The organism is Nostoc sp. (assembly GCF_041747015.1).
In the GTDB taxonomy this organism is placed as follows: domain Bacteria; phylum Cyanobacteriota; class Cyanobacteriia; order Cyanobacteriales; family Nostocaceae; genus Nostoc.
Window position 1 is genome coordinate 1 of record NZ_JBGTFY010000328.1, and the last position, 57,671, is coordinate 57,671.

A 57,671-nucleotide genomic window follows, 5' to 3' on the forward strand; every position below is an offset into this window, starting at 1 on the left:
CATTTTCTGCCATTCCCTCTACACGCAAATGCTGTTGTGCATACTCAATGGTAGGTTTTTCATAGAGTTGTGTAACTGACAAAATCGAGCTTAACTTTTGCCAAACTCCTGTTACACACCCAGCTTTATAAATAATCTCTGCTGGCATTGTAGTTAAACCCACAACGCTTTGATTGACTTGTTCATAAACATCTAAAAGTTGACTAGCACAAGATTTTTCAATGTCAGATGCATAAATGTGGTCGCCCAAAAATAGCAAAAATGGCTCATTCTTTACCCAATTTTTGGCACAATACACCGCATGACCATAGCCTAATTGCTCCTCTTGCAATAAGATGGTAATTTTGTTGCCTAAATCTTGCAAATATTGGCTATATTCTTGATTTTGCGGTGAAAGTTTATCTAAAAGTTCTTTTTTGGGTGGATTTTTTAATAAATTTTCAAATACTTCTTGATCGTCCGGCTGCACCACGATCGCCACTTCTGTAATTCCAGCACTAATTGCCTCTTCAATAATTGCGATAATCACAGGTTTTGCTCTACCATCTCGATCAATAATCGGGAAAAGTTCTTTTTTCACAACTGTGGTAGCTGGAAACAACCGAGTCCCAAAACCAGCTACCGGAATTACAGCTTTTCTAACTTTATTTTTCTGCATAAGCAGTTCGTCAACCCAACTTTTCAAACAACTCCGCCAACACCACATTAGAAAACAAAAACCCTTGGGGATCAATCAAACGCAACCTTCCCCCTGCAACTTCTACCCAACCTTTCTCAATGTATGGTTGTAAACACCTACAAATTTCCTCTACCTTTTCTTCCCCAAATGCTTCCGCCAACGCCGCCAAACTTACACCCTCTGCCAAACGCAATCCCAACATTAACGTTTCTAACAATACTTCTTTTGGAGGAGTTACTTCACAATCAATCACAGCACTAGCTTGTACCCATTGATAATACTCCTTAGTTTTACGTGGACGAGTGAAGCGTTTCCCCTCCACATAACTCGCCGCACCCATACCAAAACCATAATAAGGGCGGTTTTCCCAATACACTCGATTATGCCGACACTGATGACCAGGTTGGGCATAATTAGAAATTTCATAATGTTCATAACCTGCATTAGTCAAAACCTGCTGTGCCATTTGGTACATTTTGACAGTGGTTTCATCCGTAGGCAAAGGACTGTCACCAGGTTTGTAGTAACGATTGAAAGCTGTACCGGGTTCGATGGTAAGATCATAGATGGATATGTGAGTAGGTAGAATCGCTACTGCTTTTGTTAGAGAATCTTGCCATTGATCCAAAGACTGATGCGGCAACCCAGAAATTAAATCTAAACTAAATTCGGGAATTTCGACTTGATGGATTAGTTCCACAGCTGTAAAGATATCTGTAACCGAGTGCGATCGCCCGGCAGCTTGCAATAATTCTTCTTGAAAGGCTTGTACACCTAGACTCACCCGGTTGATGCCGACACTGCGATAGCCTGCTACGTGTGCTAAATCAAAGGTGGCTGGATCTATTTCCATAGAAATCTCTGCCCCAGACGCAATATCAAAACGCTTCTCTAGCTCTTTCACTATACGTTCTAGCTGTTGCGTTGATAGTAGCGAAGGAGTACCACCGCCAAAGAAAATTGTCTTTAAGGGTTGACCAAATGTTGGCGTAATGGCAATTTCTTGACATAATATCTCAACATATTGGGAGATAGTACCAGATGTTTCACCCCGCAAGCGATCGCCCACAACAGACACAGGAAAATCACAATAAAAACACCGTCGACGGCAAAAGGGAATATGTACATAAGCAGAACTCGCAATCTTAGAAACACTAAAATTTTGACTCATTTTGAAAAAAGTTTTAAGTTAACTTAACTGCAAGTTAGAGACAATGAAAATGAGTAGTTTGTTTACAAATTTTTAGCATTTTATAACGAAATAATGAAAAATATTAAGATAAAAGCCTTTGGTTATAATAATTACAGATATTGCCTGCCTAAACCCTTAGTGTAAGTCAATATTGATTATTGATCAGTTTATTTTACCGATGAAATAAAAAATACTTGACTTTATTAGTTAACACAGTTGCAGGAAAACAAGACAACCATGCTTGACGCCATTATTATTTTCTCATTTATCCTGGCAGCGTCGGGAATAGGGTTCTACAGTATTGAATTACTGCCCAATGGTACGCTAGATCAGGTGACAAATTTAGAAGCTTTACGCTTAGTTTTTGCCGCCTTTGGTGCTATTATTGGTGGTGCGATCGGGCTGAGTTTTCAGACGACATATCGTCGCTTAGAGGCACAAGTCAAAGAAATGCCTCTGGAAGTGATCCTAACTCGTGCCATTGGCTTAGTGATTGGGCTATTGCTAGCTAACCTCATGTTGGCACCACTATTTTTATTACCCATTCCGGCAAATTTTGGATTTATTAAGCCACTAGTCGCAGTTGTCGGTAGTATTATCCTCTCCGTTACTGGGATGAATTTGGCAGACACCCACGGGCGAGGCTTGTTGCGGTTTATTAATCCCAATACAGTAGAATCGATGGTAGCGGAAGGAACGCTAAAACCCGCCAACACCAAAGTTTTAGACACCAGTTGCATTATCGATGGTCGTATTGAAGCTTTACTAGAAACAGGGTTTCTGGAAGGGCCAATTATTGTGCCGCAGTTTGTCTTGCAAGAACTGCAACAAGTAGCCGATGCTAGCAAAGACCTAAAGCGGGTGCGGGGAAGGCGAGGACTCGAAATTCTCAACCGCATTAAAGAAACTTACCCCGATCGCATCCTGATTAATGGACTTGATTACGAAGATATTCCCACAGTGGATGCCAAGTTAGTCCGCTTTGCTCAAGAAATCAGTGCGACACTACTAACCAACGACTACAACTTGTCTAAAGTTGCCAGTGTCCAGAAAGTACCTGTTTTAAATGTCAATGATTTAGTAAATGCCGTCCGTCCCAGTTATTTACCTGGCGACAACCTTGATTTGAAAATTCTCAAGGAAGGCAAAGAACCTAGTCAAGGCATTGGCTATTTAGATGACGGCACAATGGTAGTCGTTGAAGAAGGTAGTAGTTATGTGGGTGGTGAATTGCGGGTAGTAGTCACTAGTGCTTTACAAACCACAGCAGGACGGATGATTTTTGCCAAACCCCAAGCTTCAGCATTGGCGTGAGGGAAATGTCAGGTGCAATTAAAGTTAAATTGTTCGTAGCGCAGCCATCGGTGCAGCTTGACTGCACTGATTATTTATTGCTAAATTTAAGCGATACTCCCTCGCTTTCTAGCTTCTTTGTAAGAAGTTCCCACGTTTTTCAAACCAGCTTTAATCATTTGTTGTTCAAGGAGGGCAAAAAAACGCGCTTTATCGCCGCCTTTTACCACTGCTTGATTATGCGCTTCGGCGATCGCCACAGGATAGCCATATCCTTTCTGCACTTGTGCTAACATTAGTCCCAATGCTTGATCTAACATGGTTGCATTCTCCGCTACCCATGCCGGAATTTCGATGCGGGCGATTTCGGTGCCAACGTGGACGTAGCAAAAGTAAATGGTTTGATCGCCGTAAAGTTCGAGAATAGGTGAATTACTGCGCCACAGGGTACTGCGTTGTCCTGGTTTGAGTCGGGTTGTCCAAAGGGAAGTATCTCGCAATTGTTCAAAAATTTTACAAGGTACTTTTTCTAACTGATTTGGGCAATAACTTTTACAGTCTGGCACTGGATGGATACAAGCCAACAACCGTAAAAAGTTCATGCCGTCGATGCTGCGAGAGGCACTGAGATAACCCATCAAAGGAATTTGAGCATCACGCAACTGCTGCCAAGCTGATAGAATTGGGGGTAAAATGCGATCGCGTGCATCCATCGGCAACTGTTCTAAAAACCAGTAAATTAACGAACCATCTACCATCGCCAATGCTGGCGCTGACGTTTTGACTGCACAGGCAAGTTCTGCCAACACTGTTGTTTCTGAAGCAGTGCGGCGAAAACTCATCCATTCCTCGGTTTTAATTCCCCACTGCCGAGACATATATAAATCTTCTGGGCGATAAAATACTTCTGGCAAACTATCTAGTAGTGGATGGCGATTTTGTCCATAGTGCAAGACGACTCTGCCGATATTTAGGAGATAACAGTAAGCAATTTCGTGATGGTTGGGGGCAATTTGGGAACCATCGGTAGCGATGACGGTATGTATTTTGGGGGGAACTGAAATATCAATGCAGGTTTCTAAGGGTTCAATTGGGGTAGCATTAGCAAAGAGAATGCGATCGCGCCATTTTTCCTGGCGATCGATTAAATCTTGCTGACACTCGTAAGCATTTTTTAGATGTTGTTGCGCCAATTCTAAACGCTGGCGACTCGCAGCAACTTCTAAGGTAAGATGCTGACTTAAACCTTGCATTTGTCGCGCCAGTTTTGTCAGGTCAAGCATAGATTTTTAGACTTTATTTGCCGCACTCAAGCTGTTAATCATACAACATAAAATAGAATTCAACATATAAGAGGATATTTTAAAAGTCCTCCGATCGGTAGCAAAACGTTTTAGATCCCCCTAAATCCCCCTTAAAAAGGGGGACTTTTAGAGACTTTATTTGGAGAAAATTTTCAATGCCAAGCCGAGAAATCTTTGGCAAATTGAGACAATGATAACAACTGAATTCGCGGATCATTTTGGGCAGTTTCCCGTTCTGCTTGAGTATTATAGCCCCAGTCTGCAAGGAAAAGTTTTACATCTTCAAGGTCTGCTTGTTGTTGGACTAGCTGCAAAGTCTTGAGTCTATCTTCGACAAACCAAAGACTAACTTGGTTGTTTCCTGCTGACTGAATTAATTCTCGCAGAATTTCATGTTTGGGACACTTGACTTCTTTACCAAAAATTGCTTCTGGTGGTAAATTTACTCCTTCTTGTTGCAACAGCTGCTGCACAAAACGCCCTTCTTTAGTTGTCACAATGTATAGCTTAACTCCACTGTCAAGAGTTAATTTGATTTTTTCTATTACACCCGGATAAAATCTATGCAGACTCAGCCAACCATCTAAATCTGTTGTAATCCATTCATCTCGTTGGTTATCTAGTTTCGTACCAATTTCTTTTGGTTGTAGCTTGTCGTTTAACAAAAGTTTTGGGGCGATACTTACCCATTCATGAAGAATCTTTTCATCATAAATTCCATCTATCAACGCTTTGATTAAAACGGGCATTTCCCAACCTGTTTCAATTACAGGTCGGAGGCGATAGAATCTCAAAGCTAAATCATCTGGTGGTGTGTCGTTAGCAGGCGACCAAATTTGACAATAGCTGCGCCATGCTACCTCAAAATATTCAATTAGTCCGTCGCAAATCACTCCATCAAAGTCTAGGGCTAAAATTGTGGGACTACTTGCTGTCATTGTTTTGAGGATTAAACTGCTGTTGTCAGCTTACCCGATTTTAGAACTATTTTTCTGTATCATAAATAGTTACTACCGCCGACTTTGACTGCTCTTTGCGATAAGTAAAAATACCGTGTTTGGGACTAAATAGTAATGCTAACAAAAAGAATCCCGATACTACTAAAACGATCGCAGGGCCTGAGGGCAAATTATAAAAGTAGCTAAGATACATACCGCTAATACTAGAAATTACGCCAATGACCGCACCTAAAATCATTACTTGGTTAAGACGTTTGACTAATAGATAGGCGGTGGCTCCCGGTGTAATTAAAAGTGATAGTACTAAAATGACACCGACAGCTTTCATGCTAGCGACGATTGTTAAAGCTATTAGCACCATAAGTCCAAAGTTCAACCGATTGACTGGCAAACCTGCGGCTTGAGCGCCTAAAGGGTCAAAGGTGTAAAATAAAAGTTCTTTATATAATAAAACAACGACTATTAAAACTATAATGGCAATAATAGCAGTGTCCCGGACTTCATCAATAGTAACGCCGAGAATATTACCAAATAAGAAGTGATTTAGGTCGATTTTGTTATCTTTTTGAATAACAGTAATTAACGTAATCCCAAGGGCAAAGAATGCTGAAAAAACTATGCCCATTGCCGCATCTTCTTTGATTGGCGATCGCACTCTAATCCAGGCGATCGCCATTGTACTCAAAACACCGGCAATAAATGCCCCAATATATATATTTGCTCCCACCATAAAAGCGATCGCTAGTCCTGGCAAAACTGAGTGACTGATTGCATCACCCAATAATGCTAATCGCTGCACCATCAAGTAGCTACCAACCACTGCACACGACATCCCGACCAAAATTGCAATCACGAGCGATCGCTGCATAAAACCGTATTGCAACGGCTCAATTAATGCTTCTAACATATTTTATCAGTTGTCATTTGTCCTTTTTCATTGGTCATTTGCAAATCACCAATGACCAATGACTAATTACAGTTTAGGCAGCATCTGAAAAGTACATTACTTTCCCACCATACGCCAGATTTAGATTCTCTTCTGTGAGTACTTGTTGCCGTGAACCTGTAGCGATTAATTCCCGATTTAGTAATATTAAGTCATCAAAGTGGGCGATTGATTCACCTAAGTCATGATTAACTACTAGCACGATCTTGTGATCAGCAGCGAGTTCCTGAAAGACTTCAAAAACCACCGATTGAGTTTTTTGATCAATGCCTACTAGAGGTTCATCAAAGCAGAAGATTTCTGCTTGCTGTGTTAAAGCACGGGCTAAAAATACCCGTTGTTGTTGTCCTCCTGATAATTGTCCTATGGGGCGATCGCAATATTCAATCATCCCAACTCTTTCTATAGCATTTTTTGCTACCTGGCGACTAACTGCCGAAAAACTACGCAACCAGCCTGTTTTCTTTACCCGTCCCATCATCACTACATCCCACACGGTGGCGGGGTAAGTCCAGTCAATTTGGCTACGTTGTGGAACATAGGCAACTTTCTCTAATTGTTGCATCAACGGTTTGCCTTGGCATAGCACCGTACCACTACTGACGGGAACTAAGCCTAACATTGCTTTCATCAACGTACTTTTGCCAGCACCGTTGGGGCCAAAAATACCTGTCAGTTTTCCCGGTTTGACGATACAGTTAACGTCCCTTAAAGCTTCTTGTGTCCGGTAGTGTACCCCTAGATGGGCGATATTAATTGCTGCTGTAAAACTCATATCAGAAGCTCTGATAGTTTTTGCGGTCAATTCTCGTGTATTTTCTGGAGATAGGTGAAATTTTGGCAAAAAAGAGACATTTTTCATAACTAAATTTAAATATCGATTTCTTGAGCTTACTATAAAAATGAGAGAAATATGAAAATATCTATAATTAGATATAATATTGTAGATAAAGAAAACTAATGCTAAAGATAGAGAACAGTAATCCTTACAGCAAAGCAGTTGGCAGGATCAAAGCAAAAATTCTTTTCCGGCTTTGCTTGGGAATGTTTCTGCCTTTGGCTTTATTCAGTTGTACCCAAAAAAACTCTAACCCTGACAGTGCCAAGGGAGATAAGCCGCGAGTAGTAGCAACTAGCAACGTCATTGCTGATTTGGCACAAGAGGTAGCAGGAGACGAGATTCAACTAAGTGGAATCTTGAAACCGGGAACTGATCCCCATGTTTACGAACCAGTACCAGCAGACAGCAGGGTTTTGGAAGAAGCCGACTTGATTTTGTATAACGGCTACAACCTGGAACCGGGATTGATTAAATTAATGAATGCTTCTGGTGATAAGGCGCGAAAGATACCAGTGGGAGAAGCTGTCAAATCTTTGCAGTTAGACAAAGGCAAAGGTGAAATCGTACCAGATCCCCACGTTTGGGGTAGTGCAGAAAATGCGATCGCCATGACGAATGCGATTCGGGATGCTTTAATTAAGTTATCACCTGAAGATAAAGCAGAATTTACTCAAAGAGCATCAGAACTTACCAACGAATTAAAACAGTTGCATAGCTGGATTAATCAACAGATTCAAACTATTCCCGCAGATAAGCGCAAACTGGTAACAACCCATGATGCCTTCCAATATTATGGACGTGCTTATGGAATTGCGATCGCAGGTACTTTAATTGGCATTAGTACCGAAGAACAACCAAGCGCTCAAACAGTCCAGCGATTAGTAGAGTCAATTAAAAAGATCGGTGTTCCGGCAATTTTTGCTGAGACTACAATCAATCCAGCCTTAATTAAAACCGTTGCCCAAGAAGCAGGAGTAAAATTAGCACCACATCACCTTTACTCTGATTCAATTGGTGCCAAGGGAAGTGATGGGGATTCCTACATTAAAATGATGGAGGCGAATACCCGTAGCATTGTAGAAGCATTGGGAGGAAAATATACTCCATTTCAACTAAAGAAATAAATTCCTCAGAATCAATATCTAACCTAAGACGTGTTCCTCTCTAATCTTTTCTCAAAGTCTCTCCAGAGAAAGAACTCTTTGTAACTTGAATTTTCTAGAGTGTTATTGGTAAAGCTACATTTTTCAATACCTGAAAAAGCTATGAGTGATAAAAATCAAGAAAATCAAATTAGTCAACCAGTAAGTGAAGATACACATTTACGTGAAGAACCGAACGTGAATGAAAGAAACTTAACAGCGAATCCAGGAGATAGAATTGCTGATGAGTCTCAATCTGTTGAAGAAAAGGCTAAACAAGTAGCTGTGGATGATGTACCAGACATTACAGGCGACAAAATCACAGTCCCGACTTACTTCGTTGTAGATGAACCCGATGGCGAAAAGAAAGCACTCCATCACGTTAAAGATGCTGAAGAGATTTCCGATGTAATTCGGCAAGCACGAGTTGACGAAAATGGAAACCGAATTTGGTAGTAGCCCTTCATTGAAAAGACACGGGGATACAGAGATAGAGTTATTTCTTTGCGTCCCCACGTCTCTCTCTTTGGGTCTTCTTTGGTAAAGTTAGTCTATTAATCACAAGTGTCAAAGAATTGACCTATTGCACTACACCAGAAATTAAAAATCAAATTTTAGAATTTGTTAAAGGTTGCAATGTAGAGGCATTAAAAGCTAAAGTAAAATTTCATTGTTAAAAAATTTTAAAAAGTCTACCTAGCTAATTCTTTTCTAGAACATCTATATATAATGAATTTCGGCTGGTTAAGAGTCAACGAGAAGCGACACAACTACTAAGTTATACAACTGTTATTCGTAGACATTGAACTAAGAGACTCGAAAAGATGAAAATATTGTAGAGAAGTACCATCATTTTCTAAATGGGGTATGTTTTGGTAAGGATGGCACGATTACAGCAATACGCTTGGGTTAATGCTAAGAACGAATACGGTTCACTTAAGAAAATTGTAGGTTGGGTAGAACGAACGCGAGTGCGTCTCGTAGAGAAGTGAAACCCAACAAAATCACGGAAGTGTTGGGTTTCGCTGTTGCTCAATCCAACCTACTATTTTTCTTAAACGCTGGCTCTCTTACGTTTTAAGTTCAAAAGAGTACCTAAACCACCAATTACAAATATGCCCCATGCAGCAGACGGTTCAGGAACAGAAGCGACTTGATTTGTCTCAATCCGAAGAATTTCCCCTTCACCCGCAGTAAAACCTTTGTTGGAAACGTAGACAGCACCATCAGGGCCAAGGGTCAGAGCAGTAGGGGTAAGGAGTTGCTCACTGGCAAGTACTGTGCGAGTACCATCAGGGGTAATGCGTATTAGAGAGCCATTTCCTGATGATAATGTATCATTGGCGTACTGTAGCACATATAGACTTTCATCAGCACCGAAAGCCAAATCAACTATGCTGGTGAAACCCTCAGCGTAAACTTCCGGCTGATTAGTAATAGGGTTAAGTCGATAGATACGTGCCTCACCTTGTGGAAAAGGAAACCCTGTGAGTTCGCCTACATAGTATGCTTCATCAGGACCCTTTGCGATCGCTGTGGGTACCGATTGCATCAAAATATTTTCACCGGAGAGGGGATTAGTCACTAAGCGTTCTGGAAAAACAGACTCCAATGTTAGCCCACTTCCATCAAGCCCTACGCTGAAAAGGTCGTTTGCACCCGAATCAATGACTTTAGCGGTATCACCCTGAATTATGAAATTATAAATGTTGCTAATAATGTCTGTACCATCAGGATTATATTCACCTTCATAGGCTGCTAAATCGGCTAGTCTTGTCCAAGAAGCTCCGCCATCAAAGTCATCAATAGCAATGAGGTTGCCAAAATCAGGAATGCCTAATATATTATCGCGGTTTGCTGGGTTCCCAGCCAAACCAATAATTGCATAAGCCTTCCCGGTCGAATCAAATGCAATGTCATTAATGCCAGCCGTGTCACCACCATCAGGCAATGCTAGGGACGGTAGACCCGTAATTACACGCTCTGATATACCATTCTGAATACGGGTTACAGCACCAGTTGCACCATAACAGAGAGTCGCGCCTGGTTGACTAGGTGACGCAATGCAGGCTCCACTTCCTCCCTTACCAGCCTCTGTAACGTAGAGAGCGCCATCAGGTCCAAAGGAAAGCCCCCTTGGACTATCAAGACCACTAGCCAAAACCGTAAAATTGGCTGCTTGTACTGCTTGTCCACCGACAAAGGTCATCAAGCTAGCTCCTAAAGCAGTCATCAAAAAATTTTTCAGCATAGTGAATTTATGGATTTTATGTGTGTTGTTCTTGGTGATGAGAATAGGTCTAGAACCCGTTATTGGTCGTAATATTGAGTATCTGTTTGTAGTTTCAGTAAAATGTCCAATACTCATTTCACCTTTTTCTCAGATGTGAAAGAATAATAGACAGTATACAGAACCCAGCACAAACTACTACGGCACGAACTGAAATATTCTCAGATAGTTGCGTATTGAAGCGAGATACTTGTAACTTCCTGCAAGATGGTCTGGAAACTCCTACTACATATCCCAGATTCTGCATCCGACAGTATCACAATCAGTTATTACTAAAGTAAATACATCAAAATAGCTTCCTATCTCTGTGGAGTAAATATAAAGCACTGCGCGTTTCAATACAATTCTTCTTTTTCAACTGGGCTTTATATCCAGAACTAAAGTTTTCAATCATACCTCTTTCCTTCTGGCTCCTGGTCTTTCATCATTAATGAGGAGTGCATCTGGTAAACTCTTACCGAGTTGTTTGACCCAAGTAATAATTGTAGTGTGATGAACACCTTTAACCCGTTCAATAGCCCTAAAACCCATACCATTGAGATACATCCGAAGGCATTCAAGCTTTAGCTCGTTGCTATAGGTTTTAGATGGCTCATAATCCTGAATAAACTGGCGATGACAATCACAGCAAATGTGATTCTGTTTACCTCTTTTTATTCCATTTTTACGGATATGTGACGACCCACAACGCGGACATTCCATCCAGTTTCACCTCAATTGCTCACACCATTATGGAACGCTGGCTTTCTTTGTAGTCTTATTCCTTAATAATTGCCAGATATGCAGCCGAAATAATCGGTTTAGTATCTATTGGATTTACTCAAATTGGGGAGGATAAGTGAATCTAGAAGAATAGTGTACATTCGGGCTTTATATTTACTTAACTTCAAAAACCTCAGTTACAATTATTCATTATCTAGTTTAAATGCAATTTATCTTTTAATTAAATCTATTTAATATTGAGATAAAGCGGTTTTTAACAATACATTATTTTAGATAATACATCATTTCTAAAAATACATGACATGATTTTAGGAGTTGATATATAAAGAGCGTTAAAAAATGGTCTTTTGTATATCTGATGAGAGAAAAATAAGATGATGACCTTGAAGCCCTTGCAAAGCCTCACTTTATTAGCAAATCACAAAATCATTGTTTGCTACCAAACACGAAGAAATAAGGTTTTTAATATTCTCTAACGAGAGAAATCTAAAGAGCGATCCCCTTGAATTCTTATATTTTTTTGTATTTTTGAATACAAACTTTTAGGATTTAATCGCAACTTTAAAATATTTTTTGAGAACTATCAAATTACGTTTATACAACAGTTTCAGGCTCCTAACCATTAACAAAATTCTAGGCATTACAGCTTTTCTTTATCAAGAATTACACCGTTCTTAACCTGCAATCAAGGCATTTGGTCTTATTGTTGAACTTGCCAAGCAAAATGATGCTAGTAGTTCACCAAGTTAGATAGTGGGATAATCATGAATTGGAATCAGCCCTTAGAATTCATACCTGGTAAAGTCATTACACTCAGCACTCATCTGGAAAAACCTAGTCCATTTTATTTTGGATATGACATCGAGAAAAGTTTTACAGCAGAGCTAGAGAAATACAGCTTTGACAAAATCTTTTTCTTTACAGAACCACATTTATTTGCGTTGTACGGCAAAGATTTATATCTCAATATCTGTGAGAAATATCGTTGCGAACTTGAATTTGTGCCTACTGGCGAATCATGTAAGTATTTCCCTGTTCTTGAAGAAACCTGCGAAAAGCTTATTGAAAAAGGTGCTTCAAAGAAATCTATTTTGCTATCATTTGGTGGCGGAACAGTTGGCAATATCGTTGGTCTAGTTGCTGGATTGATCTACCGTGGAATCCGTTTTATTGAAGTTCCCACAAGCATGACAGGTCAAACCGATAGCACACTCAGCAACAAGCAAGCTGTTAATGGTAAAACTGGCAAAAATCACTTTGGTGTTTATCATTCACCAATCTTTATCTGGACAGATACCAAATATCTTAAAACAGATCCTCCAACTTCTCGCCGCAGTGGAATCATTGAAGGCGTTAAAAATGGGTTCATCTCTGATGCAACATTTTTGGACTATTTAGAAGCAACTTTGCATCAAGATGCTAAATACACAGATGAAGAGTTGTACGATTTAGCCTACAAAATCATTTTGTCCAAGTTAGAGATTCTCAAGAGAGATCCTAGCGAAAAGACCTATGGAATTATCCTAGAATACGGTCATACTTTCGGTCATGGTATTGAATGGCTAGAAAAGGGCAAAATGTCTCACGGAGAAGCTGTTTCCTTCGGTATGAAAATAGCTGCCGAGCTTTGTCAAGAGCTTGGCTTAATCTCACAAGCAGATGTGGATCGTCATTATCACGTCATTGAAAATAAACTAGGATTTAACAATCCCTTTCCTAAAACAATCACTGCTGACAAGTTAATGGATGCAATGATTGCAGACAACAAAAAGACAGGCAGAGATTTGCGCTTTGTGTTGTTGGAAAAAATCGGTCAATGCGATAATCGTCAAGGAGATTATCTCGTGACAGTTGACCCAGTTTTGGTGAAGCAAGTAGTTGAAAACTTTATCCAACGTCAACAAGTTGAACAAAAGACTCTTGTGTTGGCTTAGAATCAGCGATCGCCAAAAATTTTAATCCTTGTCTATTATTTTATCAAAGAAATTAGACCACCAATAGATAAGGATTTCAGTTGATTTTAATATAGAGACGCAAAGTTTTGCGTCTCTATATGGACTTGAACTTTGATTAAGCAGTATTGAACTGAATAGATGGAGTTGCAATGTATCCTATATTGAATTTAACTGATCCTTGGGGCCACTGTGGCAACATTGGTCATGTTGTGAATGATTTTCAAAAGATTTGTCATTTGGCTCACAAGTATGAGTTTGCAGGTATTAATATTGACTTAAGTTCCCCTGATACCTCAAACACTTCTGAATGCAGAGAACTTTTAAATCAGCTTAATTTGAAACCTGTATCTTTTAGCTGTCTTGTGAAGTTATTTGACAGCCAAAAAGAGTTTGAAGAAAGCCTAGCTGAATTTGAAGTCCATGCTCAAAAAGCTAAGGAAATTGGTTGTAAGTTAACATTGTGTTATCTTTTACCATTTGCTGATGATCTCAACTTTAATGACCGATTTATTCAGACTAGCGATCGCTTACGTGAAATCAAACCAATTTTAGAAAAAAATGACATCAAAATTGGCTTTGAGTTTATCGGTCCGACTGAAACTAGACGTAACACAAAGTATGACTTTATTCATACCATAGATGGCACTCGTGCATTGATTGCTAGTGCCGGATTATATGGATATGGTGGTTATAAACTAGATGTTCACCATTGGCAAAATAGTGGTGCAGGTTTATTAGATATTCACCACATGGATTTAGAATATATATTCTATATTGAATTAAATGATGGATTACCCGGTTATGACATCTTTAATATTCCAGAATTTGAAAGAGAATTACCGTTGGCGACAGGGGTGACAAAGGTTGAGGATTTTCTCAACGCACTCTATAAAAAAGGTTATCGAGGGCCGATCGCTGTAGAACCTTGGAACCAGAAAATTAAAGATATGCCTTTAGATGAAGCTGTCAAAGCGGTTAAAGATTCTTTAGAGAAGAGTGTCTCTTTAGTTAGGGTTAGAGATTCTTTGGAGAAGAGTATCTCTTTAGTTAACTGATTAGATAAATAGGAAAACAAAAGAGTCCAATTTCTTTCTTCCTTCCTTTCAAAGATTAGTAGGGGACATTTTTGAAAGCGTCCCCAGTTTTTTATGGGTGGATAATTGTCAGAAGCTGCTGTGGGGATTGACAACAATGAGTAGACTAATCGTCAGGAAAGCCAACTCATGAATCGAGCAAAAGTTCGCACTCAGTTGAGTGAAAATTCCATCAAAGTTTATGAGGATAAGAATCTTCAGATTATTATTGCTGTGACCTTGATGGCGGTTTTAGGCTCAAGTAGTATAGGGCCAGCATTACCTGCACTGGCTGAGGATTTCAAGATTCCTCCCGAACAAATTGGATTGGTGATTACAGCCTTTGTTCTACCTGTTGCCCTTGGAACTCCGGTGTTTGGAGTACTAGCCGATCGCTTTGGTAGAAAACAAATCTTAGTGCCTTCTCTGTTGTTATTCACGATCGCCGGAGCCGCCTGCGCCTTTGCTCCAAATTTTCGTACTTTGTTAGAGATGCGTTTTCTACAAGGTGTCGGTGCAGCCAGTTTAGAGTCCTTGGCGCTCACCTTAATTAGTGATCTGTATAACGGGAAAATGCTGACAGCGGCAATGGCATTTAATGGTAGCATGATTGGCATGAGTTTGGCGTTATATCCCCTAATTACTGGAGGCTTGACAACACTGGGATGGCGGTACGTTTTCCTCTTACCGTTGAGTGCTATCCCGGTTGTATTGTTGGTGTTATTTTCTCTGAAAACACCCAAGTTGCAAAACCAGCAGGAGTTCAATCTCAAAGCTTATCTGCAAAATATTTGGCGTAGTGTCAACAATCGTCAAGTGATTGGACTGCTGTTTGCGGTAGTTTCTTTATTCATTCTCTTGTTTGGTGCTTACTTTACCTATATTCCGATCTTGGCCAGCGATATGGGTGCTTCTGATGTCGTCATTGGCATCATTCTGGCAAGTATGGCGCTTTCGCTGGCTTTTGTCTCTTCACAATTGGCATTATTTGCCAAAAATCTCTCGGAGCTAACACTGATTAAATTCTCCTTTGTTATCTATGCGTTGGCATTAGTTATTACCCCCTTTCTGCACAATGTTTGGCTGCTGTTAATTCCGAGCTTTCTATTCGGAGCCGCTCATGGGATGGTATTTCCTTCAACTCAGGCTTTGTTAGGTGGATTAGCTCCCCAGGAGTATCGGGCTGGATTTATGGCAGTAAATGCCACGGTGTTGTCCTTGGGACAGGCGTTAGGGCCACTGTTAGCAGGTGTTGCTTTTGGACTTTGGGGAATGCAGGGAGTTTTTTATTCTAGTGCTGTTTTTGCGATCGCAACACTTGCATTACTAAGTAAAATTTTTGCCAAAAAATCCACACTTGAAAGAATTCTCTGAGGAGAACATTTATGAATCTGGTTTTACTTCAGAATTGGTTGGACAATGCTTCCTTTAGCATTCTATTCCTGACGATGCTGGTTTATTGGAGTGGAGCGGCTTTCCCGAATCTGCCTTACCTAGCAGCGTTGGGGACTGGTGGAATGGCGATCGCCAATTTGTGCATGGCTACCCTACTAGGGGCAAGATGGATAGAGGCTGGCTATTTCCCCCTCAGCAATTTGTATGAATCCCTGTTTTTCTTAACCTGGGGAATTACAACTGTCCATCTCATTGCCGAAAATAGTAGCCGTAGCCGCTTAGTGGGAGTTTTTACCGCACCTGTGGCCATGTGCATTACCGCTTTTGCAACTTTGACACTGCCATCAGGGATGCAAGCATCAGAACCTTTGGTACCTGCGCTCAAATCCAATTGGCTGATGATGCATGTCAGTGTGATGATGTTAAGTTATTCAGCTTTAATGGTGGGTTCACTGTTAGCGATCGCCTTCCTCTTTGTTACACGCGGTCAAAACATCCAACTACAAGGCAGTTCTGTAGGCACTGGTGGCTATCGCTTGTACAAAGGCAGTGAGTTAAATTCTCAACCACAAACAACTGTTGTAGAAAATAATCCCATAGCTCGTTTTGCCCGTGATAGCAACAGTCAAACCGCAGTCATAGACTTAGTAACAACAACTCCAATCCAAAGTCGTTCGACTGAGCGGAGTCGTTCGCGTAGCGTTCCGCAGGAAAGTCCACAATCTACAATCCCAAATTCTCAACTTCTTTCACCTCAACGTCTCAGCCTTGCTGAAACTTTAGATAACATTAGCTATCGGATTATTGGATTGGGATTTCCCCTGCTAACGATTGGAATCATTGCTGGTGGAGTTTGGGCTAACGAAGCTTGGGGTAGTTATTGGAGTTGGGACCCTAAGGAAACTTGGGCGTTAATCACCTGGTTGGTTTTTGCTGCTTACCTCCATGCCCGCATTACTCGCGGTTGGCAAGGACTTCGACCGGCGATTTTAGCTACTGGTGGCTTTGTCGTTGTTTGGGTTTGCTATCTGGGAGTGAATTTGTTGGGTAAGGGTTTACACTCCTATGGGTGGTTTTTGTAAGAACCTTACCACACTAAATACCAATTTTCTAAAAGAAGACAATAGATATTAAATCTAACTTTCTTAAGTACGAGTTGGTATGAGGCGATCGCAACATCAAAGACGGTCAAAATATCACCTAGATATTTGAGGATTTTGTTGAATTATTTTCTGCAATGTAAATAGGCTAATTACACAGACGACATTAAGATAAATCAGAACATTGATGAATTAAACAGTTTTGAATTACTTGATTAATTTATGTCTATGTTGCTTTATTACTATCACTCACAAGCAGCTAATAATTCATAAATAAAGTTATCTAGCGAAATAGTAATTGCCTTGTAAAAACAAGCGCAATTGAGGGATAGTGTAAGTAATACTAGCTGACAAAATTTAGCTGCAAAACAAAAAAACAGAGATAAATTATGGCGCGATACGGTTCACTTAAGGATTGTTGGTGGAGATTTAATGTGCGGAGAGATATTGCATTGCAACGTCTATATAGAGGTTATCGGTCGCGCAAATTGTCTTATCTGAACCATATTGAATTATGGCGCGCCCCATAAAGCTAGAGATCACAAAAGTAAAGAATATTTATCTAAAAGTCTCAATATTGTAAGCACTCTAGCATTTACAACTACTAACAGAAGAGTAAAAACTTAAAGCATTTGTAGCAAATACTTTAAGTTTTTCAAAATGAATTGGTACAAATATCTTCTGAGTTGATATTCTCTTTAACGAGTTAAGATTCCATCGTCTAAGCTTAATTTTTTGCAGCTTTTTTAATGAATTGATATTTACTAACTTTAATTAGAAGATAAAGTATATTTAAACAAATAAAGAGATAATAAAGTTGTCTCTTTCAAGGTTGATAGAACAATTCTTATAAAGTCTATATAGACTATGCAATTGTTAAAATTGCGGTCTGCATTTTTAAAAGTTTCTAACAGAATGGATAAGTTAGCTTAATAGCAAAAACTTGTAAAGCCGATGACTAAGTTATTATACTTAGCGATCGCATCCCTCCCATTTATTAGAAGCCATTTGTAGCCAAAATGAGAATTGGTCTTAACTACCTTGAAAGGTGTAATCATCAGGTTATAGCCAAAGCTAGTAATTTTTTGTTTTGGCAACAGAGTTAGAAGATTAAACTCAAATCAATAAGGGAAATGTACAGATGAGTAATGGTTGGAATAGTCAACCTAACAACTCGCCTGATCCAGATTCTGAACAAACAAATCAAGTTCGGAAAAAAAAAGGGTGGAGCTTTAGTGCTAAACCTTTTACTAAACTGGCAGCAAGTTTGTTAAAAACAATACAAATGACCTTGCTCTTTGTACCTAACAGCCTAGTCGCACTTGTACGACTAATGTCAAGGTTGTCAAAGAGATTGAAAAAGGGTACAGCGATCGCCGCCCTTGTCATGGCTACAGTTCTAGGCGGAAATCTTCTAGCCGGAAATTTTGTATCGGCGCAGACAGTGCCGCCCATAGTAGACCCAGCTACGTTGAACCCTAGCCTCTTGGTTTCCCTCGCTAACCGAACAGCAGTGCCGATTCCAGAGCCTGCCAATATCGGGGAATTCATTAAGAACGATCAAGCCGCAATCAAGCTAGGAAAAGCTCTTTTTTGGGATATGCAAGTTGGTAGCGACGGTATAATGTCGTGTGCTACTTGTCACTTCAAAGCTGGGATCGACACCAGGTCTAAAAACCAGGTTAGTCCAGGGCTGTTAACAGTAAATCTGCCAGACAAGAGTCCTAATCCAGATGAGACTTTCACCCTTGGTGGTGCGCCAAACTACCAGCTAAAACAGGGAGATTTTCCATTCCACAAGCTGGCGAATCCAAATGACCGGACATCGGCAGTTATTTCTGACACTAATGATATTGCCTCCTCTGCGGGAGTCTTCAACACCACTTTTGTTGACGTAGTTCCCGGTAGTGCAGAAGACCAAGTGACGAACCCACCTGATACAGACGGATTTAGAGTCGGAAATGTAAACGTCCGCCGGGTGGAACCTCGCAACACACCGACTGTAATCAATACAATCTTTAACTTCCGTAACTTCTGGGACGGACGGGCTGGAAACGAATTTAACGGGGTAAGTCCCAATGGGTTAAGAGACCCTGAGGCTATCCTCTACCAGGCAGTAAACGTAGGTACACCTACAAAAAACATAGTACCACTCGACCCAATCATCCTCAAAAATGCCAGCCTTGCTGGGCTGGCAGTAGCACCACCACTCAGCGCCTTCGAGATGTCTGCTAGTGGTCGCACGTTAATCGAGATCGGTGACAAATTTGGGCCGACCGACCGTAGAGTACACAGTTCTGGTAAAGGTAGAAAGCTCGGTAGAAAACTTGGTAAGAAGGTACTTCCACTGAGACCCCTTGCAAAGCAGTTCGTGAGTGCAGAGGACAGTGTTCTAGGCCCCAATAGCAGACAATCTCTATCTCTACGGGGACTCGACTTTGTTTCCTACACTCCGATGATCCAGAATGCCTTCAGGAATAAGTGGTGGAATTCCGTTGGTAAACTCATTAGAGTCAGTACAACTGTCAATGCTGACGGTACTAAGACCAATACCACTACTATTATCGACAAAGATGACTCTGATACCGCTCTTGTAGGTACTAACGAGTACAGACTAATAGAGTATAATTTCCCGCTCTTCTTTGGGCTGGCGGTTCAGAAATACTTGGGTACATTAGTCTCTGACCAGACACCTTTTGATAAGTACGTAGGATCATCTTCACTAGATGACCCCACTAAAATAGATGGTGATCTCAATGCCCTAACTGAACAGCAGAAGTTAGGATTTAATATTTTCGTGCAAAGTGCTTGTATCGCCTGCCACGCTGGAACAGAATTCACCAGTGTTTCGGATAGAAACGTACAGCGCGGACGACTCAATCGCACCCTAGCCAATCCTACAAAACCTTCTTCACTCCAAGATACTGGCTTCTTTGCGGTCGGTGTCAGACGCGACGCGGAAGACATCGGCTTAGGTGCTAGCGATGGGCTCAGTCCTGTTTCGCGTCCGCTTTCAGACGCGGTACTAGCCAAGACACCGGGAATTAACAACCCAACCGCCTACCAAGACCTCTATGGCGTAGCACCCACAGTTCTTCCTCTTACTCCTCCTATCGACATTGCTGCTCTTCCAACGAACCCTGAAGGAGTATTTAAGGTTCCTACACTCCGAAATATAGAACTTACCGCTCCTTATTTCCACAATGGTGGAATGTCGACCTTAGAGCAAGTAGTCGATTTCTACAGTCGAGGCGGTGGAGATGATAGTTCAGCTGCAAATGGAAATCGCGTCCGAATACTTAATGCACAGAATAATCGATTTGATGTGCTTAATGTTCAGGCGAACAAAGATGCGCTAGTGGCATTCTTGAAGTCACTCACTGATGAGCGAGTCCGCCTTGAGAAAGCGCCCTTTGACCACCCACAACTAAGAATCCCGAACGGACATCCAGTGGATCAGACCTTCGTCCAAGACGATGGTACAGTCCCCGCTGCCGGGGATTCGCTAAAAGCCCAGGATTCCTTCTTGGTGATTCCTGCCGTTGGTGCTGGCGGTAGAAACGTTGCCCCTCAAAACTTCTTGGGGTTACCATAAGGGTCGTGTTATCAGAGGCAGGTGACATATATAGGGATATAGTTTGGCAACCCACGAAAAATAATGACTCTTGGGAATGCCTGATTAGTAGCTTTTAACCTGAGTTCAACAAACCTCTTCCCGCCTCAGGGAGAGGTTAGGAGAAGGGTTAGGAGAAGGGTCAGAATTATCCATTGAACTCAAGTTAATTGTTCGGATTTCACAAAAGTAAAAATCACACGTAAAAGGAAGCAGCTTGCTAACGGCAAGCTGCTTCCTTTCATAGTAATTATGATTATCTATTATGGAGCAATACAGTTCAGTTAAGCGTATTGTCAAAATTGTGTTTCTAAGTGTATGTGAAGAGTTTCGCCTCTGTGTGGATGCTCAAAACGAAGTTCTCTAGCATGGAGATGTAACCGACTTGCATTTGCACAGCATCCATAAAAGCGATCGCCTAAAATAGTTACCCCAAGTCCTAGCGCATCAGCCGCATGAACTCTCAACTGATGAGTGCGTCCTGTTAACGGTATAAATTCTATGCGGGTGTAGTTTCCTTCTCTCGCCATTACCTGAAAGTGTGTCAAGCTGGGTTTACCGCGCTGCCAATCAACTTTTTGCTCAGGGCGATTTTGCGGATCTCCCCAAAGTGGCAGATCAATTGTACCTTGGTCAACTGTCACAGCACCGGAAAGTATAGCTTCATAAACTTTGTGAATCTGCCGTTGCTGAAACTGTTGGCTGAGTTGCCGATGGGTTTGGCGATCGCGTGCCAATAACAGAATACCAGAAGTTTCCTGATCCAGGCGATGCACAGATGCAAGGGTCATGCCATCCGGTAACAGATGACGTAAGCGACTCAAGACACTATCTTGGCGATCGCGATAACGGCCAGGTACCGAAAGTAACCCAGCCGGTTTGTTGACAGCAATCAGCCATTCATCTTGATAAAGAATCGGGATCTCTTCTTTGGGAAAATCCCTATTAAGGATTGAAATAGGTTGCAACCCTGAGAGCAAAAACCCCATCAACGGCTGACATCGCTCGGCACAGGCTCCATAAAATTCTCCCTGAATTTTGTCCTGATTTACTGAAGACGCTCCCCACCAAAATTCTGCCATTGCCAATGGTTTGAGGTTATGCGTTGCCGCATAATGGAGCAGTTTTGGGGCACAACAGTCTCCTGTGCCAGTGGGCAAGCCTCCTGGCATTAATTGCTGCAATGATCGCGATCGCCCGGAAAAATTAGTTAGGCTATAGGTAGCGTGCATCTGAGCTTGTAATTGGCGAGATAATACTTTACGGTGTTGTTTCAGTTGGCTAATCCGCGCATCTGTAGCTGCAATTAACTGCTGGAGGGGCTGTAATACTTCATTTTGCTGGCGTTTAAGTTGTCGTCGCTCAATTCCCTGCTGACGGCTTTCTTCATCGAGTTGTTCAAGGGCAAGAGTTAGTGCTTCTCCAGTAAAAGTATTGCAGATTTGCTGACGTTTTTCCTGTCGTTGATGTTTGCAATGGTGATGGCGATCGCTCATTTCTTGCAACTGCTGCTCAAATTCATCAGATAGGATTTTATACTGCTGGCGTTCGTTTAGTTGCTTCAAAGTAAGGAGTTCTTGCTTAATCGCGTCCAACTGTGCCAGAGTACGGGCTTCCTCTAAAACAACTTCGTCTCTTCCCGGAATTGGTGGTATCCAGCCATCAACTACACTGCAACCATTCAAAAGACCAGAGAAGGCTTTGAGTACCCGTTGTTCGCCATTAGGAAGTTCAACTAATAATACTCCATACATCTTACCTTCACGAGAATAACAGTCATTGTTAGCAAGGTATTGCATGAGTCCGTAGGCGATCGCTTCGGACATTGCAGTGCGGGGTAATTTTACGCGATGTCTACGACGGGCTGCGCCTGCGTCACTTTCAGGACAACACCCTTCATAGTAATAGCTGGGGGATGAATAGCTGATAGCATTGCAGTCTATGAAATCTGAAAGCGAATGCATAATTACCATAAAATATGACTTGTTCTTTCGCTATTATTGACGTAAAATAACAATCGCCTGACTTATGAACTACCACGAAATCATCACAATCGAACCTGGCAAACGCAGTGGTAAACCCTGTATTCGAGGAATGCGAATCACGGTATATGACATTTTGGAATATCTTGCTAGCGGCATGACACAAGCAGAGATTTTATCAGACTTTTCTGAACTCACCTCCGAAGATATCAAAGCTTGCCTTGCTTTTGCCGCAGATCGTGAGAAAAAGTTATTTGTAGCATCCCTGTGAAACTGCTTTTAGACGAAAATCTTTCTGATCGGATTATTTCCCAAATCAGCGATCTGTATCCTGACTCAGTACACGTTAAAACACTGGTACTCATTCAAAGTGAGGATGTATTAATTTGGGAATATGCTAGAGCGAATGATTTCGTGATAGTTTCCAAAGACTCTGACTTCCATCAACGCAGTCTTTTATACGGGCATCCTCCGAAATTTATTTACCTCCGCATCGGTAACTGTTCAACTTCTAAAATTGTACAAATTTTGCGAAACCATTACGCCACTATTAATCAGTTTTGGGACACTGAACAAGAAAGTATTCTGGTGTTAACTTGAGGATTGGTTACAAGTCTAATGCACCAGATACCTCGCTAAGATTTAATTAGAATTTCTCGATAAATCGCTCTCTTGTAAATTGTTTTGTTCTGGTATAACCTGTTTTGCAGATGAGTTTTCTTCTTCGGATGTAGATTCTTCAATCGGCTTATTTAGCATCCCATGCTGCTCTTGTCCTCTAAGTCCAAGATATGTCGCGGAACTGATTCCTTGTAGTGTAAGAAGTGTATCATCAAATTCTGGCATCGCTAGATTTTTAATCACCTCCCAAACAAAGAAGACTCCGATCGCAACTGTCCACATGAATGTTTGAAACCTTTGAAAATTGACTCCATTAATATCCGATAATATATCGTTCAAGAATCCTTTAGAAATACCTTGACTACCTTTTCTCTTTTTCTCATTACCGTGTCCATCAAGTAACGAGGCACCAAAGGCAGTTACAGAATTAATTCCTAATAAAATTAATGATTGTCCAGTAAAAATATTAGTGTAATCGCCTGTTACCCCGTAGATAATGAGGTAAGAAGCAAAAATTAGAAATGTCCAAAAAGCAAGTTGAGATATTGATAGGCTGAACGGATTTCTATTCTCTTCTTTTGAACCAAGAAAAATCTTAGCAACTCCAAAACGAGGGTTCTTTTTAACCTTAAGCTCTTTTGTTATCAACTTTTCTTCCCCATCAATCACCTCTTTTTGAGAGTAAACCCCTTCTATTCCCGCACTACGTAAACTGTCTCGACCATACCTAATAAATATTAAGACAATAGCTATAACTAAAAGAAGACACAGCCAAAATCGCCACGAAAATAGAACTATTTTTAATTGAGGAGGTGACTGAAAATCGCTCACCGGAATCGCAACTTTACCAGGACAGCCTACCCCAACTATGGCATTAATACTAGGTTTGGTTGTTCCACCAAGCAGCGCATTCCATACAGTTTGAGACGAGTCAGTACGTTCAAGTCGAAAGGCTAACCAATTATCATCAAGAATTTTCTTCTGATCTTTACCCTGAACCATGACGCTGATTGGTTCTCCGTGGATATCCTCTAGCTGATAGCCATTTAGATACAACACTAATTGGCGAGGATCAAATGAACTGCTTTGAGGCGTTGCACTTGTGGCTGCTAATGATAATCCTTCAACTCTCACTCTGATGCGATCGCCCATTTTAACTTGGTTACGAACATTGTCGGCAATGACTCGTTCAGTTCTGAGAGTAGGAGGCGCTGAACAAATCCGAGGATTCACAGAAGGGACATCTGAAGTATCTTGAGCGATCGCAGCAAAGTTGATAGAAACAACCAACAGAAACACTAACAGAAAAATAGCAGTAAATCTTTTAGCATTTTTATACATCGAACCGAATTCCCAAGTAATTACTATGTCGGTAGTTTAACCATACTTTAATGCCTGTTAGTCGGTGTAGCGACGTGGCGTATAAACCCAGATACTACCATCGTTGCGCTTGATGGTTCGGGTTTTTGTAGAACCTACGAGAATAATTGTCCGCATATCGGCGGTAGCTGGTGCTAATTGGTCAAGTGTGATCACTTTCACCGTCTGTCCCGGTCTGCCGAGATTCCGTGCTAATACCACTGGTGTATCCGGTGTTCTGTGTAGCAGCAAAATATTTCTCGCTTCTGCCAGCTGCCAAGTGCGATCTTTGGATACAGGATTGTAGAAAGCAATTACGAAATCAGCCTCAGCAGCAGCGGCAATTCGTTGTTTGATCGCAGCCCAAGGCTTCAAAATGTCAGAGAGGGAAATAGCACAGAAGTCATGTCCAAGAGGCGCACCAATCGCTGCTGCTGCCGCCTGCATCGCGGAGATGCCTGGGGCTACATGAATGTCGATACTGTCCCATTCGGGTTTGGCATAGCGATCGCATACCTCGAAAACTGCTGTTGCCATTGCATAGATACCAGGATCGCCAGATGAGACTACAGCTACATATCGCCCTGATGCTGCCAAATCAAGCGCCATCGTTGCCCGTGCTTCTTCTTCACGGTTGTCTGACTCATGTCGTTGCTTGCCATCACCTAGAGAACCAACTAAATCTAAATAAGTTTTGTAACCCACTAGGTCAGTTGCCGACTTGAGTATCTCCTTGACTTCTGGTGACATCCACTGCGCTCCACCAGGACCCGTGCCAATAATCGCTAACCGTCCGCGTGGCTGACCTATAGTATTGGGATCAATTGGCTTTTGGGCAATAGCGATCGCAATGTGGGGAGAGGGTAAGATAGGGGATGTGCCTGTAGCAGCGATCGCTGCTGCCTGGGCGGCGCTATAACCTTGTGATAACCAGCTTTCTAACTTATTTAAGGTAAAAAACCGAGCAGGTACTCTCAAGGCACTAGCTACGGCGTGGATTGCTGGATCGGCAGCGGCGGTGATGGGTGCAAATATCCCGGCGACTGATGTCGGTGCAAGTGAGGCATCAGCTAAGAGTTGCTGAACTAAAACCACTGCTTCATCTGCATCGCCAACGATACCACTAATTGCGATGGCGATCGTTGCTGGGTGGTAAACAAGGCAGTTGGCTGTAGGAGTTACCAAGCGTTCTGTAACCTGGATTGTTAAATCTCCATTTGGATTTATAGGTAGTTTACTATTGCTTAACCAAGGCGCTATTCCTTCTAGTTTAACTTGCGCCCCGGCTAGCAAATCCGAGATAAATTTCTTAGCATCGTCTGGGTTCGCTAAATAGTATTCAGGGGGAGGAGACAACAGCGTTGTACCCAAACGTAAATCGCCTGTGGTGGTAATTGCAGGTTTGACATCAAGGACTTGGGCAATGCGGCGTGCCAAATCATTTACCCCACCAAGTCCGCCCAAAAGGGGGACAACAGCACTACCATCTTCAGCCACAGCTAGTACTGGTGGTTCCTGGCGTTTATCACCGAGCATGGGAGCTAGTGTCCTAATCAGAATACCAGCCGCACAAATGCCAATTAGCGGCGTTCCCTGAGCAAATAATTCGCGCAGCGTCTCGCCAAAATTCGTGAAGCTGACATCAACCCCAGACGTGCGACCCGCTAAACCGTAGAGCGTCGCTCCTGGTAAGACGCTGATTATTTTGCGTGCTACTATCACGCTATTTTGACCTAGTATTACAATGGCGGGTGCAACGTTCGTGATCATAATTAGATATCTTGCAAAATTTGATATCCTTCAAATGAAACCACAGATTTAGATACGCAGCGACTTTCTATTTACGAGCTTGGAAATTCAGAGTGGAATGTCTATGACGGGCAACTCTTGGAGAGGCTACGCCAACGCCTACGCGCCTGCCGGCGAGAAGTGGAAAGAAGATAGTAGCCTACGTCCTGCATTTGAAGATTTAATTAGTGCTGGGGCAATTCTCAGTTATTTAAATGGTAATTTGTCACCAGAAGCCGAAGTGGCTGTGGCAACATTTCAAGCTTTCCACCAGGATTTATTGGGGTACTTGAAAAAATGCAGTTCTGGTAAAGAGTTGATTGAAAAAGGTTTTGAGTCAGATGTTGAACTGTCCGCAGCCTACAACGTTAGTGATTGCGTGCCTTTGTTTACTGATAATGCTTATGTAAATTACACGCTACAGGTTTAATTAAACGTCGCATTGATTGGTTTGGCAATATTTGGCATTATCTATAAATTCTTGTAACTTATTCAAGGGAATTATTTGAAATGCGGAACCACCTTGCACTTGAGCAGTGATATAAGCAAACTTTTGCCCACGATAAAACTGGTCACGTCCAACTTTGCTCACATACCGAGACTTCTGGAAGTCATTGGAAATATGAGAATTATAAATATTTTGTAACAATTTCACTGCTTTGGCATTTTTTGTGGTAAATTTGAGGCTTGAGTCACCACTCACAGTTATTCCTTCTTTAGTCACTGTCCCATTTTCAGAAGTGACATCAACGTAAAAGTATAATTTTCCCTTTGTACCCTCATAGCCGTGGGCTTCGCTGTTGTATCTCAAAGTTGTTAGTTGAGGTCTGGTCTTTGCCCACTTAACAACGGTGTTGATATTTTCTCCTGGAAGCGCATTTGCCGGAGTGACAGCTAAAATAAATGCGATCGCAGATCCAGTAGCCTGGAATAAATAGTTAAATTTATAACTTTTGTGCATAGTATTTTCCCGATATAGAATATTGAGAACTCAAACTTAAACCGCCACAGCTTGAGAATTTTTTCAAGGGAGGCGTTATCTATTAATCTTTAATTATCAGTAGCAAAAACAACTTAACATTGACTAATGTTCACTGTCCACTAACGTTGCTAAAGGCAATTTAGTTTAAACTTCATAATCTTGCACCAGTTGCAATAATCGTAGGGTGTGTATTGTTTACCGACAAGTAGTTACAAAACTTAGATTTTATCTCAGCCAAACTAGGGTATACATTTTTGAGACTGGATGCATTAAGACTCAGGTTCTACATACTTCTTAATAAACCAGCCTTGAGAACGCAAAACGTTCTAATCTAAAAGCTAACCGGGTTAATTTACTGGCAGTTTTGCAGGCAATACTCTTAAGCTTATAAAGCATAAACACAGCGATGTGTCAAGCCTCAAAGCGACCCAGACGTAACACATAAACGATTATGATGGGAGTTTTAAAAATTAGATGAGTGTTAAGGCGAGTGGTGGAAGCTCAGTTGCGCGTCCGCAACTATATCAAACCCTAGCTGTAGCTACAATTACCCAAGCAGAGCAGCAAGACCGCTTTTTAGGAACTGGTGAACTAAATGAACTGGCAAGCTATTTTGCATCTGGTGCAAAGCGTCTAGAAATTTCCCAGACGCTCACGGAAAACGCCGAGATTATCGTATCTCGGGCTGCCAACCGGATTTTTGTCGGTGGTTCGCCAATGGCTTTTTTAGAAAAGCCCAGAGAAGCAGAACTAGTAACTGCTGGTGGTGGTGCTAATGTTCAGCAAGGGATGCAACTGGGAACTGTAACTTACATTGAAAGTCGTGGTGGGTTCCTAGAAAATTTACGTTCAATATTTAATTCAGCCCCCAGCGGTCCGACACCTCCAGGTTTCAGACCAATTAACATTGCCCGTTATGGTCCGAGCAACATGGCCAAGAGCTTGCGGGATTTATCCTGGTTCTTGCGCTACGCTACTTATGCGATCGTCGCTGGCGACCCCAACATCATAGCGGTGAATACACGGGGTTTGCGGGAAATAATTGAAAATGCCTGTTCTGGTGAAGCAACGCTAGTAGCTTTGCAGGAAATCAAAGCCGGGTCACTTTCCTTTTTCCGCAAAGATGCTGAGGCTACAGAAATTGTGTCTCAGTACATGGATGTTTTGCTAGCAGAATTTAAAGGAGCCACACCTTCAAATAAAGTGCGCCAGCGCCCTTCTAGCGACCAGCAAGGGTTACAACTGCCGCAAATTTACTTTAATGCAGCAGAACGGCGTCCCAAGTTTGTGATGAAGACTGGGTTATCCGCTAGCGAAAAAAACGAGGTAATCAAAGCTGCATATCGGCAAATCTTTGAGCGCGATATTACCCGTGCTTATAGCTTGTCCATATCTGACTTAGAATCCAAAGTGAAGAATGGCGACATCTCCATGAAGGAGTTTGTTCGCCGTGTAGCAAAATCTCCCCTTTATCAAAAACAGTTTTACCAGCCTTTTATTAACAGCCGAGTTATCGAACTAGCTTTCCGTCATATTCTGGGACGGGGACCAAGTAGCCGCGAAGAAGTCCAAAAATACTTCTCGATTATTTCTAACGGTGGTCTAGCAGCTTTGGTAGATGCCTTAGTAGATTCTGCTGAATACGGCGACTATTTTGGTGAAGAGACAGTACCCTACCTTCGGGGTCTGGGTCAAGAGGCACAAGAATGTCGCAACTGGGGGCCGCAGCAAGACCTGTTTAACTACAGTGCGCCTTTCCGCAAGATACCTCAGTTTATTACCACATTTGCTGCTTACGAGCAACCGCTACCAGATCAGCATCCTTACGGTTCTGGTAATGATCCCTTAGAAATTCAGTTTGGGGCAATTTTCCCGAAAGAAACTCGTAACCCCAGCACCCGTCCGGCTCCTTTTGGCAAGGATACCAAACGTATCTTAATCAACCAAGGGGCGGGTATTAATAACCAAAATAGCAATCCCAAAGCCCGGGGTGAAGCTCCTGGGACTCTAGGCCCCAAGGTGTTCAAGTTGGATCAACTGCCTGGCACTATTGGCAAAAAAGCTGCCAAGGGTTCTAGCATCAAATTCTCCGAAAGCTCCACACAAGCAGTAATTAGAGCTACTTACCTGCAAGTTTTCGGTCGGGATGTCTTCGACGGTCAGCGCCAGAAGGTATTGGAAATCAAGCTGGAAAACGGCGACATCTCTGTGCGGGAGTTTGTCCGTGGTTTGGCTAAATCGGATGTATTCCGCAATCTATACTGGACATCGCTATATGTTTGTAAAGCGATCGAGTATATTCACCGCCGCTTGTTGGGTCGTCCAACTTATGGTCGTCAAGAAATCAACAAGTACTTTGATATCGCTGCTAAACAGGGCTTTTATGCGGTGGTTGATGCCATCATTAACAGCCTAGAGTACAATGAAGCATTTGGTGAAGATACGGTTCCTTACGAACGATATCTAACTCCTGGTGGTGTGTCAGGGCGACAGCTGCGCGTTGGTAGCATTCGTGAAGATGTTGCCGCAAAAGTTCAGAAGGAAGTAACACCGGGCTTTGTAACACTGGGTACAGTGACAGAAAAGCGGACAGAACCTGATATTCAGTTCCGCATTAACCAAGGGGTCAGCAAGCAACGCGAACAAACCAAAATCTTCAAGTTGGTGGCGAATACCAGTGACAAAGTTGCAGTCAAAACTTTGATTAGCGCTGCCTATCGTCAGATTTTTGAGCGGGATATTGCACCTTACATTGCCAAAAATGAATTTACGGCGTGGGAAAGTAAGCTAGGCAATGGCGAAATTAGTGTGAAGGAATTTATTGAAGGTTTGGGTTACTCTAACCTTTACCTGAAAGAGTTCTACACACCTTACCCCAATACCAAAGTGATTGAGTTGGGAACGAAACACTTCTTGGGACGTGCGCCATTAGACCAGGCAGAAATCCGCAAATATAACCAGATTTTGGCTACTCAAGGTATTCGTGCCTTTATCGGTGCTTTGGTAGATAGTGTGGAATATAACCAGGTGTTTGGTGAAGATACGGTGCCTTACCGTCGCTTCCCAACCCTACCTGCGGCAAACTTCCCGAATACGGAGAAGCTGTACAACCAGCTAACTAAGCAAAATGACGACGTAGTTGTACCTAGCTTTAAGCCAGTGCAACCCCGCGTAGGAGCTAGCGATACTCCGCTTTTGGCGCAGGCGATCGCAGATATAACAGCCCAAACAAATGGTATAAACCACAGCAAGCCATCCTTTGCTGAACTCGGTCGTTCCTATAACGATGGTAGTGGACAATCTGTAGAATTAAGTGTGCGTAAATATACACGCATTTACCATCTAACGGAGAGTACCAACCAAACCGAAAGACAACAGGCAATCAACGCCATTTACCGTCAAGTATTGGATGTATTTAGCGGTGAAGTGCCTGATAATTTCCGCCGTACTGACCTAGAGGGCAAACTCCAGAATGGTGAAATTTCCGTTCGGGAGTTTGTGCGCGAACTAGCTAGTTCCGAAATCTATCGCCAGCGCTTCTTGTCACCTTATCCTCATGTGAAGGTAGTTGAGTTTCTCTTCCGTCACCTGTTGGGGCGTACACCCGCAACTCAGGAAGAAATCCGCCAGTATAACAAGTTGCTAGATGATAGCGGTTTATCATCTGCTGTAGAAGCAATAGTCGAAAGCCTAGAATATAGCTGCTACTTCGGTGAAGATGTTGTGCCTTACAACCGCTTCCCATCTTTGCCAGCAGGTAACTACCTTGGCAGTGTAGCGGTTGAGTAGGGATTAGGGATTAGGGATTAGGGATTAGGGAATAGGGTACAGATCATTCTCTGTCCTCTCTCCCCTGTCCCCTTCGTAACCTTTTGTAATCCCGCTTTCAGATTGCAGTTAAACAGTAAATTCTGAAAAGCAATATTACAAAGTGTTAAGAGCAGTCATAAATGCTCAACAGAATGCCGGAAAATGTTTTGCGGAAGGGTAATTGAGTTTAAAAGCTTGTGTACTTATGTTGACTCAAGCAATCTTGTAAATTATTAGCCATAGCAGTTATTAAACTGTTGTGTCTAAAAGAACGAGAAAACAAACTCAGTAGACCAAATTTAAGTCGCACCAGTTTAATCAAATCCTGGTTTCATTCGTATTGGAGGAATCCATTAATGAGTATTGTCACGAAAGCTATCGTGAATGCTGATGCAGAAGCTCGCTATCTCAGCCCTGGTGAATTAGATCGGATAAAATCTTTTGTTACAAGTGGTGAGCGCCGTCTACGGATTGCTCAAGTTTTAACAGAAAATCGTGAACGTCTAGTTAAGCAAGCTGGCGATCAACTGTTCCAAAAGCGTCCTGATGTTGTGTCTCCCGGTGGTAACGCCTACGGTCAAGAATTGACCGCTACTTGTTTGCGTGACCTCGATTACTACCTCCGCCTCGTTACCTACGGTATCGTTGCTGGTGATGTTACACCTATTGAAGAAATTGGTGTTATCGGTGTCCGCGAAATGTACAAGTCCTTGGGAACTCCTATTGAGGGTGTTGCTGAAGGTATCCGTGGGTTGAAGAATGTCTCTGCTACTTTGCTATCCAGTGAAGATGCTGCTGAAGCTGGTAACTACTTCGACTATTTAGTTGGCGCCCTACTCTAGGGTGAAGCAGTTTATCTACTGAAACAGAAGTATTGCAATACGGTTGGAAATAAGGAATTAACAACATGGCTCAAGACGCAATTACCGCTGTCATTAACTCCGCAGACGTTCAAGGTAAATACCTAGACGCTTCTGCTTTACAGAAGCTACAAGGTTACTTCGCCACTGGCGAACTGCGAGTACGTGCTGCTAGCACCATCAGCGCCAACGCTGCTGCGATCGTCAAAGAAGCTGTAGCAAAATCTTTGCTATACTCTGACATCACCCGTCCCGGTGGCAATATGTACACCACTCGCCGCTATGCTGCTTGCATCCGTGATTTGGACTACTACCTCCGCTATGCCACCTACGCTATGTTAGCTGGCGATCCTTCCATTTTGGATGAGCGTGTACTAAATGGCTTGAAGGAAACCTATAACTCCTTGGGTGTTCCCGTCGGTGCTACTGTGCAAGCTATCCAAGCAATCAAAGAAGTAACCGCCAGTTTGGTAGGTTCTGACGCTGGTAAGGAAATGGGCGTTTACTTAGACTATATCTCCTCTGGCTTAAGCTAAGAGCTAGTTTGCGCTTAAGAATTTAGGTGCGGCTTTATTAAGGTCTGGAAATCAATCGTGAGTGCTAGAACGTTATATTGCTTATCTTGGTAAATTATCAGTGATGAGTGTTGGTGGTCTAGTATTGATGCTTGATTTCCAGGCTTGGAATGATTAAAAGATTTGCACTCAAGATTTTGAGATAAAAAAGTTTTCACAAAATATACAGGAGATTTTCAAAATATGTCTCGTTTGTTTAAAATTACTGCTCTTGTTCCTAGCCAAAGCCGAATTCGTACCCAACGCGAACTGCAAAATACTTATTTTACTAAGCTAGTTCCTTATGAGAACTGGTTTCGGGAACAGCAACGCATCCAAAAAGCAGGCGGCAAAATTATCAAGGTGGAACTGGCAACTGGTAAGCAAGGTGCTAATACTGGTTTGTCATAATTGCTGTAGACAAAACATTATTTTAGGGAATTGATAAGAGGTCAGTAAAGACCTCTTTTTTGTTAAGAATTAATACTCATATTGAAAAGCAATCATCTATCTTCTATAAGTTGTTATTATGTTCACGACCATATAATTGCAAAATAGGCAATTGAGTTAGAAGGTGACATCCAACTGCCTTGAACTTCAGGTATCCAGGCATTCGTAATATATCTTAGCCCTATAGCAATTGCTTTATTGCCTGCAATAGTGGTAGAACAATGCTCGTAAGTTCTATTTTGTAAAGTTATATGTTATTTAATAGTTTTACATATGCCATCTTCTTAATCATCATTTTTGGCACTTACTGGTTACTGCCTAATAAATGGCGAAAGTACTTTCTTCTCTTGAGTAGCTACTTTTTTTACGGAATATGGAAGATAGAGGGGTTGTTACTACTGCTGGGATTTACCATAGTTAATTGGCTATTAGGACTTTTGCTAAACTCCTTTCATGGACGGAAAAGAAAAGGTATTTTATGCGTCGGAATTTTTTTAAACATAGCTATCTTATGTGTTTTTAAATATTACAACTTTTTTTTAGATAATATTGATGTTTTATGGGATACAAATCATTGGTTATTTGCTAATTTTAAAACATTTCTGCCTTTAGGTATAAGCTTTTTTGTATTTGAAGCAATCAGCTTTTTGGTTGATACGTACAAAGGAGAGAATACCCTAACCGAGTTCCAATCTTTTGCATTGTACATTTCATTTTTTCCTCATTTAATTGCCGGACCTATCGTTCGAGTAAAACAATTAGGACCCCAGCTACTTACTGATAAAAAGTTTAGTTTGGCAGCTATATTAGTTGGGCTTGATCTGTTATGTATAGGTGCATTCAAAAAAGTAGTACTTGCGGATAACTTAGCCAGCTTAGTTGACGCTAGTTTTAAAACGAGTCATAGTTCAGCCTGGGATATATGGATTACGGGCGGGTTATTCTCTATGCAAATATATTTAGACTTTGCTGGCTACACAGATATGGCTAGAGGTTCAGCTAAATTACTAGACTATGATCTACCTATTAATTTCGACTTTCCTTATGTTTCTCGCAGTATTGGTGAATTCTGGCGACGGTGGCATATTACATTATCTAACTGGCTTAGAGATTACCTCTACATACCTCTAGGAGGAAGTCGCGCTGGTCAAAACCGTACCTATATTAATTTAATTATTACGATGGGTTTAGGGGGACTATGGCATGGAGCGGGATGGACTTACATTATATGGGGATTTTACCAAGGTGTTGCTTTAGTAGTACATAGGGTGTTTGCCAGTTCACCTAAAGCTAAATCCCTTTTTGAACAAACTTTATGGGGACGGTTCTCGGCATGGATGTTAACCTATCTTACAGTAATTATTGGCTGGATTATCTTCCGTTCCCATGATGTTTTTCAATTATCATCTTGGATGCAGACGTTGCTCACACCTACAGCCTACATCCAATCTTCACAATATTGGTTTTGGGGTGTTATGGTTATCGTCGCTTTGATAGTATTAAAAGTCCTGTTTGAATTTCGTCAACAGGGATATCAATCTAACAAGATAAATAAATTCCGACCAATACTTTACATAACAGTTCTATTTTCACTTGCATTATTCGCTCCGCAAAGCCAACAATTTATTTATTTTCAATTTTAGCTTAATTAATCAGTTCAACGTTGATCATAAATTATAAAAATATTGCAAAATAACTTTATAGATGACCAGTATATTCAATGATCGTTTCTTTAATATTTCGGAAATTCAATAATCAATGAAATAACAGCTAGATGGATCTGTTGAGCAAGTAGAATATATTTTTTATCATCTTCAAATAATTTCATGGCAAAAAATTTTAGTTTAATCAATACTAGAATCTCGTGGATGATAGCCATCATTTTTTTAGGAACATGGCTATGTGCAGAGTTATTTTTAGCTGGTTGGGGCGATAGCAATTTACCTATTCAACGAGCTATTCATGGTTATACGTTAACCTCTGATATACTATTCATGGGTAACTCTAGAGTTGCTGCTGGGATAAAACCTGGTGTGATTACGCAAGCCTCTAACAAAAGTTTAGGGTATCCTGTCTCATCTTACAATTTAGGAGTAGGTAGTACTCCTTTTGGCATCCACTATTTACTTTTTAAACATCTTGTAAAACAAGGAAAACAGCCTAAAACTCTAATTTATGGCTTTGTTGACAATGATCTCACTGACACTATTTTTTTTGATGATGCTTACTTGGCTCAGGTTAGTCGTACAGAAGATTTTCCTTTACTTTTTGAAAAGTCTCTTTTGACAATAGATAGTCGTTCAGACCTAGTAGTAAAAAAGATTAGTAGAGTGTATAGATATCGATTTCTTCTTAGAGAAGTTTTAGGTAAAGTTTTAAAAAACTCACAAATTAAAGCATCTAAAATAAATAACAATGCAGGTGGCTTTGAGGATTTCCGTAACATTGTACGCAAGGAAGCAGTTACTCAACTAATTATATCAGAAGAAATTCGTTATAAAGAATTGTACAGTAATCCAAAATTATGGGCATTTGAACCTTCAAAAACGTATTTACAAGATTTTATTAGGCTAGCTTCACAAGCAAAAGTCAAAGTTATTTTTGTAGAAATGCCGATAACGCATTTACACAATCAAATGGCTCAAAAAAGTTTTTATAGAAAAGAATACTTTGAGCAACTAAGAAGATATCTGATAAATTATGGTATTCCTCTTTATAATTTAAGTGAGATGGAGTCAGATAATCAGATACCCGATACCATGCATCTTTCAGATGAAGGAGCTACTTCGTTTACACAGATACTATTTAACAAAGTAATTCGACCTCAAATATAAATGGAAAACTTCTATTTCGGAAAATTAAGCGATCGCAAAGTTTACGAATCTAGGTCTATGGGTGATAAAGATTGATCAAGAGGTCTGTATTAAACTGCTTTATTTTTTTACTTATGCATCCCAAACCAGACATGAATATTATCAGTAATGCAATTGATGCGCTTGATAGCTGTAATAATAAACGTGCGATCGCAGAAATTCATCCTAATCCTAATACAATTACAATTACTACAGAAATCATTAAAACGAAGTGTGTGATCCGAATTGCTGATAATGGTTCAGGAATGACAGAAGCAGTTAAAGAACGACTGTTTGATCCATTTTTTACAACTAAACCTGTGGGTAAGGGTACAGGATTGGGTTTATCAATTAGCTATCAGATTGTAGTAGAAAAACATGGGGGAACACTGAGATGTATATCAGAACCTGGACAAGGAACTGAGTTCTGGATTGAAATTCCCATGTCTATGGAGAGACAAGCAATTAATTGCGTCAAATCGTTAATTTTTACTAATTGTTATTAATGTATAAAATAGTGCTTTTATTTTTCCAAAATACTGAACGAGCGATGTATTGAAATCGACAACTCTAAGATTTATGGTTGTAAAGCCTAGTTATGAGTTATAAATTATGATTTATGAGTTTTATTGCTAACTCCTAATTCCTAACTTTTTACCTGTACTGCTCGTGAATCTAAGCCGTCTGATTCCAATTTTTGATAGTTCAGTCTCCAACTGGGGATTAGAAGCACGGTTGTTGCGCTGGTTAACCTTGATTTGGCTGTTCGTCGGCTTGATAATACTGTTTTCAGCATCTTATCCCGTCGCTGACGCCCGTCATGATGATGGGTTGTACTACTTTAAGCGTCAACTGCTTTGGGTCTTCGTTTCCTTAATCGGATTCAATATTATTGTTAATTTACCATTGCAGAAAATTTTGGGACTATCTCATTGGTTTTTGTTATTGTTTTTGGCGTTAATTTTCACTACACTGATCCCAGGGTTGGGAAAGAAGGCTTTTGACGCAGCGCGTTGGATAGCGATCGGGCCGGTTCCGATTCAACCCTCAGAATTAATTAAACCCTTTTTGGTACTGCAAAGTGCACGGCTTTTTGGTCAGTGGGAACGAATCAGTTCGCGGGTTCGCTTGGCTTGGTTGGGTATTTTCGGTCTGGTACTTTTAGGAATTATTGCTCAGCCTAACTTAAGTACAACAGCACTTTGCGGCATGACTATTTGGCTAATTGCTCTAGCAGCAGGATTACCTTACAAATACCTGGGAGGAACAGCAATTGGTGGAGTGATGTTGGCAATACTCAGTATTAGTATTAAAGAGTATCAGCGTAGGCGGGTGATGTCATTCCTCAATCCTTGGGCGGATGCTACAGGAGATGGCTACCAATTGGTGCAAAGTCTACTAGCCGTAGGTTCTGGTAGAACTTGGGGAGCCGGATTTGGACTTTCCCAACAAAAGCTATTTTATTTACCAATTCAGGACACCGATTTTATTTTTGCCGTGTTCGCCGAAGAGTTTGGCTTTGTTGGTAGTATGGTGCTATTAGCACTTTTAGCTATATTTGGTACTCTGGGATTAATTGTGGCGCTGAAGGCAAAAAATCCAGTGCATCGATTGGTAGCGATCGGTGTGATGGTTTTAATGATCGGACAATCATTGCTCCACGTTGGAGTTGCTACAGGTTCTCTACCAACTACTGGCTTGCCATTGCCCATGTTCAGTTATGGTGGTAATTCCATGATTGCCAGTTTAATATCTGCTGGATTACTAATTAGGGTAGCACGCGAAAGTAGTGAAGCTGAGGTAGTACCATTGCGAAAACCCTCGCCTGAAAATGGGCGTAGACGCCGAGCTTTTCAGAAAAATAGGAATTGAGTTATTACGCTGTTTGCACGCTCAAATTTAATCGATTATGGTAGATCTAAAACCAACAAGAATCAGCATAACAGAGAGTCTTTATTTTCGAGATTGAGGCGTCGCATAAAAGATGATTTTGGAGGCAGTCTTCAACTTTCATATATCTCTGCTTTTCACATCGCCCAAAAAGTTACCTCAGAGGTAAGGGAGTCTTAAATGGGCTGCTGGGTGGAAGAGTAGGCACAATTGGGCTAATGTTAGGTATAGGAGTAGGCTCTACTTTTTTAATGACTGTAATTGCAAATCCTCTTTGCTGGGGTTGTTGCTTACCAGATATATCATTTACTAGCAGTCCGATTTGAGGCGGGAAGGCTTGATTGACTGGAAGCTTTATTGAGTCAACTGGTTTAACATCATTGCCGTATGGGAGAAGTTTAACTTGAATATTTTCTCCCTCTACACTCCAACTGAGAGTAGCAGATTCCCCTTCGTTGAGAACCACGTTTGGTTGCTCACTACCGTTGATTCTGAATGAGACAATCCTAAATGGTTTCGGTAATATTTCTATTTTAGATTCAGTCTTTTTAGAATCAATTTTTTGACTTCCATTATTAGGAAAAGCTTTGATTTCAAAGGCAAATTTCCCGGCTTTATCTGCTGGGAGAGGAATATTTGTACATCGGAGTTGTTGATTTTGTTGTGTACAGAGTTTTTGAAGTTGAGGGTCGGCAATATTACCTTGATTAAATTTATAAGTAATTGGTTCACCATAAGATGTACCATCATCGGCACTGCCGATAATTTGAATTCGTGCCAGCAATAAGGGCCGGGCGATCGCCCAACTTAAAAGAATCTTTTGACCTTTGGTATACTGTAGTTTATCTGGTTGAAAAGTAAGGACTTGAGCAATTTGTTTCTCAGCTATTTCTACTTGGGTTGTTTGGCTAGCTAACTGGTTTTTTGGAGAAAATAACTGTATACCATTACGATAAAAGGCTTGTAACTCAAAAGTGTAATTCCCTTTTGTTTTCACTCCAGTTTTAACGTTGCTACAAATTAACTCTTGTTTTTCTTGCACCTGACAAGGAGGTATTTCGTTAGCGCTTGCTTTACCCAGTGACTCAGGAATACCATTACTGAAGTCATAGGTAATAGGCTGAATCGGTTGCGAACCTTTGGTCGTCAGAACCAGCTTTTGCAATTGTTGATAATTGTGAATGTCCCACCTCAAAGCCACCTCATCCTCCTCTTCAGTGATTCGAGGGTTATTGGCACTAAAATTTTCTAATCTCAAAGGATCGGGGCTTAAAATTCGCCAAATAATGAATCCTATCCCTCCCAACAACCCCAAAATTGCCAAAATCAACAGAATAAATTGCCACCAAGGACGGGGTTTCCATACCAAAGTTCCCTGAGGCAATGTGTTAGGTAAAGGTAAATTTTGTTGGTCTTTAATATCAACTTTAAAGTTGACAACTAACCCTGTACCAAACCACGGTTGTCGCCACCAAGGTCTGGGTTTGATCGTCAACTTGGTTTCAGCGCTCCTATTAGGTAATAATCTAACTTCAGTTGGATCAAATTTATAAGTATATAGTTGTTCTTCATCTCGACTTTCTAAGCTTAATATCAGTTCGCGGACAATATTACCCCGGTTAGCTAGTGATAATTCGTACTTGCCAAGCCTACGGCTAACTTGTCCCAAGATAGTATTAAGTTCTATATCTAAGCGATAATTTGTCGGAATTTGGATGTAGACCAAATCCAGCAGTACCAAGTCTGGAGAGTTTTCCGAAGACAAGCGGATTGTCGGAGAATAGCTTCCCGCCAGGGTATCTCCAGATGGGTGAAATTTCAACAATATTTGACCTTGAGTAGCAGGGTTGAGTTCTAATGCAGTCACCTCAGACACCAACCCTGTCCCCTCAAATCCAGTTGCAGAATAATTGATTGTGAACCAGTCTTCATCTAAATCTGGGCAAGCCAAGCGGAACCTGTCTACGAGATGAGAGCGATTGTCAACTATCACTTCCACTTGCAAAGGCTCACTAGGATTGAAAATTAGTGGTTTGTTGGGGTTGGTGTTAGGTCTAATGGAAAATGTTGGGTCATTTACCCGAATTGCAGTCTGTTCTTTTAGCAGAACCTTAATTTGGTTTGGGAAGGTTATAGGAGTGTCTTGGGGATAATGTTGAGGGGAATCTACGACTAATGTATAGTCATAGGTTCCTGGGAGAGCATCAGCAGCGATTTGAAACTCAAATGTTACTTCGTCGCTATTTTGTTGGGGAGCTAATGCTAAACTTTCTCTAGGAGAACTAGACCAGCCCGTTAAATTTTGAAATACTTCATCAAAAACAAAATATAGGTCAATAACAGCACTTTGATCTCCCTGATTGATCACAACAATATGGAGATCAATGGTATCTCCTGGCATTCCAAATTGAATTCCAGGCGGGTTGATAATAACTTGTAGTGGATTGAATTTAGCTTGCATATCATCGACTTCCTTATTTGATGCGGTGTAGTTTGACTTGAAAATCTTCACTACCACTCACAATCATGGTTCCTTGATTAGTTTTCAAGTCGATACTATTGATTTTTTTAGAGCTTTGGTAAATTGTTTTACCTTCTGCTGCCTTTGTTTTGTCGAGCTGATGTTCGGGGGTTAAGTACCAAACCACAACTCGTCCATCATCGCCACCACTTACTAACAGACTACCATCATCACTAAATGCCAAACTACGCACAGATGTTTTTGATGCTGGCCAGCGGTCTAGTGGCGAGCAATTTAGTTCATTGATTTGTTCTTGAGGATTGGGATTTTTGATAGTTTGGCACTGATTCAAATTCCAAATCGTAATGAATCCTGAAGAATCGGAGGTTGCAAGGATTTTTTCTGCCGAGTTAGGAACAAAAGCCAATCCCCAAATATAGTCTTCACGCCCAACTCTTTCGTCTAGTTTTTCTAGACTCTGCACTGATAAACCTGTCAATTGTTTATCAGATTGAGTTGGATTCCATTGCCACAAGATGAAACGTTTAAAGTTTCCAGCAATCACCAGAGTTTCTGCATCTGGGCTGAGATTTAATGCCCGGACTTGGAAACCTGATAGCTTCAATGTACTTTGTAGGTCGATAACTTGCGGTTCTGGCAGAAAATTACTGTTAGACGCTGGTCTTGACCATACTCTAACTTTACCACTGCCATAACCACTGAATAAGTTAAGTGAGTTTGAGGTGAAAGCTAAATCAAAAACCCGATCGCCTTTTGCTTTAGGATCTTTAAGGTCTTGAAGTTGACTAATCTTTGCACCTGAGGGGACATCTCTTAGTTCAATTACTCCATTATCTAGACCAACAGCAGCACGATCATTTTGTAACGGCATAAACCGTAAGACTTGTACTGCGTCATCGGTAATCGCCATCAAACCTTTGGGCTGTTGCGGTTTATCACAAGCAACGGGTTGCCCAGCATATTTTACTGTATCGTCGGGGTCTAAGCTATGATTACCGATTCTCCAAAGTCTTAAGGTGCAATCATCTGACCCACTGACTACAGATAAACCAATGCCACTAAAACGCACTGAGTTTACAGAACGTGTATGCATGACATTTCTTGGTTGCAGTATTAATGCTAGGAGGGTGGCTAATAATGCGATCGCAGCCAACTGTAACCATAGAGGTATAATTGGCAAAATCTCCACTTCCAATGTCTGCGTGGCGGGGTCTGTACTCCCTAAACGTTGGTCGGATAATTCCGATTTGGCCTCCAGCAACAAAATTTTGCCGATTCCTACCCAAGGGCGTTTTGTTTTAACATCCAGGATGACTTTAGTTGTCTCTCCTAAATTGAGATTGGCAACTTCGGGAAGCTTTTTGAAACTGCATTTTCGCTCGTCTTTACCCTGCACCTGGATATTAATTTGCTGGTTGAGGTTGCTGGCGTTTTTAAATAGTAATTCAAAGGAAGCTGTGTCAGACTTCCAGTCAGGCAACCATGCCGATTTACTAGGAATTTTTAGGTGTTTTTGGGTAGTAGTAAAGTCTATAAAACCCACAGGCAAAACTTCAATATTGCCTTCAGCATTAGTTGGATAACCATTATTGCTAACAGCTTCAATAGTAAAAGGGTAATTTTGACTGGGCGCTTGCACTACAGATGGAGGTTGGCATTGAAATGTGGCTTCTGATAATCCACCTGCTTCTAAAGATAATCGGCGTTCTGCACTGCCAGCTAGCCAAGATGGATCAACACCTGTAAAACGTAATACCACTTCTGTCGGTTGTTGCCCCAAGTTCCGCAGCCGTACTGGTATATCTACAGAGTTGCGGGGATAAACTTGGAACTCTCGCACAGGCAATTCTACGCTTAAATGTGTTGGTCTGTTGTCTGGCTCGATTTTCAGGCGCAACACAAGTCTGCACTGTTGCGCTAATTGCGGTGAAAAAATCTGCACCATCAAGTTGACAGTACCGACAAATCCCGGAATGGGTGTATTGAAGATGAAAACTTGGAATATGGTACTACTGCCGGGTGGCTTCGCTGCTGCTACCTCTGGTTCGAGTCTATACCAACGATATCCTGTATTCCGGGTTTCTCCGGCTGCGGCAATTTCTATCTGAAAATTCACAAAGCGATCGCTGTCATTATTGACAGTTACCTCAAATGAGGCAGGAGTATCACCAGGACGAAAGCTTAGGTTCTGAGTTGAAAGGCTGGCACTTATAACATTTTTTTCCATGCTATTTATAACATTTATTTGTATTCTGCATGACTAGCAGTATTAGAAAATTAATGTTTGTTAAAACGTGACAATAAAATTAGGACTTACGCAAAACTAAACGCTGTAGGGACAATTCATGAATTGCCCCTACCTGAAAATCTTGGGCTTGATTGTCGAAGTTTATATGCTAATGATATATAACAATGTGGCAAATCTATCAATTGATAGATGTTGCATTCAAAAAAACTATCCGATAAAGCCTGCATACATCAACTGATATCTAGCATTATTTTTAACAAAACTTGCAAAACCGGGTTATAAGCGAAAAATCTAGATTTTCAAATTTAACCAGTAAGAAGTCCGGTTTTTGATACCTTTGCTATGTGTAAGCATCTGACTTGAGCGTTTTCCACTCCCGCAAGATATAAAAAAACACATTGAAATTCAAAAGCTCAAATCCCTACTGGGCAAAGATTGTAAAATATGTTTCTTAAAAGGTGGGCAAGCATAGTGCAAATACATAATTTTGGTACTTTACAAAATCAGCAACTTGCTAGATGATAACGAAAGGAAAAATTCCTAGTAAACAACAAGATTCTTTTTGCTTTTGGTAGTTGTGTAAAAACCCTGTAATTATAAGGCTGAGTCGGTTTAAGTTTTTCTTATAACCCTAAGCTCAAAGTAACAAAATGGTAACGCTACATATCTCACACTCCCAAGTAAATCCCGAAATTTTTACTTCCAACACCCATAGTTTAGTCTTCATCGATATGGCGGTTGAAGACTATAGCAGTTTAGTTAACGGCATACTTCCCAATACTGAAGTGTTTGTTATCGACTCGACACAGAATGGTGTTGAGCAAATTACGGAAATTCTGAGGAATTGCAATAACGCAAATTTAACCGACATACACATTGTATGCCACGGTGCCTCTGGCTACTTACAACTGGGCAACACCCATTTAGGACTTGATACCCTCGAAGAATATAGCCAGCAACTGGAACAATGGCAGAAGAAATTCTTAGCCTCCGCCAAAACCGATAGCCCCTGGAACTTACTCATCTATGGTTGCAATGTAGCTTCTGGTGATGCCGGGGAAGAATTTATTGCTAAACTGCACCAACTGACAGGAGCGAATATTGCCGCTTCTCGTCAGCGGATTGGCAATGCAGCGTTAGGCGGCCATTGGGAACTGGAAGTCCGTACCGCTGATCTAGAAGTGAGTTTAGCGATCGCAGAAACGACACAGCAGAGTTACGCAGGTGTGCTAGCAACCTTCACAGTAAATAATATTGGGGACGCGGATGATGGCGATCGCAATAACGGCATCACAACTTTACGAGAGGCAATTAATTTAGCCAATGCGACTGCTGGGGGAGATGCGATCGCCTTTGGAGGAAGATTCACAGATGCCACGCCAGACACCATCACCCTCACCTCTGGGCAACTGACGATTACTGACGATGTTACCATCTTGAAGACTGGGACATCTAATCTAACTGTGAGGGGAAATAGCGCCTCTACAGTATTCGAGATATCGGGACTAGCAACAGGTGTCAGTATTAATGGACTGGCGATCGCTAGGGGTAGTATTAAGGTCAATAGAAATTCTATTCTCAGCCTAGCTAACAGCAGTGTGTCTGGTAATACAGCCGGAAGTGGCATCTCTAACAACGGTATCCTCGATCTTACTAACAGCAGCGTCTCTGGTAATACGAAAGGCGGTATCTATAATGGTGGTTTCCTCAGCCTAACTAATAGTAGTGTTTATGGAAATACCGGGGGAACCGCCACTTTCAATGCTGATACTGCGGGAGGCGGCATTTTTAATGACGGTTCCGAGGGGAACTTTGGTACTCTCAATCTAATTAACAGCAGTGTCTCTGGAAACACGGCAAACGCTGGCGGTGGCATCTATAATCAAGGCGGTGTTCTCAGCCTAACCAATAGCAGTGTCTCTGGCAATACGGCAAGCTTCGGCGGTGGCATTTTTAACGGAGATGATAGTACTTATTTTGGCGGTTCAGCTACTCTAACTAACAGCACCGTCTCTGGCAATATAGCCTTAGAGGATGGCGGTGGCATCTATAATGGCTTCAGCTATGTGAGAAACACCAGCCTCACCCTAATCAACACCACAATTACCAATAACACAGCTGACTCAGATAGTGATGGTACTGGCAATGGTGGAGGGGTTTTTAATGTCAGTGAATACGCTGATCCCGTTAACGTTAGTAATACCATCATTGCAAGTAACTTTGACAACTCCACCTCCGGTGATATACACCCCGACGTGGATGGTAGCGTAATTGACTTGGGCAATAACCTGATTGGCAATAATACTGGTAGCAGTAGCAATATTGTTGGTGGCACTGGTTTTACCACCAGCACCCTCGTTGGCACAAGTGCCAGCCCCATTGACCCTAAACTTGGACTGTTACAAAATAACGGTGGTGCAACTTTAACTCATGCCTTACTTGCAGGTAGCCCCGCTATTAATGCTGGCAATAATTCCCTAGTTCCTACTGGCATCACCACTGATCAACGCGGCGCTGGATTTAACCGGGTATTCAACGGTATTGTTGATATTGGTGCTTACGAAGTCCAGCCCCCCATCACCCCGCAACCTGTTAATACTGACACAGTGGTAACGAATGTCAACGATTCTGGCGCAGGGTCATTGCGGCAAGCTATCCTCAACGCCAATGCGACTGTTGGGATGGATACGATTACCTTTGCGGGTGTGTTCACCGATGCCACCCCGGATATCATCTCCCTTATCTCTGGGAAATTGACGATTAGCAATGATATCATTATTTCGGGGACTGGAGCATCAAATATCACCATTAGCGGTAATAATATCTCAGGCGTGTTTGAGATATCAGGCATAGGAACAGATGCTAGCATTGATGGCTTGAAAATTGCTAATGCTAATGATGGCTTGGGGAGTATTTTGCTCAATAGCAATGCCAGCCTCAGCCTGACTAACAGCACTGTCTCTGACAATATCGGCGCGGTAGGCGGCATTTTTAATAGAGGCAATCTCAGTCTAACTAACACCACTGTCTCTGGTAATAGAGGGTCATCATTAGGCGGGGGCATTTTTAACAAAGGCAACCTGAGCCTAACCAACAGCACTGTCTCCAATAATTGGGCGTACGTTGCTGCCGATACTGCCTACGGCGGCGGCATATACAATACAGGCAACCTCAGCATAACGGGAAGCACTATCTCTAATAATGGTGTCGATGCTGATGATGGTCTTAATCGGGGAGGTCCTATGCCCTTCCCATCTTATGGTGGTGGCATTTATAACTCAGGTGTAGTCGATATAACTAACAGCACCATCTCTAATAATAGTGCCAGAGAAGGAGCCGGCATCTCTAACTCAGGTATTTTTAGTCTGACTAACAGCACTGTTTCTAGTAATAGTCTTGGATTCTATGGTTATAGAGGCGGCGGTATTTTTAACAGCGGCACTCTCACCCTCAGCAATGACACTATTACCAATAACACCTCAAGTGGCTTTTTTGGTATTCCTAATAATGTAGGCGTTTTCAATGAATCTGATGGCACTGTTATCGTTGGAAACACCATCATTGCAGGCAACTTGATCAACAACTTCTACTCCGATGGCCTCCCCGATGACCTCAACCCCGACGTTTCCGGCAACTTCACCGACGCTGGTAATAACCTGATTGGCGATCGCACTGGTAGCACTGGCTTTACTACCAGCACCCTCGTCGGCACCAGCGCTAACCCTATCGACCCCAAACTCAGCGCCCTGCAAAATAACGGTGGTTCAACCTTTACTCACGCCTTACTTGGGGATAGTCTCGCCATTAACGCTGGCAATAATGCCTTACTTCCTGCTGGTATCACCACTGACCAACGCGGTGCTGGATTTAACCGGATATCTAAAGCTGTTGTTGATATTGGTGCATTAGAGTTCAACGGGGTGAATGGAACCAATGGCGCTGATAATCTAGTGGGTAAAAACTATGGTGACATAATTAACGCTCAAGCTGGGAACGATACTATCAGAGGTAATCAGGGCAACGACATCTTAACTGGTGGCGGTGGCAAAGATAAATTTGTTTACAATTTAGGTGACGGTATTGATACCATCACCGATTTTGGTGGGCTAGGTAAAGGCTCAAATTCATCAGCAGCAATTATTGCTCAATTGGATACCCTCAAATTTCAAGGTGCTGGATTGACAGCCCGAAATCTGCTACTCACCCAGAATGGTAACAATCTGGAAATCATCTTTGAAGGGGTGGCTGATAACAAAGTTATCCTGCAAAACTTTCCCCTGGAAAACCTAGAAAACCTCTCCACCATTGGCAATATCCTGTTTGATGGGCAAAGCAGTATTGGTGACAGCTTTGATGTCTTCAATGCCAACTCCACCCAAAACACCATCTTCAACAAAAACACAGTCACCTTTCTCAATGATCTGAATAATAATGTTAGTGGTTTTAACAACTCAAATGATGTAATTAATGGTCAGGGGGGTAATGACCGAATTGATGGCAAGAGTGGCAACGACCTTCTACGCGGCGGTGCAGGTAACGATACCTTGCTTGGCGGTGCTGGCAATGACATTCTTGTTGGTAGTACATTTAACGATAACGATAATCGGGCTGATACCCTGACTGGCGGTAGCGGCTATGACAAGTTTGTTTACCAAAACTTGAATTATGCTGGTGATACAATCACTGACTTTAATCAGAGCGAGGATCAGTTAGTCCTCACTGAAGGGTTTAAGAATATTGGTTACAGTGGTAGCAATCCCATCTTAGATGGCTACTTACAGTTTGTGCAATCTGGTACTTCTACAGAAGTTAAGTACTCTAGCTATAGTGGTTCTTACTTTTTCACCTTGGCGACTTTGGATAATTTCACCGCGACAAATCTGGTAGTCGGTACTAACGTCATCGTCTAGCGCTCAGGTTTAGCCTAACGTACCGCTAATATGGTGCGTTAGGTAGGCGCTTTAATCATGTTTTTCATTACAAATCATATCGAAATACGTTGGGTTTCGTGCCTCAAACGTCACATACAACAAGAGTGGCTCGCTGCCCAACGCAGTGCATAGGTGTCAATTTAACGTAAAAGTGATGTCCCGCAAGGAACTTAAGTTCCTTGCTAATAGCACAAGTCATCTGAAGATGACTAAATACCTCCAAAAATTTCTAGTCTACTTCAGTAGACTTTAGCTGTTAGCCTTGAACTAAAGTTCAAGGTGGGTGATGAAGCCAACAGTTAAGCTATTCCTAGCTTAAGTTGACACCAATAAACGCAGTGGCTCCCCAACCTACGAATTGAGCCTTTTTTCGATTTGGCGAAGGTATTGTCTAGGGTTGACGTTTTTGGATTTCGCGCAGCCTGTAGCAGCTTCCGCCTTCCCTGTAGCCGCTCCCGCTTTAACGTTTTGGTATATCGCGCAGCCTGTAACCGCTCCCGCTTTAACGTTTTGGTATATCGCGTTAGTGGCTAGCGATTTCCGGCGATTCAGAACTGTGAGGGAGACAGAGAGATGTTTTACTGTATCTTCTAGTATGTGCGATCGCTTGCTGCAATTCTCTAATTGTCAATGGTGTTAATTCTTTGAGTACGGTAAACCGTATTTGCTCGTTAGTTCCCAAAGATTAAGTTAATTGTTAAGTTTAGTTACATAGATTAATAAATAGCAGCAAACATTGCTATTTGGGAGAAGTTATGAGAAGCGGTAGTATTTTTGATGAGCAAGACAAACTGAACAACTTGGCCGCACCCCAGATGTATGTCACACAACAGTCTCAACTTGGCTTTACTGAGTATGGCGAAAAGCTGAATGGTCGTTTGGCGATGATTGGGTTTGTATCGCTTTTAGTTGTGGAAATCTTGACTGGTCATGGTGCAATCGCCTTTTTGAACAGTCTTTAATCAAGTTTATCAAGCTAAGTTAAAAATAAGACTTATTTAACGTAGCCAATAGTCAGAGCCAGAACTCACAAAGGATTGGGGTTCTACTAAATTCTGACTCTCCGAACTTTTGAACGGTGGAAGTCTCCGCTCAAAGTTATCTCTGAATTCTGATTTATTTCATACTAAGGATTGATCACATCTATGGCAATTAAAGAACAGCCTAAGCAGCCTCGATTTCGGATGATTGCTAATATATTGCTGGCAGTATCAGGGCTATTCCTGCTTTTAAATCTGTTTTTGCCGGGTTTATTTGCTTCTGGCCCGGCTGGTGTCCCCTATAGCCTATTTATTCATCAAGTACAGGAAGGTGAGGTTAGCCGCGTTTCCGTTGGTCAAAACCAGATCCTCTACCAAATAAAAACAGAGAATGCCGAACCGGGACAGGTGTTTACAACTACACCAATCTTTGATTTAGAGTTACCCAAACTGCTAGAACAAAAAGGAGTTGAGTTCGCTGCAACACCTCCACCCAAGAACACTTGGTTTACAACCCTTTTAAGTTGGGTGATTCCACCGCTGATTTTTATTGGCATTTGGCAATTCTTTATTGCTCGTGGTGGCGGTGGTGGTGGTCCCCAAGGTGTTCTATCTATTGGTAAAAGCAAAGCTAAGGTTTACGTTGAAGGCGAATCAGCTAAAATTACCTTCGCAGATGTGGCTGGAGTAGAAGAAGCGAAAACTGAGTTAGTGGAAATTGTAGATTTCCTCAAGACTCCGGCACGCTTTACGCAAATTGGTGCAAGGATTCCCAAAGGTGTATTATTAGTTGGACCTCCGGGAACAGGTAAGACACTTTTAGCGAAAGCCGTAGCTGGAGAAGCAGGAGTTCCATTTTTCAGTATCTCTGGTTCCGAGTTTGTGGAACTGTTTGTTGGAGTGGGTTCTTCCCGAGTCCGGGATTTATTTGAGCAAGCTAAAAAACAGGCTCCCTGTATTGTATTCATTGATGAATTGGATGCGATCGGTAAATCTCGCAGCAGTAACGGCTTCTACGGTGGTAACGATGAGCGAGAACAGACCCTCAACCAGTTACTAACTGAGATGGACGGGTTTGCGGCTGGTGATGCCACAGTAATTGTCCTAGCAGCTACCAACCGCCCCGAAATCTTAGACCCGGCATTGCTGCGTCCAGGTCGCTTTGACCGCCAAGTGTTGGTAGACCGTCCCGATTTATCTGGTCGGGAAGCGATTCTCAAAATTCACGCTCAAAAGGTGAAATTAGGAGATGATGTAAACTTAAAAGCGATCGCTACTCGTACCCCTGGTTTTGCTGGCGCAGATTTAGCAAACTTGGTGAATGAAGCAGCATTATTGGCAGCTCGGAATCACCGTCAAGGTGTTGCTCAAGAAGACTTTGCTGAAGCAATTGAGCGGGTAGTCGCTGGTTTAGAAAAGAAGAGTCGGGTGATGAACGAGACTGAGAAAAAGATTGTTGCATACCATGAAGTTGGTCACGCAATGGTCGGGGCGCTAACAACCGGAAACGGTCGCGTAGAAAAGATTTCGATTATTCCCCGTGGGATGGCAGCTTTGGGCTACACTCTGCAATTACCAACTGAAGACCGCTTTTTAATGAATGAAACAGAATTGCGGGGTCAGATTGCAACTTTGTTGGGTGGGCGTTCCGCCGAAGAGGTTGTGTTTAACAGTATTACCACAGGTGCCTCCAACGATTTGCAACGAGCAACCGACTTGGCAGAACGGATGGTAACAGCTTATGGTATGAGCAAAGTCTTAGGGCCATTGGCTTACCAACAAGGACAACAAGCAATGTTCTTGGGCAATGGTGCGCCTAATCCCCGGCGGGCGGTGAGTGAAGACACATCCAAAGCTATTGATAGCGAAGTCAAGGAAATCGTGGAAACAGCCCACGAACAAGCCCTAGAAATTCTCAGACAGAATCGAGACTTGCTAGAAGCGATCGCAACTCAACTCTTAGAAACAGAAGTCATTGAAGGCGAGAAACTGCACAGTCTACTGAGTCAGGTTAAACCTGTAGCTCAATACTAATTCCTAATTAAGATTCCTCCGATTTCATCCCTAGAGGTACGCAGAGAATAACTTTGCGTACCTCTGCGTTCCTTTGCGTTTGTGAAATGCCACTTACCGCAAGGAAATGGGGGAGGGAAGAGTAGGGAGGTAGGGGAGAAAATTTTACTTTGTCCCCCTTATTCCCCTGATCGACTCTTTAAGCAAAGTGGTGCATTTTTAATACTCTGGAACTGACGAATCAATTTCTCGACTCCAAGCGGTAATTCCACCTTTGACATTCGTCCCGACAATCCCAGCTTCTTTGAGAATGGCCAGGGCTTTTGCCGATCGCCCACCCAACTTACAATGAGCAATTAAACGGTGACCATTTAATATTTCCTTCACCTTAGCAACGCCATTCCCATTCTCAATCTCTGGTAAAGGCACCAACACTGAACCAGGAATCTTAGCAATGTCGTACTCATGGGGGTTGCGGACATCCAGCAGCACAAAATCCTTTGCACCACTATCCAGCAACTCCTTTAAATCCTTAACAGTCATTTCTTCACTTTCCATCTGCTGTTTTGCTTCCTCTGCCTTAGCTTGGGGAATTCCGCAGAATTGTTCATAGTCTATCAACTTTTCAATCACTGGGCGAATCGGGTTAGGACGCAGTTTCAACTCCCGGAATTTCATTTCTAAGGCGTTGTATAACAGCAACCGTCCACTTAGAGTATTACCTTGCCCCATAATGATTTTGACAGTTTCCGTTGCTTGGATTAAACCAATAATTCCTGGCAAAATTCCTAATACACCACCTTCTGCACAAGAGGGAACCATTCCTGGTGGTGGTGGTTCTGGGTAAAGGTCACGATAATTGGGGCCATCTTCGTAGTTGAATACAGTAGCTTGGCCTTCAAAGCGGAAAATTGAACCGTAGACGTTGGGCTTATTCAGTAATACGCAAGCGTCGTTAACTAGATACCTAGTGGGAAAGTTATCAGTGCCATCCACCACGATATCGTAAGGTTGAAGGATTTCTAGGGCGTTTTCGGAACTCAGGCGAGTTTCGTATAAATCAACCTGACAATAGGGGTTAATCTCATGAATGCGGTTTTTTGCCGATTCAATCTTGGGTTTACCCACCCAAGATGTACCGTGGATTACTTGGCGTTGCAGATTGGAAGTATCAACAACATCGAAATCGACAATCCCGATGCGTCCAACACCCGCCGCCGCCAGATATAAAAGTAGTGGTGAACCTAAGCCACCTGTACCAATGCACAGAACACTGGCGACTTTCAGGCGCTTCTGTCCTTCCATTCCCACTTCCGGCAAAATTAGGTGTCGGGAGTAGCGTTCGTAATCGTCTTTGGTTAACTGGATTTCATCCAGATTAGGATTGAGCATAACATTTGTAATGTGGAAGAGCGAGAATATTAATCCTATCGAAAAATGATATCTGTCTGGAAATTAAGCTGTTAAATTATATTTTCAATTGCCTCTGCTTGAAACTGATGATGGTCAAGGCTCCAGCTTCGGAGTTCTCCAGCTTTGCCGTTTTCAACGGAAACTATTATATAGGAGTATCCCTGCCAAGGGTATAGGCGATCGCATTTACCCCACACTCATTAGTCTTCTTTATAAGTACTTCAGGCATCTCCAAAGAATTGACTATCATCAAAGTATGAAAAACAGAGAAATACTAGCAGTATTTTATACGGTTATCTCTGGTCATGTAAAGAATACGCAAGTTTATGTCTTTAAGCATAGACATCTAAGTAAATATTCTGTATATAGTTATTATAAGGTTATTTATATGTTCCCTATTTTCAAGCTAAACACCCGAAGGGCAATAGCCAAGCTATTGATCGCAAAAACTGAGAAAAGCCCGAAGCAGGCTATTTTCAAACATCCACACGCTCGTAAATTTGTACAGTTCCTAAGACTTACATATAGTCCTAGATAGTTTGGATAAGTATTACGTGCAAGCTAGTTAAGATAGCGAATCTTTAGGAAAAACTGCTAACCCTCAACGGTGACGTTAAAACCATATCGAAGTTGAAAGCCTCAACTCTCGGTAAATTTACAGTGCTTTAAAACAGCACTAACAACAGATTGATAACTGAAGTTACTGAAAACATCAATAATTTAGGTAGGTAGAAAGTTATGGCAAATATCAATGGCACGAATGGTAATGATGATCTATATGGCACACCGGGCAATGACCTCATTAAAGGCTTAGGAGGTAATGATTACCTATATGGGAATTTTTATTACTATGATTACTATAATGGATATTATGATGACCCATATCGGAATGGGGGCAATGACACCCTAGATGGTGGTTATGGTAATGATTTTCTTTATGCCTCCTATTCTATAGGGACAAATAGTCTTAAGGGTGGAAGCGGGTCTGATAATTTAGATATTTCCTACTCTTCTGGGAATAATATTTTAGATGGTGGCTCTGAAGATGATTCCCTTTATGCCTACTCTTCTACAGGGAAAAATACTCTCAAGGGTGGAAGTGGGTCTGATAATTTAGATATTTCCGTTTCTTCTGGGAATAATATTTTAGACGGTGGCTCTGAGAGTGATTTCCTTGATGCTTCTGCCTCTGCTGGAAATAATACCCTCTCTGGAGGTGCAGGAAATGACATCCTTAGTATTAATTCCTCTACTGGTAACAATAGGGTTTCAGGTGGATCGGGAGATGATTCTTTTTACGCCTATGAAGTTCAAGGCAGAAATACTCTCAATGGAGAGTCTGGTAATGACTCCTTTTATTTTACAGATACAGCCCCTTCTTCCTTAGTGACTCAAACGGTAGATGGGGGAATAGGTGATGATTTGTTGTTTGTCGATTACACCTATGCTACTACTACTAGCGGAATCACTTCGACTTTCAACGCTAGTACCAAAAAAGGCTTGATTACAGTTGGGACGAATCGGGTTAGCTACAAAAATATCGAACGATTAAACATCACAGGTACAGCCTATGATGACTTGATTGTAGGCACAAGTGGTAATGATACGCTGGATGGGAGAAGAGGTGATGACACCCTCGATGGTGGAAGAGGTGATGATTTGTTGTCTGTCGATTACACCTATGCTACTAGCGGAATCACTTCGACTTTCAAAGCTTGTACTAACCAAGGCTTGATTACAGATGGGACGAATCGGGCTAGCTACAAAAATATCGAACGCTTAAATATCACAGGTACAGCCTACGATGACTTGATTGTGGGAAACGATGGCAACGATTCTCTCTATGGGGGCAGTAGTGGCAATGATACGATTATTGGCGGTCAGGGTAACGATTACTTGAATGTTGACAATTCAAAAGGCGATAACACCCTCGATGGTGGCATTGGTAATGATAACTTAAATGCTACCTCTGCAACAGGCGATAACTTCCTCGATGGTGGCGATGGCGATGATAACTTGAGTGCATCTACCGCATTAGGCAATAACACCCTCAACGGTGGTTTTGGTAACGATTATTTGAATGCTACCTCTGCAACAGGTGATAACTTCCTCGATAGTGGCGATGGCAATGATTACTTGATTGTTGACGATTCAACAGGCAATAACTTCCTTGATGGTGGCGATGGCGACGATTACTTTAGTGCAGGTAGAGCATCAGGTAATAACACACTCAACGGTGCTGCTGGTAACGATACCTTCAATATTAACTATTCAACAGGTAATAACTTTCTCGATGGTGGCGATGGCAATGATTCTCTTACTGCCTCTGGCTATTTCAATCAAAGCTATACCGCATCTGGCAATAACACCTTCAACGGTGGTGCTGGTGATGATTACTTAAATGTTGACAATTCAATAGGCGATAACACTCTCAACGGAGGCGATGGTAATGATATTTTCAGCATTGACAATTCAGGAGGTAATAATCTACTGAATGGAGATGATGGCAATGACTCCTTCTCTTTCAGGGCATCATATATCGCCCCCTCTTCTGTATTGACTCAAACAGTAAATGGAGGAACAGGTGACGATTTCTTATCTGTCAGTTATTACAATGCTAATTACTATGCAGGGGGGATCATTTCAACTTTCAATGCTACTACTGACCAAGGATCAATTACGGTAGGTCCCAATGAGATTAGCTACGAGAATATCGAAAGATTAAACATCATTGGTACAGCCTACGATGACTTGATTGTGGGGAGCAATGGCAACGATTCTCTCGGTGGCTATTATGGCAATGATACGATTATTGGCGGTCAGGGTAATGATCGCTTGATTGTTGACTTTTCATCAAGCGATAACCTACTGGATGGAGGTGATGGCGCTGATTATCTCACTGCCTATGGCTCTGCCTTCGAGTACCGTGGCGAGTTTTCTCTTGATGCTATCTCTGGTAATAACACCCTTAAAGGTGGCGCTGGTGATGATACCTTAAATATTAGCTACTCAATTGGCAATAACCTACTCGATGGTGGCGATGGCAATGATTCTCTTACTGCCTCTGGCGATAGCTCGGTATACTCTTCTTATGGAGTTTATACTGTTTCTGGCAATAACACCCTTAACGGTGGTGCTGGTGACGATTACTTGAATGTTGACTACTCATCAGGCAATAATCTGCTGCTTGGGGGCGATGGGAACAACATACTGATAGGCGGCAGCAACGGTTTTGATACCTTTGCTTTCAATAGTTTTAATGAAGGCATAGATACTATCTATAGCTATGGTGGACTAATTCAAGTATCGTCCACTGGCTTTAGTGGCGGTTTATCACTAGGTTCACTCTCATCTGAGCAGTTTACCATCGGAACATCTGCAACCACAAGCAATCAACGATTTATCTATGACAACGTTACAGGTGCATTGTTCTTTGACCAAGATGGCAGTGTGGGTGCATTTAGTCAGGTTAAATTTGCACAAATAGGATTTGAATGGTCACTTACCGAAAACAATTTTGTGGTTGTTTAATCGTGATTCGTATTCCATAAATCAGCAGCAGAGGAAGATAGCGAAGTGCTTAATTAGCTATTTTCAGGTAAATAGACCACGCAGGGGTAGATAAATAATTGCTCGTGCGTGTCAAATTAAGCCCCGCTGAAGCTCATTTGTGGCTATACAAACTCAAGTCCGCCTAGGCGGACTTGGGAAACAAAGGATTAAGCCTCTTCTGAGTATTATAAATTAGGAATTATTTCAATTGCCTCTGCTTGAAACTGATGATGATGGTCAAGGCTCCAACTTCCGAGTTCTCCGGCTTTACCGTTTTGGACGGTAACTATTATATACGAGTATCCCTGCCAAGCATAGAGCCGATCGCATTCTGAGGGGATAGCAGGATGATCTGGGTGGGAGTGAAAAATGCCGATGATGTTCAGTGAGCGATCGCGCGCTTCCCTTTGTGCTTGTAACATAACTTGAGGTGCGATCGCATATTGCCGTTTTTTACTTTCTGTTGTGCGATCGCCTGGAAACTCAGCCGCAGCCTCTGTATCCCAGACATTTTCTGTTGGCATAACTTCGACCACAGTTTTCCCTTCACTAGCCATATAGCCTAAAATAATCCCGCAACACTCATCCGGGTAGGTGCTTTCGGCATGGGTATGGATAGTTTGTAAGTGTTCTTGACTAATTCGGATCATCTCTGCATTTGTGATTCTAGCAATTTATAACGATTCTCGCTTAGATACAAGACATTGCCATGCGTAGGCGTAGCCCAACCCAGGCGATCGCTTGATCTTAAATCATCATGTTAGGCGTAGCCCAACCCAAGTGAGCGGTAAAGAAAATATGTATTTTTTTGATTATCAAAGTATGAAGAATACAAAAAGATAATTACATAATCTATATTTTTCGGCGAATAAGGTGAAGAATATACAAAGATATGTTTTTTCAGTGAAGATATGTTTTTCAGTATAGACATCCAAGTAAATATCTAGTATTTAGTTATTATGAGGTTATTTAAATGTTCCCTATTTTCGAGCTAAAATCTTTATCCTTTGTAAACTGTTACCTATTTTCAAGACAGTAGGACTTACGCATTGACAAAAAAACAAATTATCAAGTGTGGGCTTCAAACATTTAAGCTTAGTTTGACGGCACTTTTTTAGCGATATCTAAGTTGGGCTGCGCCTATGCTACTGAGTCAAGGATGATTTAAAAAAGCTTAAAACATCCTATTTTGGTAATGTCACACTTTCGTATATTTGTACATTGCCTAAGACTTAGATAGTCCCAAATAGTTAGATAAGTGCCACGTGCAAGCTAATCAACAGGATAAATATTCGAGAAAAATTAGTGAGCCTCAAGGGTGACATAAAGTATATCGAAAGCGTCAATTTTCGGACAGTTCTTTGTGTCCTAAAACGGCGCTGACAGCAGATTGAAAACTTAACAATTACTGAAAAAATTGACTTAGGAAGATAACAGTTATGGCAAATATCAATGGAACCAACGGTAATGATACCCTATTGGGTAGCAATTTCGCGGACACGATTAACGCGAAAGTAGGTAATGATAGCATCACAGCTAACAAGGGCAACGACACCTTGACTGGTGGTAGCGGTAAAGACAAATTTGTTTACAACTTGGGTGATGGCATCGATACCATCATCGATTTCGGTGGCATAGGTAAAGGCTCAAATCCATCGGCCGCAGTCATTGCCGAAGTTGATACCCTCAAATTTCAAGGTGCTGCCTTCACCGCCCGAAATTTGTTGCTTACACAGAATGGTAGCAATCTGGAAATCACCTTTGAAGGAGTTGCTGGTTCTAAAGTTATCCTGCAAAACTTTGCTCTCGAAAAACTAGAGAACCTATCCACCCTGGGCAATATATTGTTTAATGGGCAAACCAGCATTAGTGACAACTTTGATGTCTTCGATGCGAATTCCACCCAAAGCACCATCTTCAAAAAGAACACAGTCACCTTTCTCAATGACCTCTCCAATAACATTACGGGTTTAGACAACTCCAATGATGTTATCAATGGTCAGGGAGGTAACGACAAAATCGATGGCAAAAGTGGTAACGACTTGCTGCGTGGTGGTAGAGGGAATGATACTCTCATTGGTGGTGCGGGCAATAACACCCTTAACGGTGGTGTCGGTGACGATAACTTGAATGTTGACTCTACAACAGGCAATAATCTGCTGGATGGTGGCGATGGCAATGATTCTCTTTCCGCCTTGGGTAACTACGATGTAGTGTCTGGTAATAATACTCTCAAAGGTGGCGCTGGTAAAGATTCCTTGAACGCTGACGATTCAACAGGTGATAATCTGCTGGATGGTGGCGATGGTAATGATTCTCTTTCCGCCTCTGCTAGCTACTATAGCCCTGGGGTGTTTGGTAATAACACCCTCAACGGTGGTGCTGGTAACGATTACTTA

The 57,671-nt window shown here is 41.8% G+C and carries 38 protein-coding genes and 3 pseudogenes (1 of these 41 running past the window's edge); 24 read left to right on the top strand and 17 right to left on the bottom strand.

Annotated features, from left to right (window positions below; translation table 11 throughout):
* Together ACEW80_RS26540 and hemW are read right to left on the bottom strand one after the other, a co-directional pair.
* Nucleotides 1–658 (bottom strand): sugar phosphate nucleotidyltransferase (locus ACEW80_RS26540; RefSeq protein WP_373529469.1); only part of this gene is annotated, 658 nt, incomplete at its 3' end.
* A gap of 10 nt (nucleotides 659–668) precedes the next feature.
* Complete coding sequence (hemW, locus tag ACEW80_RS26545) at nucleotides 669–1,850, bottom strand: radical SAM family heme chaperone HemW (protein ID WP_373529470.1); 1,182 nt, start codon at nucleotides 1,848–1,850, stop codon at nucleotides 669–671.
* A gap of 258 nt (nucleotides 1,851–2,108) precedes the next feature.
* Between hemW and ACEW80_RS26550 the strand changes: the two genes are divergently transcribed.
* Nucleotides 2,109–3,185: a PIN/TRAM domain-containing protein gene (locus ACEW80_RS26550; RefSeq protein ID WP_373529471.1), complete on the top strand. Its 1,077-nt coding sequence runs from the start codon at nucleotides 2,109–2,111 to the stop codon at nucleotides 3,183–3,185.
* Nucleotides 3,186–3,271: 86 nt separating this feature from the next.
* Here ACEW80_RS26550 and ACEW80_RS26555 read toward each other — a convergent pair whose 3' ends face one another.
* The 4 genes from ACEW80_RS26555 to ACEW80_RS26570 all read right to left on the bottom strand — a co-directional run bounded on the left by ACEW80_RS26555 (nucleotide 3,272) and on the right by ACEW80_RS26570 (nucleotide 7,148).
* Complete coding sequence (locus tag ACEW80_RS26555) at nucleotides 3,272–4,447, bottom strand: DNA double-strand break repair nuclease NurA (protein ID WP_373529472.1); 1,176 nt, start codon at nucleotides 4,445–4,447, stop codon at nucleotides 3,272–3,274.
* 173 nt (nucleotides 4,448–4,620) lie between these two features.
* Nucleotides 4,621–5,406 (bottom strand): HAD family hydrolase, encoded by a 786-nt coding sequence (locus tag ACEW80_RS26560; protein WP_373529473.1) that lies wholly within the window; start codon nucleotides 5,404–5,406, stop codon nucleotides 4,621–4,623.
* Between the two features lie 46 nt (nucleotides 5,407–5,452).
* Complete coding sequence (locus ACEW80_RS26565) at nucleotides 5,453–6,334, bottom strand: metal ABC transporter permease (RefSeq protein WP_373529474.1); 882 nt, start codon at nucleotides 6,332–6,334, stop codon at nucleotides 5,453–5,455.
* A 73-nt stretch (nucleotides 6,335–6,407) separates the two neighbouring features.
* Entirely contained in the window at nucleotides 6,408–7,148 is a 741-nt protein-coding gene (locus tag ACEW80_RS26570; RefSeq protein ID WP_373529510.1) for a metal ABC transporter ATP-binding protein, read from the bottom strand.
* Between the two features lie 185 nt (nucleotides 7,149–7,333).
* Between ACEW80_RS26570 and ACEW80_RS26575 the strand changes: the two genes are divergently transcribed.
* Together ACEW80_RS26575 and ACEW80_RS26580 are read left to right on the top strand one after the other, a co-directional pair.
* Complete coding sequence (locus ACEW80_RS26575; RefSeq protein ID WP_373529475.1) at nucleotides 7,334–8,338, top strand: metal ABC transporter substrate-binding protein; 1,005 nt, start codon at nucleotides 7,334–7,336, stop codon at nucleotides 8,336–8,338.
* Nucleotides 8,339–8,479: 141 nt separating this feature from the next.
* Nucleotides 8,480–8,812 carry a hypothetical protein gene (locus tag ACEW80_RS26580; protein WP_373529476.1) on the top strand — a complete coding sequence of 111 codons (333 nt, stop codon included), beginning with the start codon at nucleotides 8,480–8,482 and terminating at the stop codon, nucleotides 8,810–8,812.
* A gap of 598 nt (nucleotides 8,813–9,410) precedes the next feature.
* Here the strand turns inward: ACEW80_RS26580 and ACEW80_RS26585 are convergent.
* Both ACEW80_RS26585 and ACEW80_RS26590 read right to left on the bottom strand, forming a co-directional pair.
* Nucleotides 9,411–10,607: a ScyD/ScyE family protein gene (locus tag ACEW80_RS26585; RefSeq protein ID WP_373529477.1), complete on the bottom strand. Its 1,197-nt coding sequence runs from the start codon at nucleotides 10,605–10,607 to the stop codon at nucleotides 9,411–9,413.
* 480 nt (nucleotides 10,608–11,087) lie between these two features.
* Nucleotides 11,088–11,348 (bottom strand): annotated as a pseudogene (locus tag ACEW80_RS26590) (IS1 family transposase); the annotation flags it as partial.
* Between the two features lie 785 nt (nucleotides 11,349–12,133).
* On the opposite strand from ACEW80_RS26590, the gene ACEW80_RS26595 reads away from it, so the two are divergent.
* The 5 genes from ACEW80_RS26595 (at nucleotide 12,134) to ACEW80_RS26615 (ending at nucleotide 20,487) form a co-directional block, all read left to right on the top strand.
* A complete protein-coding gene (locus tag ACEW80_RS26595; protein ID WP_373529478.1) occupies nucleotides 12,134–13,303 on the top strand; it encodes a 2-deoxy-scyllo-inosose synthase in 1,170 nt (389 codons plus the stop codon).
* 170 nt (nucleotides 13,304–13,473) lie between these two features.
* Nucleotides 13,474–14,379 carry a sugar phosphate isomerase/epimerase family protein gene (locus ACEW80_RS26600; RefSeq protein WP_373529479.1) on the top strand — a complete coding sequence of 302 codons (906 nt, stop codon included), beginning with the start codon at nucleotides 13,474–13,476 and terminating at the stop codon, nucleotides 14,377–14,379.
* 168 nt (nucleotides 14,380–14,547) lie between these two features.
* On the top strand, nucleotides 14,548–15,771 hold the full coding sequence (locus tag ACEW80_RS26605) for an MFS transporter (protein WP_373529480.1): 1,224 nt from the start codon (nucleotides 14,548–14,550) through the stop codon (nucleotides 15,769–15,771).
* 11 nt (nucleotides 15,772–15,782) lie between these two features.
* Nucleotides 15,783–16,874: a c-type cytochrome biogenesis protein CcsB gene (gene ccsB / locus ACEW80_RS26610; protein WP_373529481.1), complete on the top strand. Its 1,092-nt coding sequence runs from the start codon at nucleotides 15,783–15,785 to the stop codon at nucleotides 16,872–16,874.
* Nucleotides 16,875–18,033: 1,159 nt separating this feature from the next.
* Nucleotides 18,034–20,487, top strand: a complete 2,454-nt coding sequence (locus tag ACEW80_RS26615; protein WP_373529482.1) for a cytochrome-c peroxidase — start codon at nucleotides 18,034–18,036, stop codon at nucleotides 20,485–20,487.
* Between the two features lie 314 nt (nucleotides 20,488–20,801).
* Here the strand turns inward: ACEW80_RS26615 and ACEW80_RS26620 are convergent, their stop codons facing one another.
* A complete protein-coding gene (locus ACEW80_RS26620; RefSeq protein WP_373529483.1) occupies nucleotides 20,802–22,478 on the bottom strand; it encodes a pseudouridine synthase in 1,677 nt (558 codons plus the stop codon).
* Nucleotides 22,479–22,533: 55 nt separating this feature from the next.
* Here ACEW80_RS26620 and ACEW80_RS26625 point away from each other — a divergent pair, with 55 nt between their 5' ends.
* Nucleotides 22,534–22,758, top strand: a complete 225-nt coding sequence (locus tag ACEW80_RS26625) for a DUF433 domain-containing protein (protein ID WP_373529484.1) — start codon at nucleotides 22,534–22,536, stop codon at nucleotides 22,756–22,758.
* Nucleotides 22,755–23,087, top strand: coding sequence for a DUF5615 family PIN-like protein (locus ACEW80_RS26630; protein WP_373529485.1), 333 nt, complete (start codon nucleotides 22,755–22,757; stop codon nucleotides 23,085–23,087). The genes ACEW80_RS26625 and ACEW80_RS26630 overlap by 4 nt, the downstream gene beginning before the upstream one ends.
* Nucleotides 23,088–23,129: 42 nt before the next feature.
* On the opposite strand, the gene ACEW80_RS26635 is transcribed toward ACEW80_RS26630, so the two are convergent.
* A complete protein-coding gene (locus ACEW80_RS26635; RefSeq protein ID WP_373529486.1) occupies nucleotides 23,130–24,449 on the bottom strand; it encodes a hypothetical protein in 1,320 nt (439 codons plus the stop codon).
* Nucleotides 24,450–24,506: 57 nt separating this feature from the next.
* A complete protein-coding gene (gene cobJ, locus ACEW80_RS26640; protein ID WP_373529487.1) occupies nucleotides 24,507–26,237 on the bottom strand; it encodes a precorrin-3B C(17)-methyltransferase in 1,731 nt (576 codons plus the stop codon).
* A gap of 103 nt (nucleotides 26,238–26,340) precedes the next feature.
* On the opposite strand from cobJ, the gene ACEW80_RS26645 reads away from it, so the two are divergent.
* Nucleotides 26,341–26,685, top strand: a complete 345-nt coding sequence (locus ACEW80_RS26645; RefSeq protein ID WP_373529488.1) for a 2-phosphosulfolactate phosphatase — start codon at nucleotides 26,341–26,343, stop codon at nucleotides 26,683–26,685.
* On the opposite strand, the gene ACEW80_RS26650 is transcribed toward ACEW80_RS26645, so the two are convergent.
* Nucleotides 26,686–27,216 carry a hypothetical protein gene (locus tag ACEW80_RS26650; protein WP_373529489.1) on the bottom strand — a complete coding sequence of 177 codons (531 nt, stop codon included), beginning with the start codon at nucleotides 27,214–27,216 and terminating at the stop codon, nucleotides 26,686–26,688.
* Between the two features lie 495 nt (nucleotides 27,217–27,711).
* Between ACEW80_RS26650 and ACEW80_RS26655 the strand changes: the two are divergent.
* The 8 genes and pseudogenes from ACEW80_RS26655 to ACEW80_RS26690 form a co-directional block, all read left to right on the top strand.
* Nucleotides 27,712–31,014 (top strand): annotated as a pseudogene (locus ACEW80_RS26655) (phycobilisome rod-core linker polypeptide); the annotation flags it as partial.
* 389 nt (nucleotides 31,015–31,403) lie between these two features.
* Nucleotides 31,404–31,889 carry an allophycocyanin subunit alpha gene (apcA, locus tag ACEW80_RS26660; RefSeq protein ID WP_373529490.1) on the top strand — a complete coding sequence of 162 codons (486 nt, stop codon included), beginning with the start codon at nucleotides 31,404–31,406 and terminating at the stop codon, nucleotides 31,887–31,889.
* A 65-nt stretch (nucleotides 31,890–31,954) separates the two neighbouring features.
* Nucleotides 31,955–32,443, top strand: coding sequence for an allophycocyanin subunit beta (apcB, locus tag ACEW80_RS26665; protein WP_373529491.1), 489 nt, complete (start codon nucleotides 31,955–31,957; stop codon nucleotides 32,441–32,443).
* 222 nt (nucleotides 32,444–32,665) lie between these two features.
* A complete protein-coding gene (locus ACEW80_RS26670; RefSeq protein WP_196521311.1) occupies nucleotides 32,666–32,872 on the top strand; it encodes a phycobilisome linker polypeptide in 207 nt (68 codons plus the stop codon).
* Between the two features lie 290 nt (nucleotides 32,873–33,162).
* Entirely contained in the window at nucleotides 33,163–34,554 is a 1,392-nt protein-coding gene (locus ACEW80_RS26675) for an MBOAT family protein (protein ID WP_373529492.1), read from the top strand.
* Nucleotides 34,555–34,737: 183 nt separating this feature from the next.
* A complete protein-coding gene (locus ACEW80_RS26680) occupies nucleotides 34,738–35,745 on the top strand; it encodes a DUF1574 family protein (RefSeq protein WP_373529493.1) in 1,008 nt (335 codons plus the stop codon).
* 131 nt (nucleotides 35,746–35,876) lie between these two features.
* A pseudogene (locus ACEW80_RS26685) lies at nucleotides 35,877–36,269 on the top strand (sensor histidine kinase); the annotation flags it as partial.
* 163 nt (nucleotides 36,270–36,432) lie between these two features.
* A complete protein-coding gene (locus ACEW80_RS26690) occupies nucleotides 36,433–37,635 on the top strand; it encodes an FtsW/RodA/SpoVE family cell cycle protein (RefSeq protein WP_373529494.1) in 1,203 nt (400 codons plus the stop codon).
* A 172-nt stretch (nucleotides 37,636–37,807) separates the two neighbouring features.
* On the opposite strand, the gene ACEW80_RS26695 is transcribed toward ACEW80_RS26690, so the two are convergent.
* Both ACEW80_RS26695 and ACEW80_RS26700 read right to left on the bottom strand, forming a co-directional pair.
* Complete coding sequence (locus tag ACEW80_RS26695; RefSeq protein WP_373529495.1) at nucleotides 37,808–40,114, bottom strand: hypothetical protein; 2,307 nt, start codon at nucleotides 40,112–40,114, stop codon at nucleotides 37,808–37,810.
* A 13-nt stretch (nucleotides 40,115–40,127) separates the two neighbouring features.
* On the bottom strand, nucleotides 40,128–42,362 hold the full coding sequence (locus ACEW80_RS26700) for a hypothetical protein (RefSeq protein ID WP_373529496.1): 2,235 nt from the start codon (nucleotides 42,360–42,362) through the stop codon (nucleotides 40,128–40,130).
* A 671-nt stretch (nucleotides 42,363–43,033) separates the two neighbouring features.
* Between ACEW80_RS26700 and ACEW80_RS26705 the strand changes: the two genes are divergently transcribed.
* Nucleotides 43,034–47,293: a DUF4347 domain-containing protein gene (locus ACEW80_RS26705; RefSeq protein WP_373529497.1), complete on the top strand. Its 4,260-nt coding sequence runs from the start codon at nucleotides 43,034–43,036 to the stop codon at nucleotides 47,291–47,293.
* Between the two features lie 544 nt (nucleotides 47,294–47,837).
* Here ACEW80_RS26705 and ACEW80_RS26710 read toward each other — a convergent pair.
* A complete protein-coding gene (locus tag ACEW80_RS26710) occupies nucleotides 47,838–47,996 on the bottom strand; it encodes a hypothetical protein (protein WP_373529498.1) in 159 nt (52 codons plus the stop codon).
* Nucleotides 47,997–48,069: 73 nt separating this feature from the next.
* Here ACEW80_RS26710 and ACEW80_RS26715 point away from each other — a divergent pair, with 73 nt between their 5' ends.
* The gene (locus ACEW80_RS26715) at nucleotides 48,070–48,276 is read left to right on the top strand and encodes a chlorophyll a/b-binding protein (protein ID WP_373529499.1); all 207 of its coding nucleotides are present in this window, start codon (nucleotides 48,070–48,072) and stop codon (nucleotides 48,274–48,276) included.
* Nucleotides 48,277–48,459: 183 nt separating this feature from the next.
* Nucleotides 48,460–50,328, top strand: a complete 1,869-nt coding sequence (gene ftsH4, locus ACEW80_RS26720; RefSeq protein WP_373529500.1) for an ATP-dependent zinc metalloprotease FtsH4 — start codon at nucleotides 48,460–48,462, stop codon at nucleotides 50,326–50,328.
* Nucleotides 50,329–50,526: 198 nt separating this feature from the next.
* Here ftsH4 and moeB read toward each other — a convergent pair whose 3' ends face one another.
* A complete protein-coding gene (gene moeB / locus ACEW80_RS26725; protein WP_373529501.1) occupies nucleotides 50,527–51,699 on the bottom strand; it encodes a molybdopterin-synthase adenylyltransferase MoeB in 1,173 nt (390 codons plus the stop codon).
* A gap of 759 nt (nucleotides 51,700–52,458) precedes the next feature.
* Between moeB and ACEW80_RS26730 the strand changes: the two genes are divergently transcribed.
* Nucleotides 52,459–55,251, top strand: coding sequence for a beta strand repeat-containing protein (locus tag ACEW80_RS26730; protein WP_373529502.1), 2,793 nt, complete (start codon nucleotides 52,459–52,461; stop codon nucleotides 55,249–55,251).
* Nucleotides 55,252–55,457: 206 nt separating this feature from the next.
* Here ACEW80_RS26730 and ACEW80_RS26735 read toward each other — a convergent pair whose 3' ends face one another.
* On the bottom strand, nucleotides 55,458–55,922 hold the full coding sequence (locus tag ACEW80_RS26735) for a Mov34/MPN/PAD-1 family protein (protein ID WP_373529503.1): 465 nt from the start codon (nucleotides 55,920–55,922) through the stop codon (nucleotides 55,458–55,460).
* Nucleotides 55,923–56,711: 789 nt separating this feature from the next.
* Here ACEW80_RS26735 and ACEW80_RS26740 point away from each other — a divergent pair.
* Nucleotides 56,712–57,671 carry the start of a beta strand repeat-containing protein gene (locus tag ACEW80_RS26740; protein WP_373529504.1) on the top strand. It continues 1,026 nt past the right edge of the window, so the window shows 960 of its 1,986 coding nt (coding positions 1–960); the start codon lies at nucleotides 56,712–56,714; the stop codon falls past the right edge of the window.

Coding starts and splice junctions, on each gene's coding strand:
- ACEW80_RS26600 (WP_373529479.1), top strand. CDS start 13,474: ATGTATCCTATATTGAATTTAACTGATCCTTGGGGCCACTGTGGCAAC.
- apcB (WP_373529491.1), top strand. CDS start 31,955: ATGGCTCAAGACGCAATTACCGCTGTCATTAACTCCGCAGACGTTCAA.
- ACEW80_RS26675 (WP_373529492.1), top strand. CDS start 33,163: ATGTTATTTAATAGTTTTACATATGCCATCTTCTTAATCATCATTTTT.
- ACEW80_RS26595 (WP_373529478.1), top strand. CDS start 12,134: ATGAATTGGAATCAGCCCTTAGAATTCATACCTGGTAAAGTCATTACA.
- ACEW80_RS26635 (WP_373529486.1), bottom strand. CDS start 24,449: ATGTATAAAAATGCTAAAAGATTTACTGCTATTTTTCTGTTAGTGTTT.
- ACEW80_RS26735 (WP_373529503.1), bottom strand. CDS start 55,922: ATGATCCGAATTAGTCAAGAACACTTACAAACTATCCATACCCATGCC.
- ACEW80_RS26580 (WP_373529476.1), top strand. CDS start 8,480: ATGAGTGATAAAAATCAAGAAAATCAAATTAGTCAACCAGTAAGTGAA.
- ACEW80_RS26620 (WP_373529483.1), bottom strand. CDS start 22,478: ATGGTAATTATGCATTCGCTTTCAGATTTCATAGACTGCAATGCTATC.
- ACEW80_RS26645 (WP_373529488.1), top strand. CDS start 26,341: ATGACGGGCAACTCTTGGAGAGGCTACGCCAACGCCTACGCGCCTGCC.
- ACEW80_RS26715 (WP_373529499.1), top strand. CDS start 48,070: ATGAGAAGCGGTAGTATTTTTGATGAGCAAGACAAACTGAACAACTTG.
- moeB (WP_373529501.1), bottom strand. CDS start 51,699: ATGCTCAATCCTAATCTGGATGAAATCCAGTTAACCAAAGACGATTAC.
- ACEW80_RS26625 (WP_373529484.1), top strand. CDS start 22,534: ATGAACTACCACGAAATCATCACAATCGAACCTGGCAAACGCAGTGGT.
- ACEW80_RS26730 (WP_373529502.1), top strand. CDS start 52,459: ATGGCAAATATCAATGGCACGAATGGTAATGATGATCTATATGGCACA.
- ACEW80_RS26565 (WP_373529474.1), bottom strand. CDS start 6,334: ATGTTAGAAGCATTAATTGAGCCGTTGCAATACGGTTTTATGCAGCGA.
- ACEW80_RS26700 (WP_373529496.1), bottom strand. CDS start 42,362: ATGGAAAAAAATGTTATAAGTGCCAGCCTTTCAACTCAGAACCTAAGC.
- hemW (WP_373529470.1), bottom strand. CDS start 1,850: ATGAGTCAAAATTTTAGTGTTTCTAAGATTGCGAGTTCTGCTTATGTA.
- ACEW80_RS26555 (WP_373529472.1), bottom strand. CDS start 4,447: ATGCTTGACCTGACAAAACTGGCGCGACAAATGCAAGGTTTAAGTCAG.
- ACEW80_RS26605 (WP_373529480.1), top strand. CDS start 14,548: ATGAATCGAGCAAAAGTTCGCACTCAGTTGAGTGAAAATTCCATCAAA.
- ACEW80_RS26570 (WP_373529510.1), bottom strand. CDS start 7,148: ATGAGTTTTACAGCAGCAATTAATATCGCCCATCTAGGGGTACACTAC.
- ACEW80_RS26670 (WP_196521311.1), top strand. CDS start 32,666: ATGTCTCGTTTGTTTAAAATTACTGCTCTTGTTCCTAGCCAAAGCCGA.
- ftsH4 (WP_373529500.1), top strand. CDS start 48,460: ATGGCAATTAAAGAACAGCCTAAGCAGCCTCGATTTCGGATGATTGCT.
- cobJ (WP_373529487.1), bottom strand. CDS start 26,237: ATGATCACGAACGTTGCACCCGCCATTGTAATACTAGGTCAAAATAGC.
- ACEW80_RS26550 (WP_373529471.1), top strand. CDS start 2,109: ATGCTTGACGCCATTATTATTTTCTCATTTATCCTGGCAGCGTCGGGA.
- ACEW80_RS26650 (WP_373529489.1), bottom strand. CDS start 27,216: ATGCACAAAAGTTATAAATTTAACTATTTATTCCAGGCTACTGGATCT.
- ccsB (WP_373529481.1), top strand. CDS start 15,783: ATGAATCTGGTTTTACTTCAGAATTGGTTGGACAATGCTTCCTTTAGC.
- ACEW80_RS26585 (WP_373529477.1), bottom strand. CDS start 10,607: ATGCTGAAAAATTTTTTGATGACTGCTTTAGGAGCTAGCTTGATGACC.
- ACEW80_RS26680 (WP_373529493.1), top strand. CDS start 34,738: ATGGCAAAAAATTTTAGTTTAATCAATACTAGAATCTCGTGGATGATA.
- apcA (WP_373529490.1), top strand. CDS start 31,404: ATGAGTATTGTCACGAAAGCTATCGTGAATGCTGATGCAGAAGCTCGC.
- ACEW80_RS26615 (WP_373529482.1), top strand. CDS start 18,034: ATGAGTAATGGTTGGAATAGTCAACCTAACAACTCGCCTGATCCAGAT.
- ACEW80_RS26560 (WP_373529473.1), bottom strand. CDS start 5,406: ATGACAGCAAGTAGTCCCACAATTTTAGCCCTAGACTTTGATGGAGTG.
- ACEW80_RS26575 (WP_373529475.1), top strand. CDS start 7,334: ATGCTAAAGATAGAGAACAGTAATCCTTACAGCAAAGCAGTTGGCAGG.
- ACEW80_RS26705 (WP_373529497.1), top strand. CDS start 43,034: ATGGTAACGCTACATATCTCACACTCCCAAGTAAATCCCGAAATTTTT.
- ACEW80_RS26695 (WP_373529495.1), bottom strand. CDS start 40,114: ATGCAAGCTAAATTCAATCCACTACAAGTTATTATCAACCCGCCTGGA.